A 54,870-nucleotide genomic window follows, 5' to 3' on the forward strand; every position below is an offset into this window, starting at 1 on the left:
TTCAGGGCACGCCGTCGCTTCTGACGCGCGACCGCCTGCTGGCGTTCCTGAAAGAAAAGATTCTCACACTCGGCACCGCGGCGTGCCCGCCCTATCACCTCGCCATCGTCATTGGAGGCACCTCAGCCGAACTGACGATGAAGACGGTGAAACTTGCCTCCGCCCGTTATCTCGATGCACTACCGACGCAAGGCAGCGAGGATGCGCACGCCTTCCGCGATCTCGAGATGGAGCAGGAAATCTGGAAGATGACGCAGGCGATGGGCGTCGGCGCGCAGTTCGGCGGCAAGTATTTCTGCCACGATGTGCGCGTGATCCGTCTGCCGCGTCACGGTGCATCGCTTCCCATCGGGCTTGGCGTATCCTGCGCGGCGGATCGTCAGGTGCTGGGCAAGATCACCAGGGACGGCGTTTATCTGGAAGAACTCGAACACAATCCCGCGCAGTATCTGCCCGAGGTTGAAGGCTCGCTTGGTGGCGAGCCGGTGAAGATCGACCTCAACAAGCCGATGAAGGATATTCTGGCGACGCTGACGCAATATCCGGTGAAGACGCGGCTTGCGCTGACCGGCACCATCATCGTTGCGCGCGACCTTGCCCACGCCAAGCTGCGCGAGCGGCTGGAGAAGGGCGAGCCGCTGCCGGATTACTTCAAGAACCATCCGATCTACTACGCGGGACCCGCGAAGACGCCGGAAGGCTATGCGTCGGGTTCGTTCGGTCCGACCACGGCGGGCCGCATGGATTCGTTCGTCGACCAGTTCCAGGCGGCAGGTGGCTCGATGGTGATGCTCGCCAAGGGTAACCGCGCGCCTGTGGTGCGCGATGCGTGCAAGAAATATGGCGGCTTCTACCTCGGCTCCGTCGGCGGATCGGCCGCGAACCTCGCCGAGCATTGCATCAAGAAGGTCGAGGTCGTGGAATATCCCGAACTCGGCATGGAAGCGATCTGGCGCATCGAGGTCGTCGATTTCCCGGCGTTCATCATCATTGATGACAAGGGCAACGACTTCTTCAAGGAGTTGAATTTGGGCTGAGTGTCACGGAACACATTGGCCGTATCTCCTGTTGTTCCGCAGAGGGGAACATGAGGATTACGACAATGGCCGAACGCGACAAGGTCATCCCAGCCAGCGACAATGAAAAGGAAACGAAGAAGCGCGCGGACGAGTTCGCGCCTTTCTTCGAAGGTCGCGGCACTCTGGGATTGGGCCTGCCAAACGAAGGGCTTGCCGAACGGATTGAGAAGCAGCGGGATGAAGAACGCCGTAACCGCTGATCGTCGTTGGCGAGAAACGAGAAGCGGGACCCGTGTTCGGAACGGGTCTAATCCGCTGGTCGCAGGCTCGCTGTGTTAAGCGCCAATTGGGCGTCGAAGGCTCGCTTGTAGGCAGGTCGCGCCTCGCCTCGGGCGACATAAGCGGCCAAATTTCGGTATTCGCCCAGAATGCCCGATGATTTCAGCCTGAGCAGCACGGATACCATCATCAGGTCGCCGGCGCTGAATGCGCCATCGAGCCAGTCGGCGCTACCCAAGCGAACAGATAGCTGCTTGAGCCGGCCGTGGATGCGATCCACGACCAAAGGCATGCGTTCCTTACTCCAAGGTTTGTCGTTCTCCATGAACTTGGCGGTCACGAGTTCAAGAATCGGCGGCTCAACCGTATTGACCGCGGCAAACATCCACGTAATCGCGCGCGCCCGCGCACGGGTGTCATCCGGCAGCAGACCCGCATGGCGCTCGGCGATATGGAGGACGATCGATCCCGTTTCGAACAGGGAAAGGTCGCCTTCCTCATAGGTTGGAATCTGGCCGAACGGATGAAGCGCCAGATGTGCAGGCTCTTTCATCGCGCGAAACGAAACAGGGCGAACCTCATAAGGCTGACTCACTTCTTCGAGTGCCCAGCGAACGCGTGTATCGCGTGCCAGCCCCTTGCCTCCATCCGGTGAGTGCTCAAAGGCGGTGATGGTGATGGTCATGGGGTGCTCCTGACAGGGATTGCTGGCTGCGCGTCGGCGAATTGCCGAGGCAAATCAATGGCTGGTCCGATCCTGACTTCGATAGCCCGATAGTTCTTGACGCAGTCACCTCCGTACTGTACTTAACCTATAGGTTAAATACAAGAGATGCCCAGAATGGACCGTCTTTCCAGCACGTTTTCTGCATTGGCTGATCCCACGCGGCGCGCAATTCTCGCCCGGCTCGCGCTCGGCGAAACTTCGGTGAACGAACTGGCCAAACCGTTCGAGATGAGCCTTCCTGCCGTCTCCAAGCACCTCAAGGTGCTGGAAGGAGCGGGATTGATTACCCGCGGACGCAACGCGCAGTGGCGGCCGTGCAAGCTCGACGCCGCACCTTTGAAAGAGGCGGCGGGCTGGATCGATTTCTACCGCAAATTCTGGGAGGCGAGTTTCGATCGCCTCGATGCCTATCTGGAACGCCTGCAGTCAGGCAGTGACGACAACGACGACAAGCCAAAACCAAGATCGAAAGGGAAGACCGATGGCCGCAAATGAAACGACCGTTCAGGAATTCACCGTCACACGCACCTTCAACGCGCCTCGCGATGTCGTGTGGAAGGCATGGACCGAGCGTGCAGCGCTGGAGGAATGGTGGGGTCCGAAGGGCTGCGTCATCGAGGTCGAGGAACTCGACGTCTCTGCCGGCGGCATATTCCATTATTCGATGGAGATGCAGGAAGGATGTAAATGGTGGGGAATCTTCCATTACGAGGAAGTGGTAAAGCCCGAGCGTATCGTGTTCGTGAATTCGTTCTCGAATGAAGCAGGCGACATCACGCGAGCGCCCTTCAGCGAAAGCTGGCCGAAAGAAGTTCGCAACGTCGTGACTTTCCACGATGAAGGCGGCAAGACGCGGCTCGAACTACGCGGTCAGCCGATCCGCGCGACTGCCGAGGAATGCGCCTTCTTCGAAGGCATGTTCGGTTCGATGCAGCAGGGCTTTGGCGGCACGTTCGATCAGCTCGAAGCCTATCTGGCAAAATAACGTAGCCTGGAGGCGATGATGACCAGCGACTACATGCCGACTGTTTCGACAGGCACTATTTCCAGTGCTGCGATCTGGACCGGGCGCGTTATCAGCGGGCTTGTGACAGTGTTCCTGCTGTTCGACGGCGCGATCAAACTGATCCCGCTCGACATCGTCATCACCACCTCGCAGCAGCTTGGTATTCCGGTTCATCTCGCGCCGATGTTGGGTGCCCTCACGCTGATCGGCACAGTACTCTACGCCGTTCCGCGCACGGCCGTACTCGGCGCAATCTGGCTTACCGGCTATATAGGCGGTGCGATCTACGTCCATGTTCTCGCTGGCAGTCCATTATTCAGCCACACGTTCTTCGGTGTCTATCTCGCGCTTATGATGTGGGGTGGACTTTACCTGCGCGATGAGCGCGTACGCGCGCTCATTCCCCTGCGGCGGACATAAAAGCGTCGCGAGGCAATCCTATAACCCGGCACCTTTCGGCTGCCGCAATCGAAGATCCAAGGAGGATGCGTCATGAAAGTGATCCCGTACCTGTTTTTCAACGGCCAATGCGAAGAAGCCTTCAAGTTTTATGAAAAAGTGCTCGGTGCGAAAATCGAAGCGATGCTGCCCTACAAGGATATGCCAGGCGACATGCAGCATCCGCCGGAGTTGCTGAACAAGATCATGCATGCACGTATGTCGATCGGCGATCAGATCGTCATGGCGTCGGACTCTCCTGCGGATCGTTTCAACAAGCCGCAGGGCTTCGACCTCAATCTGAGCGTCGAAAAGCCGGAGGAGGCGGATCGTATCTTCAAGGCGCTTTCGGAAGGCGCGCAGATTACGATGCCGATTGCAGAAACCTTCTGGGCGCAGCGCTTCGGGGTGCTGGTCGATAAGTTCGGCACGCCCTGGATGGTGAACTGCGAAAAGAAAATGTAATCACCGCATACAGAGCCGTTCCATGTCCGGACACATGTCAGCATCCGTCAGTCCGTTGCCTTTGAAGGAACAGGAGCTTGTCGTCTCGCGCGTCTTCAAGGCGCCGCGGGAACTGGTCTGGAAGGCATGGACCGATCCGGATCACGCCAAGCACTGGTGGGGCCCGCCGATGTGCCCCGCCATCGAGATGCATATGGACCTGCGCGTCGGTGGGCGGTGGCGTCATTGCCTCGAGTCGACGGAGGACGGTTCACCGCTCTGGCAGCACGGTGTTTTCAAGGAGATCGTGCCGCCGGAACGGCTGGTGTTCACCTTCACTTGGGACAACAACCACTATGTCGAATTTCCGAACGTCGAAACCGTAGTGACGCTGACGTTCGAGGAACGTGATGGCGGCACGCTGGTGACGTTGCGGCAGGTGGGCTTCCATTCCATCGGTGATCGCGACGGACACGGTGTGGGATGGACTGGCACTTTCGACCGTTTCGAAATCTATGCGGCGCAGATGTCCGCAAGCAGCAGATAACGGAGTTCAATAATGTCGAATCTTTTTCCTTGTCTGTGGTTCAAGTCGGAAGCCGAGGAAGCGCTGCGCTATTACGTCTCCATCATCCGCAATTCGAGCATCGAAAACGTTCATCGCGCGGGCGAGGTAGGGCCGTTTGCGAAGGGGGCGGTGATTTCCGCAACCGCTGTGCTGGACGGTCAACGCGTGCTTGCGCTGAACGGCAATCCGCAATTCCAGTTCAGTCCGTCAATGTCGCTGGTGGCCTTGTGTGACACGCAGAAGGAAATCGATGACTACTGGGATAAGCTCGGTGCAGGCGGCCAGACCATGGCCTGCGGCTGGCTGACGGACAAATACGGTGTCGCGTGGCAAATCGCGCCCCGGATTTTTCCGAAGCTGCTTGGCAGCGATGCGGCCACCACCGACCGCGTGATGACGGCTATGATGAAGATGATCAAGCTCGACATTGCCGGTTTGCAACAAGCCTATGACGGTCAATAAATCGTCATCGCCCTTGGGAGTGGTGCGGATGTAAGATAGATGCTGCCTATCGCCTCCCGCAGAAGGGTGGCCGGCATCAATTCCAGTTTCATCTCAAAAGTGTTGTGATGTCCGCGTCGCGGGATCACGAAGAAGGATTCATCCGTGTCGTCGCGTAGCTACGCCAGATATGCCATCGTCCTGGGCCTGTTGTCGGCTGTCGGTCCGTTCGCGATCGACATGTATCTGCCGGCGCTGCCCTCGATCGCGGGTGATCTCAAGGCGACCACTGCGGCGACGCAGATGACGCTGATGGCGTTCTTCATGGCGTTCGGCGTGTGTCAGCTCATTTACGGACCGCTGTCGGATGTGGTCGGCCGCAAGCCGCCGCTCTACGCCGGGTTGGCGCTATTTATTGTGGGCTCGATCGGCTGCGCGCTTGCGCCCACTGTCGAATGGCTGATTGCGGCGCGGGTAGTGCAGGGTATCGGCGCGGCAGCGGGTATGGTCATCCCGCGCGCGATCATCCGCGATCTGCACACCGGCAATGAGGCGACGCGGCTAATGTCCCTGATGATGCTGGTGTTCAGCGTGTCGCCCATTCTCGCGCCGGTGACGGGCAGCGCACTGATCGTGCCGTTCGGCTGGCGAGCGGTGTTCGTCGCGGTCACGATCGCGGCGGTGTTGGCCTGTGCCCTGATATTCGCTTTCCTGCCAGAGACGCGGCTGCATCATCAGCGGCTGGAGGCGAACGTCCGCAGTGTGCTGCGCGGCTTCGGCCACTTGCTGGCCGACTCGCGTTTTCTCGGCCTGACCTTCATCGGAGGGTTTGGCATGGCGAGCTTCTTTGCGTTTCTCGCGAGTTCCTCATTCATCTATATCGGTCACTATGGGCTGACGCCGACGCAGTACAGTTTCGGTTTCTCCATCAATGCCTTTGGTTTTATCGGTGCTTCGCAGTTCGCCGCCACGCTTGGCAAGCGGTTCGGCCTTTCACGCGTGGTGATGATGGCGGCCGGAATCTACACGGCATTCGCGCTCTTGCTTCTCGGCGTGACGCTCGCCGGGGTGGATAGCCTCGCGGTGCTGGTTGCATTGCTGTTTCTGGGTTTTGCATTCCTCGGCCTCGTCATTCCGACCACGATGGTGCTGACGCTTGAGGAGCACGGTCCGATCGCCGGCATCGCCTCGTCGCTCGCGGGGACGCTGCAGATGGTAGCGGGCGGTGCGGTGATCGCGCTGGCGAGCCTGTTCTTCGACGGGCATCCCCTGCCGATGGTGGCGATCATCGCCGCCTGCGCCTGCTGCGCCTTGTGTCTCAGCTTCCTGACGCTGCGGCATGACGCGTTTGCGCCGCAGCCTGCGGAATAGGCCCACCGGAACCGGTGGACAGCCCCAATAAATGGGGGACGGTCGCACCAATGTCATGTGGAATCCCCCGAAAGGCATGACATGCTGCAGGAATCGCTCTACTAAGCGGCGTACTCTATCCTGTGGTTGGTCATGCCTGTCATCTCGTCGAATAAGCCTTACCGGATCGGACGCTCCAAGACCGGTCTCGGTCTGTTTGCCACCAAGCCGATCAAGAAGGGCACCCAGATCATCCGCTATTTCGGCCCCATGCTGGATTGCCGGAAGAAGAAGGACGACGAGGTCGAGAACAAGTACCTGTTCCAGATCAACAACCGCTGGACCATTGACGGGTCGGTCCGCAAGAACACCGCCCGCTACATCAATCATGCCTGCCGGCCGAATGCGGAATCCGACGTCAATTCCCGCAAGCGCACGGTGCATATCCGCGCCATCAAGAACATCGCGCCGGGCGAGGAGATCAACTACGATTACGGCACCGAGTATTTCAAGGAATACCTCAAGCCGATCGGGTGCAAATGCGCGGCCTGCGAGAAGAAGCGGGCGAAGCAGCGTGCCGAGGCTCGCGCCGAAAAGGCGAAGGAAAAGCTGAAGACGCAGAAGAAGGCGGCTAAAAAGTCTGCGAAGGCCAAGGCTGCGAAAGGCAAGTCATCCAAAGCCAAAGCGTCCAAGACCAAGTCGCTCAAGGTTTCCGGCACCAAGACAACTCGCTCCTCAAGCCGCAGAACGGCGGAATACGCGCGTGCTGCCAGCAGCGGTGCGCGGCCCGGTCCGCAGGCGGAAGGCACCGTGCGGGCCTCTCGTGGCACGTCGCTCCGGAGCGGCAGCGCTCGCGCCTGAGGCGGTTGTTTATTCCTCTCTCGCGCTTATCTCGGGGACATTCCGGCGCGAGAGATTGTCATGAATTCATCCCGTCCGCTTCAGATCGACGTCGTCTCCGATGTCGTCTGCCCATGGTGCTACATTGGCAAACATCGTCTCGAACGCGCGCTGGCGCTCGCGCATGACGTTCCTGTCGAGGTGAGCTGGCGGCCGTTTTTCCTTAACCCGTGGGTGCCGCGCGAAGGCATGTCGCGTGAGGATTATCTCGTCACGAAATTCGGATCGGTCGAGGCCTACAAGAGCATTGCCAGCCGCATCAAGGAAGCGGCAGCGGCAGAAGGACTGCAGTACAACCCGGAGAGTGTGCAGCGTCAGCCCAATACGATCGACTGCCATCGTCTAATTCATTGGGCGGCTGCGTCTGGCGCTGCGGCAGCCATGAAGCAGAAGCTGATGGAGCTTTATTTCCGCGACGGCGGTGATCTGACGAAACAGGACGTGCTGGTGCAGGCTGCGGCCGACGTCGGACTCGATGCGGACGAGATGCGGCGCCGTCTTGGCACTGATAAGGATGTCGATCTGGTCTCGGCGCAAGCTGCCGAGGCGGCGAGCAAGGGGATCAGTGGTGTGCCGACCTATATTTTTGCAAGCCGGTATGCTGTTTCCGGAGCGCAGCCGCCCGAGCAACTGGCGGACGCGATCCGCCAGGTCTCGATGGAGATGAGCGGTTCGGTCTGAATCGCTCAGGTCTTTAGATAATAGTTCGCATTCTTTCCAAGCGCGATGCGACGTAGTACACGGCGCATCGTTTCGGATTTGCGCAACGGCTCGACGATGCCGCGGCCGGTGCGGAACACCGCGAGCTTGACGGCATCCCAGCCCGGATTTTGACCGGGAGTTGATTGCGGCAGGCCCAGCCCGCGCAGCATCGAGTTGAAGACGTGAAGATCGTTGAGGCGGCGAACCTCGGCCGTCTTCCAGGTGATCGCCATCGAAATCGAGTATGAACCCGCCGTCTTCACCCAATGCGGCCACTGATAGGGCACGTAACAGCCGTCGCCGTCGACTAAATGATACTCCACGCCGCGTGGCTTGAAGTTGTCATTGTAGGGCAGGTTGCGGTGCTTGGTGGTCGAATATTCGACCTGCGCGTTATCGGCGATGCTGCCATCGCGGTTGTCGAAGATGGCGAAGGTTTTCTCCCCGTGGATATGCACGAAGAAATTGTCCTCGGCATCCATATGGAACGGCGTGGTGGAGTTTGGCGAGGAGACGAAGAGGAAGCCTTCGATCTGCGAGAAGCCGGCCTCGGCGAGGCTGTTGAAGCCGCGGGCACGAGCGACCGAGAGCAGGGTGTCTTCCAATAGCACACGATACTCCGGTGACTTCTCGATCCGCTTGAGCACCATCCAGGCACCGGCCGTCTCGATGCGATTGACGATCTCGACCGGGTTAAGATCGACCGAGGCAACTTTGTCCGGATCTTGGCTGATGTTCGCCGCGCCGGAGTTGTATTCGATCAGATCACGCGGCAGATCCGAGGCGAGCTTTGCGATGCGCTGCAGCGTTAGCAGTGGATGCCCGGCGAGCATATGGCGGATCGCGAAGGGCTTCAGCGGGAAATCGCGTGTCAGCGAATCGTTCGAGGCGGTGATGACGGGAGCGACATGGGACGCAGCGTTCATGAGCGTTTCTCCTTTATTCGTCGAATGAGGTGGACGGCCTTGCGCGCAGGAACCATCGCGGCGCGGCGTAGCGCCAGCGCCCTGCGGATGAAAGGCACGGATGGATCGTTGCGCCGGAACGGGATCAGGATGTCGCCCACAGCTAGGCGGGCGCGCCAGATCGGATCGATCATGGAGTGATTGGCGTCGGCGGTGGAATCGACCGAGGCAATCGTCGGATCGGCGCACATCTGGCGCGTCAGCTCGAGTGTCATCTGCACGCCCGGCGAATATCTGGCGAAACGTTCGTCGACGCCGAGCTTGAAGTAGATCGCGCGGTCGAGGTGACGCAGAACGACAGCCGCCGCTACCGGTGTATCGCCGGCGTGAAGCGAAATCACTTGGCCATGCCCGCGTGCCGCCATGTCGCGTACAGCGCGGCGGATGAAAGCGAGATGGCCTTCATTCTGAAGGAGCGCGGTGCCGCGCTTGCCCTTCCAGCCGCTGGCTTCGAGCTTGAGAAAAATCTCCAGCGCCGGGATGACGTCGTCAGGTGTCGAGGCCACGCGATAGATGACCTCACCGGAATCGCCAAGCCGGTTGCGCTGGCGCCGCAGTTCTTTCAGCTTCTTGGTGCCGAGCGCTTCGTGCAGCAGTTCGTCGGCATCACGCGTGGCGTCGAGCAGCGCACGGTTGTGCGTCTTCAGAACGATCGGGTGGAGGTTGCTCCATGCGAGCACGCGGGTGAAGGCCTGCATCACGGCGCCGTTGAGTGGCGTATCGCGCAGGATTAGCGCGCGGGCGCCGCCGTCGCGGGCCTGACGGATCAATCCGCTGACGGCTTCATCGGCCCGGTCGCGGTCAATCAGAATGGTGCCGAGCGGAGGAAAGGAATCGGCCGTCACATAGGCGGGCAGCGGCAACTGGTAGGCGCGAAGTGCGGAGATCGTCGGCATCAAGCCGATCAGTTCGCCGTTGTCTGCGTAGCAACTCAATGCTTCGGCATTGGTGCGTCCCGGGGAAAAGGCGCTCACCGCCAGTTCCCATTCGGGCAGGTAGCAGGCGTTCGGTTCGGCTGCGCGCTCGACGAGAGCCTGCCACGCGGCAAGGGGAATGTCGCTCAGGGGAATGGCGCTAGCATTTTGCCGGGACAGCGCGGGTGGACGTGCAGGGACGTTCGCCGAATCCGGCGAGCGGGCCTGGCCTGCAACAGAGGCATGCACGGTATCAGTCACGTCCGAAATCCCCGGCCGCCTCGCGCGGCAATACGGTGCGCGTGCGGTCTGCGGGACCCTAGCGGGGAGGTTTCAAGATAGGCTTGGGACGATGGTTGAAATTCGAACCATCGGTTTAGGTGGCCCTTAACCACGTGCGGGGCGGATTCAAGGAAGTGGCTGCGCTCCAAGGACTTGGCTCGGGGCCGAGATCGGCTTGGACCACTGCGGCCGCTTTTGCTATAAACGCTGCCAAATTGGAGAGTTGTCCATGAAAAGACTGGGATATTTCGCGGCCTTCATGGCCGCGGTGGCGCTCGTTATCACGCCTGCTGCATCTGCGCTGGCTCAGGGCATGCCGATGCCGGGATTCCAACTCGGAGGCGGCAAGCAGATGTCGCCGGAGGAAAAGGCACGGCAGGACGCGCTTGAGAAGGCCGCGCGAGATGCGCAATCCAAGGTGCCGGATCAGAAAGCGAGCAACGACCCCTGGGCCAACGTGCGCTCATCCGAGACGCCCGCGCCGAAGGCGGGCCATAAAGCGAAAAGCGCCAAGAGTGCCGCGAAGACGGCAACTCATTAGCTGCAAGCTTTCTTTTTGATCTGCGTGATGCGGTGTCAGCGCCCGACTGGCGGACGCAGGTCTGTGGCGTTCAGCCAGCCTTCAATATGCGCCGACATTTCGATCAATTCCGCACGCTCCAGGATTTTGTCGCGATCGCGGCCTTCGGGAGCGGCATCCGCTTCCGCGCGCGCTTGCGCCACCAGAGTCTTCCAGTTCAATGGAGCGATGGAGATATGGTCGTTCATGCGAGCGTCTCCCCGTAGAACGTCTAACGACTAGACGGGAGCTCAACGGTCTCTCGGTCACCGGCCATTGCCGTGGTGACCATCGAAGTATGAGCGTCGTGTTTTTAAAACGCGAGTCCTAAAAGCATCAGTCACGTAAAACAGAAGGAATCCGTTCTCACGATTTCGGCATAAGGCTGGGATTCCAGCCGTGACTCCTGCTTGCTGCGACAACAACGCACGGAGGCACCGGAACCTTTAGCTTCGCTGTTTATTAATATGCTTGCACACGATTGTCTGGATTTGAGGCGCGAAGCCCATGCGACATTTTTTTAAGATTGCTGTCGTCGCGTTTGCTTTCCTGGCGGCATTGTCGATTCAGTCCGATGCGCGTCCGCGTGGTGGTGGTGGCGGAGGCGGCGGCGTTCATATGGGTGGCGGCCGAGGCGGTGGCGCGCATTTTGGTGGCGGCCATTTTGGTGGTGGTCGCGCTTTCCACGGTGGGGGTGCACGCTTCGGCGGTGCGCATTTCGGAGGGGGCGGCCGTCATTTCGGCGGCGCCCGTCAGTTTCATGGAGGGGGACGTCATGTCGGCGCGTCGCGCTCCTTCACCGGGCCGCGAGGCACCCGCAATGTCGGTCGTGCGGTCAACCGGGGTCCCCGCAATGCTGCACGGGCAGCGTCCCGGCGTGCGGGAGTGGCTGCAACTGTAAACCGTGCGCGGGTAAATGCGCCGCGCGCCAATGCAGTGCGTCAGGGGCTGCGCTCGCGTTCAGTCAACGGGGCGCTCCGTAACCGGAATGCGCTGCGCAACCCCGCTGCGCGCACTGCGCTGGTCGCAGCCGCCGCGACTGCCGGCTGGCATGGCTGGAATCACGGCCGTTACCATGGCTGGTGGCGCCATAACCACGGCGGTTATGGCTGGGTCGGACCGTTATTCTGGCCGTTCGCATATTACGATGTCTATGACTACGGCCTGTGGGGCTATGACTATGGCCCCGGCTTCTGGGACTACGGCTATGGCGACATCTATGCGGGGCTGTTCTCGCCCTATGGCTACGACTCGCTGAGCGGCTATCTGCCGTCAGGCCCGCGCGCTGCACCGGCAACGGGTGGCTCGCGCAGGCAGACGACCACCAGCCAGACGCCGCCGTCCGACGACGACCAATTGGCGCAGATGTGTGGTGCGGACAGTGGCGACATCGCCGGTCTGCCGATCGACAAGATCCAGCAGGCGATCAACCCGAACGATGAGCAGCGCGCTGCGCTTGATGAACTCGGCAATGCGTCGGTGAAGGCCGCAGAGACCATCCGCGCCGCATGCCCGACCACGCTTCCGCTGACTGCGCCCGCGCGGCTCGCGGCGATGGAGCAACGGATCGAGGCGATGAAATCGGCGATCGGCATCATCCAGCCTCCGATGGAGAAGTTCTACAGCCTGCTCAATGACGAGCAGAAGGCGAAGCTGATTGCGATCTCGCCGCGCGAAAAGCAGGCGGACAACAAGCAAACGGCTTCGACCGAAGGAACCTGCGGTATCACTTCGATCTCGGACGCCGTGGCCTGGCCGACCGACGAGATCAACAAGCGATTGCAGCCCAGTGACGCTCAAAAAGTGAAACTGATGGCGCTTCAGGATGCGACCTTCAAGGCTGCGGATTCGCTGAAAGCGACCTGTCGCCCGTCCACGGCGTTGACGCCGCCAGCGCGGCTGGCTGCAGCGAGCGAGCGGCTCGATGCGTTGCTCGGCGCGGTGAAATCGGTTCATGCCGCGTTGAACGACTTCTATGGCACGCTGAGCGATGAGCAAAAGGCGCAGTTCGAGGCGATCGGCCCCGACCGCTCGGGTCAGCAGCAGGCCAGCAACGATGATGACGCGGACCAGCCCGCCAAGCGCACGACGCGCCGGTCCCGCCACCATAGCCACGGCATCCACGGCGTGGACAGCGTGTTGAGGCACATCATCACCATCGCGCGTTAAGCGCGGTGGTGATAGGCTAGGAAGCGTTTCGAAGCAGGATCGTATCCAGTGGAGGAAGCTTATGCATCTTCACTTCAAGGGCGGTTTTGACGAGGTCGATCTGCAGCTTCTAGCCATTGTTGCGATCATGATCGCGCTTGGATGCGGAATCTATCTATTCGGGAATATGTATGAAGCGGGAGAGCAGGCCGGGCGTGTGGCCCGTGCGCTGCCGTCGTTTTAAGGGCGGTCAGGCCTGCATGGCGCTTTATATCGGATAGCCATTATATCGCAGCGTGTTCTGGGCAGCGGAATCCGGTCCTTTGGTGGGCTCACTTCGGTGCGCGACAGGCATTTTCTTCGCCTGATCCGGTAAAATTGTGCTGTTTCATTTACCGGGCCTTGAGGGTTGGCCGTTACGGTGCCTCCCATGAAAACGGTGAAACGCTTCCTTCTGGATCAGTCCGGTGCCACCTCGATCGAGTATGCCTTGATCGCTGCAGGGCTTTCGATTGTCATCCTCGTTGCCGTCAATAATCTCGGCTCGGCTCTGTCCAGCAAATACGAAGTCATCCGTACCAGCGTGCAATAATGAAGCTGCTGCGTATGCAGCGCGCCCGCTGCCATACTTGCCTTGGCCACTGGTGGCCGCTAACCTCTCTGAACTGTTGATGGGGATGGAGTTCCCCCGATAACCGCCGCAAGGCTGATGACTCCTACCAGGCGCTTTCGCGTCGGTAGGAATGATTCCTCCCAGCGATGTGCCCGGAGAAGGGTGCATGACAATGGCTGGGCCGCCTCGTGAGACATCGCGTTCGAGACCTCCTCGTTCAAGGCTTCCTCATTCACTTGCCATCGCACTCTGGACCACAGGCTCGATCTGGGCCGTGGCGGTCGCTGCGTATCTGCTCGGCGCAGACATGGAGTTGATCGTCCCGTTGATGGTGTTCGGCCTGCTGACAGGCGTGGCCGAATGGATGACAAGAGGAAGAGACAAGTGAACTTGATTTTTATTATGGCGGTGGCCGTGGGCGGCGCGATCGGCTCGGTGATGCGGTATCTGGTCGGCATTGGCGCAGGCAGGCTGTTCGGCACGGATTTCCCGTGGGGAACGCTCATCATCAACATCACTGGCTCGTTCGTGATGGGCCTTTTTGCGGGCCTGTTCGCGACGCGATGGAATTTGCCGCAGGCCACGCGGATATTCCTCACCGTCGGCATCTGCGGCGGCTACACCACATTCTCGACCTTCTCGCTGGATTCGTTCTATCTGATCGAGCGTGGCGAACTCGCCGCGACCGCCGTCTACATGATCGGCTCGGCCGTACTGTCGGTCGGCGCACTGATCGGTGCGATGCATCTGGTGCGGACGATGGCGTGAGAGTCGGAGGTTTTTCGTGTCGTTGAAGATCAGAAATGCTCGTCCTGAAGATGAAACAGCTGTCATCGCGCTGTGGCAGTCCTGCGGACTGGTTGCGAGCTATAACGACCCGGCAGCCGATTTCCGATTTGCTTTGGCTGGTGCGTGCTCGGACGTTTTGGTCGGCGAGGATGAATCCGGCCAGATCACGGACAGCGTCATGATCGGGCACGACGGCCATCGCGGTTGGCTCTATTATGTTGCATCCGATCCCGGCTCACGCGGCAGCGGTATTGGCAAGCAGATGGTGCAGGCGGCGGAGGACTGGCTGCGCGCACGAGGCATCGTCAAAGCGCAGTTGCTGGTGCGGGAGACGAACACGCAGGTGGTGTCGTTCTATGAACGTCTTGGATTCGAAACCGCGCCGCGTGTGGTAATGAGCAAGTGGCTGAAGGAATAGGGCGAAGGACGAATAAAAGAGACGCCAACTGAGGCGGCCTTACTTTTTTGCGGCCATGGAGCAAAAAGAACATATTGCGAACAAGGAACAAATAGGGTACATTCATTTCATCGGACGTTTTCAGCGATTCCGGTCCGCCGCTTCAGGGAAGCCCGTTTGTCCGGCCGGCGAATCCCGTACAATAAGGAGTGACCCCCCATGGCCCCAGCCGCCCTGCGTATCGTTGAAGGATCGTCGATGGACAAGACCAAGGCTCTGACGGCCGCGCTGTCGCAAATCGAGCGCCAGTTCGGCAAAGGCTCGGTGATGCGGCTCGGCAAGGCTGACCGCTCCATGGATATCGAAGTGATTTCGTCGGGCTCCCTCGGGCTCGATATCGCGCTCGGCGTCGGCGGTCTGCCGAAGGGGCGCGTGGTGGAGATTTACGGCCCTGAATCGTCGGGCAAAACAACGCTGGCGTTGCACACAGTGGCCGAGGCCCAGAAGAAGGGCGGCACCTGCGCCTTCATCGATGCCGAACACGCGCTTGACCCTGTCTATGCCCGTAAACTCGGCGTCAATGTCGATGAACTGCTGATTTCACAGCCCGACCACGGCGAGCAGGCGCTCGAGATCGCCGATACGCTGGTGCGCTCCGGCGCGGTGGACGTGCTGATCGTCGATTCGGTTGCCGCGTTGGTGCCGCGCGCCGAACTCGAGGGCGAGATGGGCGACGCGCTGCCCGGTCTTCAGGCGCGCTTGATGAGCCAGGCGCTGCGCAAGCTCACGGCCTCGATCAACAAGTCCCATACCATGGTGATCTTCATCAACCAGATCCGCATGAAGATCGGTGTGATGTACGGCTCGCCGGAAACCACGACTGGCGGCAATGCCTTGAAGTTCTATGCCTCCGTCCGCCTCGACATCCGCCGCACCGGTGCGATCAAGGAGCGCGACGAGGTGATCGGCAACTCCACCCGCGTCAAGGTGGTGAAGAACAAGCTCGCGCCGCCCTTCAAGCAGGTCGAGTTCGACATCATGTATGGCGAGGGCATCTCCAAGATGGGCGAGATCCTCGACCTCGGCGTCAAGGCTGGCATCGTCGAGAAATCCGGCGCCTGGTTTTCTTATGACAGCCAGCGCCTCGGTCAGGGCCGCGAGAATTCCAAAGCGTTCCTGCGCGATAACCCGGACATGACCGCCAAGATCGAAGCTGCGATCCGGCAGAATTCCGGCCTGATCGCCGAGCAGATTCTTGCCGGTACCCCGGAGAGCGACGCCGAGGGCGACGCGGAGGATTGATCATTATTCATGCCGGATCGCGTTTTGCGCGCCTTGCATGAATAGAGACAAATTCCGGGACCTGAGAGCTTCTCAGGTCTGGCGCGATGTGGGCAAGACGGGAATCCTTGCTCGCGCAACATTGTGCATCGGAAGGCAAAGCGGGCGCTGCGGATGTTGAGTTGCCGACATCCATAGCGTCCGTTTTGTTTTGTAAATCCCTCAAGGGGCTGACGAGCAGATTTGGCCTCTTAAGAAAGCCTTTTGCTTAAGTGTTTCAGTCAGCCACGGCACTGAATGCTCGGCCGCTTCCAGGGTTTGCGCTGCCGATGGATAGACGCCGCTGGAAAAAGTGTGTGTCGGTGTCCATCGGCCTTCGTCTTCCGGGTCGCGCCGAAATTCCTCGAAGCCAAAGGTGCCGTCCGGCCTGGAAAAGAAATCGACGCACCTGTGGTCTTCATCCTCGACACTCACGAAAACTGTCCAAGACTTGTTCGTTCGTGACATGGCGCATCCCGTGGTTCCTGTCTTACTCCGCCGCCTGGGCGTAATCGCTGACCGGCGGGCAGGAGCAGACGAGATTGCGATCGCCATAGACGTTATCAACGCGGCCGACCGGCGACCAGTATTTGTCCTGCCGCGGGCTGCCATCCGGGAAGCAGCCTTCCGCGCGTGAATAGGGTCTCTGCCAGTTATCGTCGGCGATGTCGTGCACGGTGTGTGGCGCGTAGCGCAGGGGCGAGGCGTCGATGGGGAACTTGCCATCCTCCACTTCGGCGATTTCCTGACGGATCGCGATCATCGCCTCGCAGAAACGATCCAGCTCTGCCTTCGATTCGGATTCGGTTGGCTCGATCATCAGCGTGCCCGGCACTGGGAAACTCATGGTCGGCGCGTGGAAGCCGTAATCGATCAGCCGCTTGGCGATGTCGTCCACGGTGGCACCGCAGGCCGTCTTCAGCGGGCGCGGATCGATGATGCACTCATGTGCGACGCGGCCGTTGTGGTTGCGATAGAGCACGGGGAAATGCGCATCAAGCCGCTTTGCGATGTAGTTGGCGTTGAGGATTGCGACTTCCGTGGCGCGGTGCAGGCCGTCGGCTCCCATCATCAGGATGTAGAGATAGGAGATGGTGAGGATCGATGCCGAGCCGTAGGGCGCGGCGCTCACCGCGCCGATGTCTTCGCCATTCAGCGGCGGCAGGAACGGCGCGAGATGCTTCTTCACACCGATCGGCCCCATGCCGGGGCCACCGCCACCATGCGGAATGCAGAAGGTCTTGTGCAGATTGAGGTGGCTCACATCGGCACCGTAATCGCCGGGGCGGGCGAGGCCGACCTGCGCGTTGAGGTTGGCGCCGTCGAGATAGACCTGCCCGCCATGGGCATGGACAATGTCGCAGATCTCGCGGATCGCTTCCTCGAACACGCCATGCGTCGAAGGGTAGGTGATCATGATTGCCGCCAGCGTATCGGCATGCGCCTCGGCTTTCTTGCGCAGATCGGCGACATCGACATTGCCATGCGTGTCGCAGGCGACGACCACCACCTTCATGCCAGCCATGCTGGCGGACGCCGGGTTAGTGCCGTGCGCGGAAGCAGGAATCAGGCAGACGTCGCGCTGCGCTTCGTCGCGCGCAGCATAATAGGCGCGGATCGCAAGCAGCCCCGCATATTCGCCCTGCGCGCCAGAGTTCGGCTGCAGCGACACCGCGTCATAGCCGGTGATTTCCTCGAGCCATTGCTCCAGCCGTGCAAACAGCGCGTGATAGCCCGCGGCCTGTTCAGTCGGTGCGAAGGGGTGGATGTTGCCGAACTCCGGCCATGTCAGCGGGATCATTTCGGTGGTGGCGTTCAGCTTCATGGTGCAGGAGCCGAGCGGGATCATCGCGCGGTCGAGCGCGAGGTCACGGTCGGAGAGCTTGCGCATGTAGCGCAGCAATTCCGTCTCGGAGCGATAGGCGTGAAACACCGGATGGGTCAGGAATGTGTCGTTGCGCAGGAGCGCGGAGGGCAGGGTGTCTGTTGTCTCACGCTCCACCTCGGCGTAATCGAGCGCGCCGCCGAACGCGCGCCATATTGCTTCAATGGTTGCAGGCGTGGTGGTTTCATCCAGCGCGAGGCCGATCTCGTTCTTTGCAACCCGAAAATTGAGGCGCTCGGTCTGCGCGCGGGAAAGAATGTCGGCGCGCTGTGCGCCTTCGGCTTTCACCGTCACGGTGTCGAAGAAGCTCTCGCTGAGGGGCGCAAAGCCAAGCTGCCGCAGTCCGCTCGCGAGCGTCGCCGCACGGCGGTGCACGGTGCGCGCGATATGAACGAGGCCCTCGGGGCCATGATAGACCGCATACATCGACGAGATGATCGCAAGCAACACTTGTGCGGTGCAGATGTTCGACGTCGCCTTCTCGCGGCGGATGTGCTGTTCACGGGTCTGCAACGCGAGGCGATAGGCGGGTTGCCCGCGCGAGTCCACCGACAATCCGACGAGGCGACCGGGCAGCGATCGCTTGAGCGCATCCTTCACCGCCATATAGGCGGCATGCGGTCCGCCATAGCCCATTGGCACGCCGAATCGCTGTGTGGAGCCGATCGCGATGTCGGCGCCGAGTTCGCCTGGCGCGGCGAGCAGCGTCAGCGCCAGAATGTCGGCAGCGACGACGGCGACGCCGCCCTTAGCGTGCAGAGCTGCGATGGCCGGGCGAAAATCTCGTATTGCGCCGTCCGTGCCGGGATACTGGAACAGCGCACCGAACAGGTCCGCGCTGTCGAGATCCCGCAGCGGGTCGCCGACGATGAGCGTCCAGCCGAGCGGCTCGGCGCGGGTCCGCAGCACCGCGAGCGTCTGTGGGTGCACATTGCGGTCGACGAAAAATGCCTTGGCTTTCACAGACGATGAGCGTTCGGCCAGCGCCATCGCTTCGGCCGCGGCGGTTGCTTCATCGAGCAGCGATGCGTTGGCGACATCGAGCCCGGTCAGATCGCAGATCATGGTCTGGAAATTGAACAGCGCTTCCAGCCGTCCCTGGCTGATTTCCGGCTGGTATGGCGTGTAGGCCGTGTACCAGGCCGGGTTCTCGAGAATGTTGCGCAGGATCACCGTGGGCAGTTGCGTCCCGGAATAGCCTTGTCCGATCAGTGAGGTGAATATCCGGTTTTGTGCGGCGAGTTCGCGCATATGGGCGAGAGCATCGGCTTCGCTCAATGCGGGTGGAAGATCGAGCAAACGATTGAGGCGAATGTCGGCGGGCAGCGTTTCGCTGATCAGCGCATCAAGGCTCGATGCGCCGGCGGTCTCCAGCATAGCCTCGATATCGCGCGGCGAGGGACCGATATGGCGGCGGCCGAAGGTGGTGGCGGGTTCGTTCGCTGGGCGATGCATCGTCATGTGACATCCTCGAAGGAAATCTGTCTGGTCTCGCCATACCGGGTTTGTCCCGGCATGGCGAAAAGGATCACTCGGTCTGCGCCTTGTAGGCTGCTTCATCCATCAGCCCGTCCAGTTCGCTCTTGTCGGCAAGCTTCAGCTTGAAAAACCACGCCTTGCCCTGTGGGTCGGAGTTGATAAGCGACGGATCAGCGGCGAGTGCGTCGTTGGATTCGACGACTTCGCCGGAGATCGGCGCATAGACATCCGATGCGGCCTTCACGCTTTCGACAGTGGCGGCGGTTTCCGCCTTCTTCAGGCTGCGACCTGCCTTCGGCAGTTCGACGAACACCACGTCGCCGAGTTGGCTTTGTGCGAAGTCGGTGATGCCGATGGTTGCGGTATCGCCATCGATCTGGAGCCATTCATGATCGGACGTGAAAAGCGTGGTCATGGATTTCCTCAGCGTTGATAGGTGGGAGCGACGAAAGGCAGTTTTGCGACATGCATCGGCAAGCGCTGGCCGCGCAGGTCGGTGAACAGTCCGGTGCCGGGTGTGGCGAGCGGCGTGGGCACATAGCCCATCGCTACGGGGCCGTTGACGCTCGGGCCGAAGCCGCCGGAGGTCACTCGGCCGATCTTGTTGGTGGAGGATGCATCGGCGAATAGCGGCGCACCCTCGCGCACCGGGGCACGGCCTTCCGCCTTCAGGCCGACGCGGCGGCTGGGCGCGCCTTCTTCAAGCTGGCGCAGGATGGTGTTCGCACCGGGAAATCCGCCCTCGCGCGCGCCGCCCTTGCGACGGGCTTTCTGGATCGACCATTCGAGCGCAGCCTCGACCGGCGTTGTGGTGGTGTCGATGTCATGCCCGTAGAGGCAAAGCCCGGCTTCCAGCCGCAGGCTGTCGCGCGCACCGAGACCAATGGGAAGTACTGCGGCGTCAGCGAGCAGCGTCGTTACCAGACGTTCGGCGTCGGACGCCGGGACCGAGATCTCGAAACCGTCCTCGCCGGTATAACCGGAGCGCGAGACGAAGCATGGGATGTCGAGCAGCGTACGCGGTCCGCTGTCCATGAACCGCATCGTGGCGATGCCGGTATCGAATTTGGTCAGCACATCCACCGCCTTCGGGCCCTGCAGGGCAATCAGCGCGCGGTCGGGCAGGGGGATGATCTCGCAATCACGGGCGAGGTGGGCGCGCAAATGCGCCTCGTCGTCGGCCTTGCACGCGGCGTTGACGACCAGAAAAAGCTCGTCGCCGAAATTCGCGACCATCAGGTCGTCGAGGATGCCGCCTTCGTTATTGGTGAACAACGCGTAGCGCTGACGACCCGGTGCGATGCCGAGGATGTCCTGCGGAACGAGACGCTCCAGCGCTGCTGCTGCGTCCTCGACCCGGCCTGATTTCGGCCGGAGCCTGATCTGGCCCATATGCGAGACATCGAACAAGCCGGCGGAGGTACGAGTGTGGAGATGCTCCTTGAGCACGCCGGCGGCGTACTGCACCGGCATCTCATAGCCCGCGAACGGCACCACCTTGCCGCCACAGCTTAGATGCAGGGCATGAAGAGGGACGCGTTTCAGAGAGGAAAAGGTGGCTGGCTCGGACATCGGTGCTCCTGTGGGTTTGCCGGGACGGGCGTCCCGAAAACCTGCCGAAGCCCCACCTGTCGCTGTGCCTGAGAGTATTATCCCGTCGGCGGATACCGCACCGTTTCCGGCCGTATCTCTTTCCAGATGTATCGTCCCTCACACGGTCCTTTTGCCTGAGAGTTTCCGGGGCGGTTGCTCCTTCGGCGCCGGCCGGCTTTCAGTTCAAAGCGGCCGATCTCTCCCGGTGTGACGGGTCGTTATATTGCACAGCAAAACATGGGATTCCTGGGCTGTCAACGCAACGGCATCCCCCCATACATGCGTTAAATGACATTGGTTCGGGTTTCGCCCGTTTTGTGGACAAGGGCGGTATCCCCCGTCTAAAAGCGGCGTGGAAAATCTGCATTTTACCCGGCATGGTCCGGCACGGATTCGCAAGGTCGATTGGACGGTTATGAGCGGCGTTAACGAGATCAGGTCTGGGTTTCTCAATTTTTTCGCGAAAAACGGGCACGAGATCGTCCCGTCCTCGCCACTGGTTCCCCGCAACGACCCGACATTGATGTTCACCAATGCGGGCATGGTGCAGTTCAAGAACGTGTTTACGGGTCTTGAGAAGCGCCCCTACCAGCGCGCCACCACCTCGCAGAAATGCGTCCGTGCCGGCGGCAAGCACAACGACCTCGACAATGTCGGCTACACCGCTCGCCACCACACCTTCTTCGAGATGCTGGGCAACTTCTCGTTCGGCAACTACTTCAAGGACCGTGCGATCGAACTGGCGTGGACGCTGATCACCAAGGATTTCGCGCTTCCCAAGGATCGTCTCCTGGTGACGGTTTACGCCGAGGACGACGAGGCGTTCGATCTCTGGAAGAAGATCGCGGGCCTGCCGGAATCGAAGATTATCCGCATCGGGACTTCCGATAACTTCTGGCAGATGGGCGACACTGGCCCGTGCGGTCCGTGCTCGGAAATCTTCTTCGACCATGGCGACAAGGTGCCGGGCGGCCCTCCGGGATCGCCGGATGAAGACGGCGACCGCTTCATCGAGATCTGGAATCTCGTCTTCATGCAGTTCGATCAGATCGCGCCGGGCAATCGCAACCCGCTGCCGCATCCGTCGATCGACACGGGCATGGGACTCGAGCGTGTGGCCGCTGTGCTGCAGGGCAAGCACGACAATTACGAGATTGACCTGTTCGTAGCACTGATCCGTGCCATCTCCGAATTGACGGGCGCCGATCCGCATGGACCGATGGCGCCTTCGTTGCGCGTGATCGCGGATCACCTGCGTGCGTCATCGTTCTTGATCGCCGACGGCGTGCTGCCGTCGAACGAGGGGCGCGGCTACGTGCTGCGCCGGATCATGCGCCGCGCGATGCGCCATGCGCAGTTGCTGGGCGCGAAAGACCCGCTGATGCATCGCCTCGTCTGGGCACTGGTGCGTGAGATGGGGCAGGCCTACCCCGAACTCGTGCGCGCCGAGGCGCTGATCGAGGAAACGCTGAAGCTCGAAGAGACCCGCTTCCGCAAGACGCTGGATCGCGGCCTTGCCATCCTCGATGAAAAGAGCGCGTCGCTGCACAAGGGCGACATGTTCGACGGCGAGACGGCGTTCACGCTGTACGATACTTATGGCTTCCCGCTCGATCTCACGCAGGACGCGCTGCGCAACCGCGGCATCGGTGTCGACCTTGCGTCTTTCACCGACGCGATGGAGCGTCAGAAGGCAAAGGCGCGCGCATCCTGGGCGGGCTCGGGTGATACGGCCGCCGAGAAGATCTGGTTTCCGCTGCGCGAGGAACTCGGCGCGACGGAATTCCTTGGCTACGACACCGAGATCGCCGAGGGTGTGGTGACGGCGCTCGTCAAGGATGGCGCGAGCGTTGACAGCCTGAAGGCAGGGGATAGCGCTTCCGTGGTGCTGAACCAGACGCCGTTCTACGGCGAATCTGGCGGTCAGGTCGGCGACATCGGCCTCCTGACCGGCGACGGCGGCGTGCGCTTCCGCGTCACCGACACGCAGAAGAAGGCGGGCGATCTGTTTGTCCATGTCGGCCAGCTCGAGCAAGGCACCTTGAAGAAGGGCGCCGCGCTGCAGCTCGAAGTCGATCACGCGCGTCGTGGTGCGATCCGCGCCAACCATTCCGCGACGCATCTTTTGCATGAGGCGTTGCGTCAGGTGCTCGGCGATCACATCGCCCAACGCGGTTCGCTGGTATCGCCGGAGCGGCTGCGTTTCGACTTCGCGCATACCAAGCCGATCACGGCGGATGAATTGCGTCGCATCGAGGATATCGCCAACGACATCGTGCTGGAGAACGGCGAGGTTGCGACGCGGCTGATGGGCATCGAGGATGCCCGCAGTTCGGGCGCGCGTGCGCTGTTCGGCGAGAAATACGGTGACGAAGTACGCGTCGTCTCGATGGGGCACGGCAGCGGCAACACGCTCGGCTGGTCGGTCGAGCTGTGCGGCGGCACGCATGTGAAGCGCACCGGCGATATCGGTCTCGTCTCGATCACCGGTGAGAGCGCGGTTGCCTCCGGCGTGCGCCGTATCGAGGCGTTGACTGGGCGTGCCGCGCGCAATGCAGCCAATCACAGCATCCAGACCGCGAAGTTGGCGGCAGCTGAATTGAAGACAACGCTTGAAGACATGCCCGCGCGGGTCGCCGCTCTGATAGAGGAGCGAAAGAAGCTCGAACGCGATCTATCAGACGCGCGCAAGAAGCTCGCGATGGGCGGTGGCGCTGCGGGCGGTGCATCGGGCGGCGACATCCGCACCGTGGCGGGTGTGAAGTTCCTCGGCCGCGCTGTGCATGGCATCGAGATGAAGGATCTCAAGAGCCTCGCGGACAGTGGTAAGAAACAGGTTGGCGAGGGCGTTGTCGCTATCGTCGGTGTGACCGAGGATGGCAAGGCGGGCGTCGTGGTCGGCGTGACACCTGATCTCACCTCGCGTTTTTCCGCCGTCGATTTGGTGCGTGTGGCCTCCGAAGCGCTTGGTGGTAAAGGCGGCGGCGGGCGTCCGGACATGGCGCAGGCGGGCGGCCCGGACGGCTCGAAGGCCGATGAGGCGATCGCTGCGATAGAGAAGGCGATGGGCGCCTGACGCTTCAGGCGCACTAGGAACCATCAATGCACAAAGGGGCACCCACCCATCAGGTCCGATTGGGCGGACTTCTTTTTCTCGCATCCACGGCGATCGGCTGGGGTCTGAATTGGCCAGCCATGAAGATTCTCCTGCGCGACTGGCCGCCTTTGTTCGCGCGCGGCGTTTCCGGTGTTGTCGCGACACTCATCCTGTTCGCGATTGCAGCGGCGAGCCGCGAACGTTTGGGCGTGCCGCGAAAGGCGTGGGGGCCGCTGCTCCTTGCTTCATTCACCAATGTCTTTGCCTGGATGGGTTTTACCACCATCTCGATGACGACACTGTCGATCAGTGAGGCTGCACTTCTCGTTTATACAATGCCGATTTGGGCGACGATTCTTGCGTGGCCCGTTCTTGGCTCGCGGCCGAAACCGCGCGACGTGACCGGACTCATTTTGGGATTCGCGGGACTCTTCGTTCTCTTTTCAGGCCACCCCCTTGGACTTGCATCTGACAAAACTGTCAGCATCGCTCTGGCGCTCGGCGCTGCCATTCTCTTTGCGCTCGGCAGCCTTTTGAATGCCCGGTCCGCGCCGGCTGCGCCGATTTCTTTTGTGGCTTGGCAGATCGGATTGGGATGCCTTCCGATGGTCGTGCTGGGCCTCGCATTCGAACATCCGGATATAGGAGCTCTCAAGATCGATAGTGGCCTCATGCTGGTCTACATGACCCTTGTGCCGATGGGGACTTGTTATCTGACATGGTTCGCGGCCATTCGTCGTCTTTCTGCCACGACAGCAGCGGTGGGTATGCTGTCCGTACCCGTGATCGGTATTCTCGCTGGGGCACTCTTTCTGGGTGATAGCGTCGGCTGGCGCGAAATATGTGCAATTGTACTTACGCTGGCTGGAGTCACGATGGCGCTTTCAAAGCCGAAGCCTGTGATTGAGCAGGGCGTCTAAGAGTACGGGTTACGTCATACTCGCCATACCGATCGGTCCGGCATGGTGAAAATCCAGCGCTACTTCGTTCCGCTCAGTGCGACATGAACACGGGCGTGGTCATTGATCCGAGGATGCCGCGGGTAACGCCGCCGAGCACAAATTCGCGCAAGCGCGAATGGCCGTAGCCACCCATCACCACAAGATCGCTGCCGTGATCGCCGGTATAAGACAGGATAGCGTTGTTGACGTCGACATCGGCTGCCGGCACCACCCTCAATGCTACCTCGATGCCGTGCCGGGCGAGATGGTTCACGATACCCGTGCCGCTCGCCTGGTGACGTGAATCCTGAGTCTTTTCGTTGGCGATGATCAGGACCTCGACCTTGTTCGCTCGCTTCAACAGCGGCCGGGCGTCATTCACGGCACGCGCGGCGGTCGAACTGCCATCCCAGCAGCATACCACATGGTCGAGCCGCAGGCTGTCTTTCTGAATGTAGGGCACGATCAGTACAGGCCGTCCGGAATCGAACAATGCCGACTCGATGATGGCCTCGTTATCGTCATCTCTGGTCTCGGCCTGCTGTATGATGCTGAGGTCGGAGCGCCGTGCTTTCACCGCGAAGGCTGCCGCCGAATGAGGCAGGCGGTGCGTGACGATCTCGTGATCGAAGGAAAGGCCGGCTTCCTCTGCGGCAGCCTGGAACCGTGCCGTCGCCTCACGCGCCTCGCGCTCCTTCTCCTCAATGATGTTGGAGACCACCGATGCGGGAAGTGTGGGGATCGGATACTGCGGAAAACCAAGCGGGTCGCAGAACGCCATCGCAGTCACATGCGCGTCAAATGCTTTTGCAACCGACATCGCATAGCTGAGAGAGCGGTCGCGACCTGGATCGGTTTCGAGCTTGAGGGTGATATCTTTGATCACGAGATGCCTCCAATCGACGGGTTGCAATTGATGCCACATCATCGCGCGGCCTCACGGTAACGGGTTGAGGCACGTCAATGTTCATCATATCCGTCCGGGGGACTTCGTGTCCTTGTCGTCGCAGGTTTGGCCTGGTCGGGACTGCGGCGATGGGTAGCCGGGCAGCACGCTGGTAACTTGATATCGGATGCTACAAAATACCGCATGAATCATAATACTCCTTTGATATCAACGGTCGTCGTCGGCCTTGTGCTGGCATTTGTCTTCGGTGCGCTGGTCCAGCGTGTCCGTATTTCTCCGCTCGTGGGCTATCTGCTTGCCGGCGTGGTGATGGGGCCGTTCACGCCCGGCTACGTTGCCGACCAGAATATTGCCAATGAGCTCGCCGAAATCGGCATCATTCTTCTGATGTTTGGTGTCGGGCTGCATTTCTCGCTGAAGGATTTGTGGTCGGTGCGGGCGATCGCGCTGCCCGGCGCGGTGGTGCAGATTTCGGCCGCCACGGTGATGGGCTGGGGATTGGGTTGGTTGCTCGGCTGGAGCACCGACAAGGGCATCATGTTCGGCATCGCGCTTTCGACGGCTTCGACCGTCGTGCTGTTGCGTGCGATGCAGGAGCGGCGGCTGATCGACACCGAACGTGGCCGCATCGCGGTCGGCTGGCTGATCGTCGAGGATATCGCCTGTGTGCTGACGCTGGTGATGCTGCCTCCTCTAGCAGGGATGTTAAAGGGCCATGCGGCAGGCGAGATGGATGTCGCATCGCTGGTCTGGCCGCTCGCGTTGACGCTCGGCAAGGTCGCGGCCTTCGTCGTACTGATGCTGGTGGTCGGTCGCCGCCTCATACCGGCGCTTCTGCATTACGTCGCGCATACGGGCTCGCGCGAACTATTCCGTCTTGCGGTATTCGCGATCTCACTTGGTGTGGCCTTCGGCGCGGCGATCCTGTTCGACGTTTCATTCGCGCTGGGGGCTTTCTTTGCCGGCATGATCCTGAGCGAATCCGAACTCAGCCAGCGTGCCGCGAGCGAGACGCTGCCGCTGCGCGATGCATTTGCGGTGCTGTTCTTCGTTTCCGTGGGCATGCTGTTCAATCCCTCGATCATCGTGAACGAGCCGTTGCCGCTTCTGGCGACGCTGTTCATCATCCTGTTCGGCAAATCGCTTGCGGCTTACGGCATCGTGCGGGTGTTCGGCTATTCCAGGTCGACGGCACTGACAATCTCGGCGAGTCTCGCCCAGATCGGCGAGTTCTCGTTCATCCTCGTCAGCCTCGGGGTCAGCCTGTCATTGATGACGGAGCGCGGACGTGACCTCGTACTTGCGGGATCGATCATCACCATCATGCTCAACCCGCTGTGGTTTGCGTTGCTCGACCGCATTCTGGTGGAGAAAAAGGACGCGCCCCCGTTACCGCCGGACGAGAAGCCGGCTCCGCCGCGCGTCGAACTGCCGGTTACGAGGCTTTCGAACCATGTCGTTCTGGTTGGCTATGGCCGTGTCGGTGGCGTGGTTGGCAAAGCGCTGCGGGGGGCGAACGAGCCATTTCTGGTGATCGAGGACAATCCCGGCACGATCGAGAGGTTGCGGCAGGAAGGTGTCGAAGTCATCAACGGCAACGCGGCGGCGGCGGGCGTGTTGCAGGCGGCTAATCTCGATGTTGCGCGCGGCTTGCTGGTCGCCATCCCCGATGCTTTCGAGGGTGGCCAGATCGTTGCCAAGGCGCGCGCCATCAGTACGAATCTGCCGATTATCGCGCGGGCGCATTCAGAAGAAGAGATCGCCCATCTCAAGCACCACGGGGCGAATTCGGTCATCATGGGGGAGCATGAGATCGCCAAGGCGATGATCGCGCAGATCGGCGCGGCGGAGGCGCCCTCGCTGGCGTCCTGACGCTGCCAGAACCTCATGCTTGTCGTGGGCATCCAAGACGATGCGCAGATACGCGTCAGGCCGGTCGCATGTGCCGCGCGTAAAAGGCGAGTTCGATCGAGATGAAGCGTGCGTAACTGTCACGCAGATAGGCGGTCGCGTGGGGAGTCCCTGCCTCATTGGTCGAGAAAAAACCGAGCCCGGTGCCTTCGACGATCATGTTTGAGACTTGCGTCTTCGATAGTCCGAAACGTTTGGCAATCTGCGCCCGGCTCGGTAGTGGCGTGCCATCAATATCGGACATCATCACCGCCAGCACGACAGGGATGGCACCTTCGCGCTTTCCGAAGAAGCATGTGAATTTAGGCATGCGGTCGATCAGCGGAATACCCGTCGCATGCGCGTATCCGGCAGCAGCGGCGAAACGCCGGATGAAATCCGGATCTTGCGCCAACATCTGCGCGCGTTGCATCTCCGGCTGCACTGCGTCGAGGGCGTTCACTGCATGGGGCATCCAACTCTTGACGAAATCGCACATGCGCGGGGTCGGATGGTAGGATTTCGAGCGGCGGTCAGATGGATTTCGTGATGTTTTGACGAAGCCTGCCAGTTTCAGCAGGGTGAGCGTTGTCTTCAGAGTGCGCGGGGTGAGTTCCTCCCGCTGTGCACACAGGTCGAGCAACTGGGTATAGGTAACGCCGCCGAGCGGGCCATGCCTTTCATAATAGGCAGCAAAACAAAATACATAAGCGGTCAAACGGAAGCGCGTTTCCGAAGCCATCAGCTTGTTGATGAGGCGCGGCGCCTCGCGGAACCGCGAGATCGCAACCGTGTATTCGCGAATGGCGGTGGGAAACGTCGGCGAGGTGCGCAATTGCGCGGCTTCAGCCATCAGGGAGTCGCTCAGGTCATCGTCGGCATCAGTGGGTGACATGGTGCTTTGCCGCAACGATCCTGCCCGGTCCGAATATCTGGCACGTTTTTGACCGCGCCAGATTTGCATGAACGGTTTACGTTTTTCCGGGAACGGGGGGAATTGGAAATAGGCGCGATGCTGCTGCAGGCGGTGTGTTTGGCCCTGGTCTGGTGGTCACCACCTCTGTCCTGCTTGGTTGATGTCCGCGGGCGATCTGTTCCAGGAATTTCAGCACGGAGCTTTTTCAATTACGAAAAAAGGCGCGGAGTGATCCGCGCCTTTCATTGTGTGAGCTCTATTTTGAGGCTCAGGCTGTCGCCGCCATCGCCTTGGTCAGGTTTTCCGCGACCTTGTCGAGGAAGCCGGTGGTGGAAAGCCACTTTTGGTCGGGACCGACCAGCAGCGCCAGATCCTTGGTCATGAAGCCTGACTCGACGGTGTCGACGCAGACCTTCTCCAGCGTCTTGGCGAACTTCGCCAGTTCGGCGTTGTTGTCGAGCTTGGCGCGGTGGGCGAGACCCTGCGTCCACGCGAAGATCGATGCGATCGAGTTGGTCGAGGTTTCCTTGCCCTTCTGGTGCTCACGGTAGTGGCGCGTCACGGTGCCGTGGGCGGCTTCGGCTTCCACCACCTGTCCGTCCGGCGTCAGCAACACCGAGGTCATCAGGCCGAGCGAGCCGTAACCCTGCGCCACGGTGTCGGACTGCACGTCGCCGTCGTAGTTTTTACAGGCCCAGACATAGCCACCAGACCATTTCAGCGCCGAGGCGACCATGTCGTCGATCAGACGGTGCTCGTAGGTCAGGCCCTTGGCTTCGAACTTCGATTTGAACTCGGTGTCGTAGATCTCCTGGAAGATGTCCTTGAAGCGGCCGTCATACACCTTGAGGATGGTGTTCTTGGTCGACAGGTACACCGGATAGCCGCGCGACAGGCCGTAGTTCATCGAGGCGCGGGCGAAGTCGCGGATCGAGTCGTCGAGGTTGTACATGCCCATGGCGACGCCGGCGCCGGGGGCCTTGAAGACTTCGCGCTCGATTACCGTACCGTCCTCGCCGACGAACTTCATCGTTAGCGCGCCTTTGCCGGGGAATTTGAAGTCGGTTGCGCGGTACTGGTCGCCGAAGGCGTGGCGGCCGATGATGATCGGCTTGGTCCAGCCCGGAACAAGACGCGGCACGTTCTTGCAGATGATCGGTTCGCGGAAGATGACGCCGCCGAGGATGTTGCGGATGGTGCCGTTCGGCGACTTCCACATCTCCTTGAGGCCGAACTCCTTCACGCGGGCTTCATCAGGGGTGATGGTCGCGCACTTGACGCCGACGCCGTACTTCTTGATCGCGTTGGCGGCGTCGATGGTGACCTGATCGTTGGTCTTGTCGCGGTATTCCATCCCGAGGTCGTAATATTCGAGCTTCACATCGAGGAAGGGGTTGATGAGCTTGTCCTTGATGTACTGCCAGATGATCCGGGTCATCTCGTCGCCATCGAGCTCGACAACCGGGTTCGCTACCTTGATTTTGGCCATGAGGATGCGTGCCTTTTTTTGAGGTTTTTGGAGTGTGTAACCGAGGAATGCGCGCCTCTTAGCACCCGCGGAACGGCGGCGGAAGGCAGCTCAAAGCAGCATTTGGTGAGCGGTATTCCGGCGCGATCGGCAGGCCTGCCGTGTGCTTTCGCCAAGGCGGAATCGTCGATTCAAAAGGGTTCCGTAACCCATTCCGATTACAATCGAATTTCAGTCCGGCCGAGCGCCGTTTGGCTGCGATTTTCCGCCGCACGGAGGCGTTGAATCGTTTTCTTCAGAAGTTGATTCAACTTCTTAAGCGCCTGAATCATCGCCTTCAGGCGTTGATTCGGATTGTTCGCTTTCTGAATCAAAATCTTATCGCGTTGATTCAAGACCTTCGCGGCTTGATTCAGCGCCTTCAGGGCTTGAATCGGCACCTTCGATGGTTGATGCAGGCGCTTCAGCCATTGAATCGGAAAGCGAAGACGATGTCGGGGACCGACAAGACCAAGCCGCGTACCGACCTGCCGGGCCCCGTGGTGGTGCTGGTGGAGCCGCAGCTTGGCGAGAACATCGGCATGGCCGCTCGCGCCATGGGTAATTTCGGCCTGACACGTTTACGTTTGGTGAAGCCGCGCGACGGCTGGCCGAACATGGCGGCCCAGCGGGCGGCGGCAGGTGCCGACCACATTCTGGAGCGGGTGGAGTTGTTCGAGACGGTCGAGGCGGCCGTGGCCGATTGCGCGCTGCTGTTTGCGACCACCGCCCGCGCGCACGATCAGGCCAAGCCTGTGGTCGCTCCGGATGCTGCAGCCCGCGAGATCGTGGACGAGACGGCGCGCGGCGCCACAGCTGGTATTCTGTTCGGCCGGGAGCGTTCAGGTCTGACCAATGAAGAGGTTGCACTCGCCAATCGGATTGTGACTTTCCCGGTCAATCCGGGGTTCGCCTCGCTCAATCTGGCGCAGGCGGTGCTCTTGATGGGCTATGAGTGGTTCAAGCTGGCGTCTGGTGGTCAGATACCGTTTTCGATGCCGGAGCGTTCCGAGCCAGCGTCCCAGCATCAGATGCACGCGTTTTTCGACAATCTGGTCGCGGAACTCGACAAGGTCGAGTTCCTGCGCCCAGCCGAGAAGCGAGACGTCATGCTGGTCAATTTACGTAATATTTTCAGTCGGATGGAGCCAAGCAAACAGGATATGCACACCCTCCACGGCGTGGTGATGGCGATTGCCGAGGGGCGCAAGGGGCCGGCCAAGGGTGGGGTGCTCGATGGGACCCAGGCTGCGCAGCTGCGAGCGCTGTTGGCGGAACAGGGCTCCCCGGCAACCGAGGGCAGATCGGGTTCCGTGCGGGGGCTGGCGCGGCTGCTGCGCCGGAACCCCACGGATGCAGAGCGCATCCTCTGGCAGGCATTGACCAAGGACCGCCGCTTCGCCGCGCAGTTCAAGCGGCAGACGCCGGTCGGTCGTCACATCCCCGATTTCGTCTCGTTTCCGCGGCGGATGGCGATCGAGATCGTCCATCCGAAGGAAAGCGAGGCTGTCGCCCACGAACGCGCCGTACGGGCCGCCTGGCTCGCTGAGCGCGGCTATCGTGTAGTTTCGCTGCAGGCGGCTGATATCGAGCGTGATCTGGAAGCGGAATTGAGGCGTCTGGAAGAAGTCTGATCCGGCGTTGGGTCTGCGCTGCGTTCAGTGCCCAATTTCGCGGCGGGTCAGCGCAGGCATTGGGCATAATAATTCGTTTGGCGCGTGAATTCGTATCTTTTGGCGCGAAAAGCGGCTGGCACGACCGTTGCTCCTCTTGAGGCATCTGCAATGCTCAGGAGGCCTCATGAAACGACCCGATCTCACCGAGAAGCTGCTCGACATCAAGCGCGAGAACGGCTGGAGCTGGAAACATATCTGCGCCGAGATCGGCGGCCATTCCGAAGTGCTGATCGTGGGCGCTATCCTCGGACAGATGAAGCTGACCAAGCCGCAGGCTGCAGCCGCGGCAAAACTGTTCGGCCTCTCCAAAGTCGAACAGGCGCTTCTCAACGAAGTGCCGATGCGCGGGGAGGGCCTGACGATGCCGCCGACCGACCCGCTGATCTATCGCTTCTACGAACTGGTGATGATCAACGGCCCGGCATGGAAGGCGCTGATCGAGGAGGAGTTCGGTGACGGCATCATGTCGGCGATCGATTTCGACATGACCATGCAGCGCGTCGCCGATCCGAAGGGCGACCGCGTCAGTATCGGCATGACGGGCAAGTTCCTGCCGTATAAATATTACGGCGCTACCGGCAACCACGCTCCGCTGGGTTACAAGGAGGAGTGAGTAGTCGTAGGCGCGATTCCGAGAGGCCCGCGCCTTGGCGCGAGCCTCGAAGATGACGAAAGCTAGGAAGCGGCGAAATTATTGGCCGGCCTTCACCTGGGCGACGGCGGGGGCCAGCAATTCGTCCATTTTCACGCGAATCTGCTGTTCGGAGACGCCTTTGTCGGCGAGGTCGCGGGCGACCTTGCCCAGCACGTCGCTGTCGCCGGAGACCTCGAAATCGGCCGCCACGACGTCCTTGGCATAGGACGTGGCGGCATCGCCGGTCAGACCGAGCTTTTCGGCGGCCCACAATCCGAGCAGCTTGTTTCGCCGCGCGATCGCCTTGAATCTTTGTTCCTCGTCGACGGCAAACTTCTTTTCAAAGCCTTCCTCGCGCTTATCGAAACTCGACATATATCTGACCTGCCAGTTGAATCCCGGAATTGGGAGCCTGTTTTAAATATCGCCGGCGGGGGTGGTTCCCGCAACGTCCCGAAAGGTCGCAGGAGGCCGATAAGAAGCTGGTAAAACCCCCGAAAATAGCCGGGGTTGCGTTGTAACAAGGGGAGTGATCGGCTAGGTTGCCCATGAGTCCAGTTCGCGGTTTGTTTTCGTGGATCAAGGACTTCGCGGCAGCTCCGCCGTGCGTCGCGTAGAGTTTCGGAGCATCCCGATCCATGGATTTCAACAACACTCGGTACATCCCAATGAGCCGTCGGCGTCGCATCTATGAAGGCAAGGGCAAGGTTCTTTATGAAGGACCGGAGCCTGGCACCCTGATCCAGCATTTCAAGGATGACGCGACCGCGTTCAATGCCAAGAAACACCAGATCATCGAGGGCAAGGGTGTCCTCAACAACCGGATCTCGGAATATATTTTCCAGCATCTGAACGACATCGGTGTGCCGACGCACTTCATCAAGCGGCTCAACATGCGTGAGCAGTTGATCCGAGAGGTCGAGATCGTGCCGCTCGAGGTTGTGGTGCGCAATGTCGCTGCAGGCTCGCTTTCGCAGCGCCTCGGCATCGAGGAAGGCACACAGCTTCCGCGCTCGATCATCGAGTTCTATTACAAGAACGACCAGCTCGGCGATCCGATGGTGTCCGAAGAGCACATCACCGCGTTCGGTTGGGCGACGCCGCAGGAGATCGACGACATCATGGCGCTCGCCATCCGCGTCAACGATTTCCTTTCCGGAGTTTTCCTTGGCGTCGGCATCCGTCTCGTCGACTTCAAGATGGAATGCGGCCGCCTCTATGAAAACGAGATGATGCGCATCGTCGTTGCCGACGAAATCTCGCCGGACTCGTGCCGGCTATGGGACATCAAGTCGAACGAGAAGATGGACAAGGATCGCTTCCGCCGCGATCTCGGTGGCCTGCTCGAGGCCTATACCGAAGTCGCCAAGCGTCTCGGTATTCTGATCGACAACGAGCGTCCGGCAGGCTCCGGCCCGGTGCTGGTGAAAAGCTGACCAGCCATGAAAGCACGCGTTACGGTTACGCTGAAGAACGGCATTCTTGATCCGCAGGGCAAAGCCATCGAGGGTGCGCTGAAATCGCTCGGCGTCGATGGCATCGCCAGCGTACGTCAGGGCAAGGTGTTCGATATCGAGGTTGAAAGCGGCGACAAGGCCAAGGCCGAAGCCGCGCTCAAGGCCGCTGCCGACAAGCTGCTCGCCAATACGGTGATCGAGAACTATCGCGTCGAGGTTCTGGGCTAAGCGACCGATGAAATCAGCCGTTCTCGTATTCCCCGGCATCAATCGCGAGCGCGACATGGCGCGCACATTGAAGCTCGTGTCCGGCACTGAGCCGACCATGGTCTGGCATGCCGAGACCGAATTGCCGAAGGGCACCGATCTCGTCGTTATTCCTGGCGGCTTCTCTTATGGCGATTATCTGCGTTGCGGAGCCATTGCGGCACGCTCGCCGGTGATGGATGCGGTACGGGCTTATGCGGCGAAGGGCGGCCTCGTGCTCGGCGTCTGCAACGGTTTCCAGATCCTGTGCGAGAGCGGCCTGTTGCCCGGCATCCTGATGCGCAACGCGCGGCTGCAATTCGTCTGCCGCGACGTGCATCTGCGCGTGGAGCGTTCCGATACGCCGTTCACACGCGGCTATAATGCGGGGCAGGTGATCCGGGTGCCGGTGGCGCATGGTGAAGGCAACTATGCTGCCGATGCCGAGACGCTGAAGCGCCTCGAAGGCGATAGCCGCGTGCTCTATCGCTACTGCTCGACCGATGGCGACGTCGGCGACCTGCATAATTTCAACGGCGCGGCCGCTTCCATCGCCGGTATTGTCAACGAGAAGGGCAACGTGCTTGGCATGATGCCGCATCCCGAGAACCACGTCGAAGACGTGATGGGTTGCACTGACGGCCGCGGCTTGTTCGCTGGCCTCGCCGCGCATCTGGACCGCGCGGCGTAAGCGGATTCTGCGCCACCCGCTTGGACATCAATAGCCGGAAGCAAAATGCCCGCGACAGGCGCGGGCATTTAAACCGGTTGAGCCGCGTTGTCGGCCGATGCTTTACGCCGAACGCAGCATAGCGAGGAAGCCGCTGACATCGTTGCGCAGCCGGACGCTTTCCTCCGTCAGCGCCTGCGCCGAGGCGTGAACGCCGCTCGCAGCCGATCCGGTGTCCTCGGCGCCCTTGCTGACCTTCTCGATATTGGCCGCCGCATCGGACGACGCTTCCGCCGCGAGATGGATGTTGCGGGCGATCTCGCGCGTGGCGGCTTCCTGCTGATCAACGGCCTCGAAGATCGCGCTGGCAATTGCCGAGATATGCGTGATGGTTTCGCCGATCCCGGTGATCGCGGCGACGGTCTCGCCTGTGGTCGCCTGCATGCCGGTGATCTGCGCGCCGATTTCATCGGTCGCCTTGGCGGTCTGCGCCGCCAGTGCCTTGACCTCCTGCGCCACCACGGCAAAACCCTTGCCGGCTTCTCCCGCACGCGCGGCCTCGATGGTGGCGTTGAGCGCGAGCAGGTTGGTCTGTGCGGCGATTGCGTTGATGATCTTGATGACGTCGCCAATCCGGCTTGCGGATTCGTTCAGGCCCGCCACCTGGTTGTTGGCAGTCTCGGCCTGGCTGACCGCATCTTTGGCCACTTTCAGCGATTCCTGTACCTGACGCGAGATTTCGGTGACGGAGGAGCCCATTTCTTCGGTGCCTGCCGCGACCGACTGGACGTTGGCAGAAGCCTGATTGGATGTCGTCGCTACCACCTGCGTTTGGGCCTGAGCTGCGCTCGCGGCGCCCTTGAGCGTATCCGCGGCGGTACGCAGATCTTCGGCCATGGTTCCGACGCGGCCGACGATCTGGGCGATGGTCTGCTCGAATTGCGTGGCAAGGCGCTCCAGCGCTTCGTGCTTTTCGCGCTTTCCGGCGTCGAGATAGACCGATATGGCGAAATCCATATCGAGCATCGCCGCACTAACGACGGCATCGATCATCGCCGCTTTCCGCGCCGTCTGGCTTTTACCACCGAAGCGGGCTGTGATGGTGGTTTCTATGTGGGCGATCAGGCCGCTGATGATGCGCTTGTAGCCTGCGATGTACCAGCGCGGCTCCAGACCGAGACGATGGTGTGTCTCGCCGATCCGCGTCACCGATCGCACATATTCCGCGTCGAATTTCGCGGCGAGGATCACGTCCCAGTGCGCGATCTGTGCGGCCTTGGCGTGCGCCACGATTGCTGGAGTTGGAAGCAGCGTGCGCATTTCCGCGAAGGTCGTGATCGATTTGTAGAAGCCGTCGAGAATGCCGGGCAGGGCGGTCACGATGGAGGGACGGATTTCAGCAAGGAGGGAGCGGGCGCGGTCGTCGAGGCCACTGAACGCGAGGCGAGTGGCGAGAGAGTCGTGAGATGTCATGATCTGGTGAGTACCTGCCGCGCCCGAATTTGGTATCCCCTCCGGCAGCGCAGGGTCCGGAGAGCGAAAAGTGCTTCGCCAGGGGGACTCGATCGAGGCATGCCGCTGACATACCTACACTATTGCGCTATGGTTAATGGTCCCTAAATTGAGTTCCAACGGTGGCCGAAGGGTGGCTGCCAAGGCTCTGTCGAACTGTCCCCAGTTTTGACCCAGGGGGTACGACCGGGCCGCGGAAAGCCCTTCCCGCGCCATGCCGTTCTCCGTAAACAAGGGCATCTTTAGCCCCGCGAGTGCATGATTTGATCTCCAACGAGCCTGCCATCACGCCCGAACTGATCGCCTCCCACGGCCTCAAGCCGGACGAGTACGAGCGCATCCTCAAGCTGATCGGACGCACGCCGACCTTCACCGAACTCGGCATCTTCTCGGCGATGTGGAACGAGCACTGCTCGTACAAATCGTCGCGCATCCATCTGCGCGGCCTGCCGACGAAGGCGCCGTGGGTGATCCAGGGGCCGGGCGAGAACGCCGGCGTGATCGACATCGGTGACGGGCTCGCCGTGGTGTTCAAGATGGAGAGCCACAACCATCCGAGCTATATCGAGCCGTATCAGGGCGCGACCACCGGCGTCGGCGGCATTCTGCGCGACGTGTTCACCATGGGCGCGCGCCCGATCGCCTGCCTCAATGCGCTGTCGTTCGGCGCGCCCGAACATCCCAAGACGCGGCACCTGGTGTCCGGCGTGGTCGCGGGGGTCGGCGGTTATGGCAATTCGTTCGGCGTACCGACCGTGGGCGGGCAGGTGCGCTTCCACACCCGTTATGACGGCAATAACCTCGTCAATGCGATGGCGGTGGGTCTCGCCGAGACCGACAAGATTTTCTATGCGGCGGCGTCTGGCGTGAACATGCCGATCGTCTATCTCGGCTCCAAGACCGGACGCGACGGCATCCATGGTGCGACCATGGCGTCCGCCGAGTTCGATGACGACAGCGACGAGAAGCGCCCGACCGTGCAGGTCGGTGACCCGTTCGCCGAAAAGCTGCTGCTGGAAGCCTGCCTTGAGATCATGGAAGCCGGTTGTGTGATCGCGATCCAGGACATGGGCGCGGCGGGCCTCACATGCTCTGCGGTCGAAATGGGCGCGAAGGGCGATCTCGGCGTCGATCTCGATCTCGATGCGGTGCCGACGCGCGAGACCGGCATGAGCGCCTACGAGATGATGCTCTCGGAGTCGCAAGAGCGCATGCTCATGGTGCTCAAGCCCGAGAAGGAAAAGGAAGCCGAGGCGATCTTCAAGAAGTGGGGCCTCGACTTCGCTATTGTCGGTTACACCACGCCGACACAGCGTTTCGTCGTCAAGCACGGCGGCGACGTGATGGCTGATCTGCCGATCAAGGAACTGGAGTCGGAAGCGCCGCTCTATGACCGGCCGCATGTGCCGTCGCCGCAACTGCCGATCATTCACGCCCGCGACGTGAAGGCGCCGATGCCGGTGACGGACGCGCTGGTGAAGCTGATTGCGACGCCGGAATTGTGTTCGAAGCGTTGGGTATGGGAGCAGTACGATCACGTGATCGGCGGCAACACTGTGCAGCGACCGGGCGGCGACGCAGCCGTCGTGCGCGTGCTCGAAGGGCCGAAGGCGCTTGCGCTGACCGTCGATGTGACGCCGCGCTATTGCGAAGCCGATCCAGTCGAGGGTGGCAAGCAAGCGGTGGCGGAAGCCTGGCGCAACATCACGGCGGTCGGTGGTAAGCCGCTCGCCATCACCGATAACCTCAATTTCGGCAATCCCGAGCGAGCCGAGATCATGGGGCAATTCGTCGGCTGTCTGAACGGCATCGCGCAGGCCTGCGTGGCGCTCGACTTCCCGATCGTGTCCGGCAACGTCTCGCTCTACAACGAGACCAACGGCCGCGGCATTCTGCCGACGCCTTCCATCGGCGGCGTCGGACTGCTCGATGATTTCCAGAAGTCCGCGACGCTCGCGTTCAAGGCTGAGGGCGAAGCAATCCTGTTGATCGGTGACACGCAGGGCTGGCTCGGCCAGTCGGTCTATCTGCGCGACATCTGCGGCCGAGAGGAAGGCGCGCCGCCGCCGGTCGATCTCGCCGCCGAGAAGCGCAACGGTGACGTGGTGCGCGGCATGATCAAGAGCGGCACCGCGACCGCCGTGCATGACATCTCCGACGGCGGACTTCTGGTTGCGCTCGCGGAAATGGCGATGGCGAGCGGCATCGGCGCGAGGCTCGATGCGCCGCCGGCCGAGACCGTGCCGCATGCGTGGTGGTTCGGCGAGGATCAGGCGCGCTACATCGTGACCGTACCGGTCGATCATCTGCTGACTGTGATGAGCAAGCTCAAGGCGGTCGGCGTGCCTTGCGTCGAGATCGGTAAGACCGGCGGCAATGCGCTCGCCATCGAGGGCGAGAAGCCCGTTGCGATCGCAACGCTCAAGGAAGGCTTCGAGAATTGGCTGCCCGACTACATGGCGGGGCGCGGCTAATTTTAGCCGCGTCTGGTTCCGCCCTGCGCCAGATCACGCCGTGACATGACACTCTGCACGTGAGTCACGCCGTGACGTGATACTCTTCGCTGATATCCTTGCCTGTGTAGTCCGTCATCATGGCCGTTGCGACGAGGCTCACCACGGCGCAGCACGCGATGTAGATCGCGATCACATAAGGCGTCTGGTATCTGCCATACAGCCACGTCGCGATCAGGGGAGCCGGGCCGCCCGCGATGACCGATGCAAGCTGATAGCCGAGAGACGCACCGCTATAGCGCAACCGGCCGGTGAAGCTCTCAGCGATCAGGGCAGCCTGGGGGCCGTACATCATGTCGTGCGGGATCAGCGACAGCACGATCGCGAGGAAGATGATCCACTCCACGCCCGTGTTGACCATGCCGAAGTAGATGAATCCGAACACGCCGACTACCACCGCACCGATCATGTACATCGCCTTCCGTCCGATGACATCGGAGAGATAGCCAAAGAACGGAATCGAGAAGAAGGACACGACCGAGGCTACGAGAATAGCCGTCAGCAGGAAGTCTCGCGACACGTGCAACGAACCTGTGCCGTAGGCAAAAATGAATGCCGTGAAGATGTAGAAGGGCGCTTGCTCAGCCATTCGTGCAAATGCCGATAGCAGGATCTCCTTAGGCTGGCGTTTGATGACTTCGAGGATAGGGGTGCGTTCGATGCGTTGCTGGGCGACCAGTTTCGTAAAGACAGGCGTTTCCAGAATGCCGAGGCGGATATAGAGGCCGATGGCGACAAGGATCAGGCTCAGGACAAACGGAATGCGCCAGCCCCAGGCGAGAAACTGCTCGCCGGACATCTGGCTGAAAGCCAGAACCGCAAGATTGGCCAGGAAAAGTCCGGAGGGAACGCCGAACTGTGGCCAGGAGGCGATGAAGCCGCGCGACTTGTTTGTGCGGGCCCATTCCATCGATAGCAGAACCGATCCGCCCCATTCGCCGCCAACGCCGACCCCCTGAATGAAGCGCAGGACGGTCAGAATGACCGCGCCCCAGATGCCGATGCTTGCGTAGGTCGGGACGAGCGCGACCGCAAAGGTCGCGAGACCCATTAACATCAATGTTGCGATCAGCGTTGATTTGCGACCGATACGATCGCCATAGTGGCCGAAAATCGCAGCGCCGATGGGCCGGGCGATAAAGCCGACGGCATAGATTGCGAAGGCCTCCAGCGTGCCGACCCACGGATCGGAATGCGGGAAGAATAGCTTGGCGAATACGAGGCCGGTAACGATGCTGTAGAGGAAGAAGTCGTACCATTCGATGGCCGTGCCGATGGTGGACGCGATGATGGCGCGGCGCAGCTGCACCTGATGTTCGGCAGCTGAAAGCGGGGTAGGGATAACGTTAGTGGAGGACATGACATTTCTCCTTCAACGAGGAGTCGCGACGTGAGGTCTGTGCCAGTCGCGATATATTTTGTGAAGGAACTCGGAGCCGGAGGGGCAGGTTCCAGACGACAGGATGCCCGCGGCATTAAATTTCGGTGAGGGAGACGGTGTTCTTCGCCGTCGCCGTCACAAGACCCGTTTTGCGCCCGGCAAGCTGCGCAGGACCAGCGTCGCGAGCCAGCTCGCACCGAGCCCGAAGGCGAATGACAGGCCTGCTTTGCTGAAAGCAGACAGGTCCCTGCCGAACAGCCAGTGCTGTATCCACAGCACCGGCAAATAGTGGATGAGGAAAATGCCGTAGGCGGCCGGCTGCATGGCATCGAGCAGCGGCGCGCGTGATTGCTCCGAACGCATGAACCAGGCGAGCACAGCGAACGTCATCGCTGCGCTGAACAGCGGGAACGCGAACGCATAAGCGACCTCCCACCATTGCGGCAGCATGTTGGGATCGGGAAGGATGCCACGCCGGTAATAAACGAGCGCCACGATCGTGCCGTAGGCGGCGAGCGCCGCCAACGCCCAGCGGCCCCATTGCCGCGCCAGTGCGTTGCCTCGGCCGAGCAACCCGCGCTCGGGATCGGCGTAGCCGATGCCAGCACCAAAAAGAAAGCAGCCGGCATAGAGCAGGGTGCGACTCGCCTGAACCGATAGCGGCCCGAATTCGAACCATTTGGTGGCGCCGAAATGAAGCCGCATCGGCACGTAAGCCAGCGTCGTGACCACGGCGAAGGCGATGAAGTACACCAATGGCCGCGAATATCCGGCACGTGACAGCCGATTGATGGGGGCGGGAAAGTCAGGTGCTATCCGGTAGACCAACGCGGCCAACACGTCGAACGCCAGCAGCACCCAGATGAACCACACCGGGCCGCTCGGCCATGGCCCCACCGTGACCGTCTTCCACCAGAAGGCCCCAAGGCCGAGAGGATCGGGGCGGTGCAATTCCAGCGCGTAATAGGCGAGCGGCATCAGCAGCAGGGCCGCTACGGCGAATGGCAATGCCAGCCGCAACACCCGATCGTCCAGAAACTGCCAGGTCGATTTGCGGCGCAGGCTTGGCCACACGAACAGGCCGGACAGGAAGAAGAACGACGCCATGAAGAAACTGTCATTGGCGAGCACGATGCCGTCGAAGCCGAGCCATGTCGGCGCATCGGCATGTCCGTAGTACGTGTAGGGGATGATCGCGTGATGAATGACGACGAGCACCGTCAGGGCAGTGCGGGCGCGATCGAGGGCGACATTTCGTCCGGACATGGTCCCCGATAGCAGCGCCGGAAGTTCCCGGCAATTCTCAGGCGGGCAATTCTTCGATTTTGACCCGATCGGGATAGAACGCCAGATGGCCTGCGATTTCCTTCACCGCGTCATAGGGCGCCTCGTAGCTCCAGACTGCGTTGTCGAGCGCCGCGCCATCGGCATGGATGGTGAAATAACTGGCGTCGCCCTTGTAGGGACAATGGGTCTGCCGGTCGGTGGCGGACAAAAGCGTCATATCGGCATCGGCTCGGGGCACGTATTGGACCGCCGGATAAGAGGCCTCCCGAAGGACGAGAGCCCTCACCGTCTCGGCGACGACCTTGCCGCCGGCGGTGACACGCACACGCCGGGGATTCGGAGCGATGGTGATGGGGTGGTCCGGGCCCGGGATTTTCATGTGGCACTCTCCTGTGGGTGCTGGCGATATAGGTGCGATTGCGACGTTTGCCCGCGTGACCTCGTGGCTTGTCGGGGTTAGAATCGGGCATATCTGCTATGACAACAGCCTGCGGGCTGAAAACAGGAGACCCTGGAATGCCTATGGACGCGCGGGACATCGAAACCATGATCAAGGCGGCGATTCCCGATGCCACAGTTACAATCCGCGACCTCGCTGGGGACGGTGACCATTACGCTGCGACCGTGATTTCGGAATCATTCCGCGGCAAGTCTCGCGTGCAGCAGCACCAGATCGTCTATCAGTCGCTGAAGGGCCAGATGGGCGGCGTACTGCATGCGCTTGCGTTGCAAACCGGCGTGCCCGAGTAACACGCTGACAGCGGGGGCGCGGGAATGAGCGCGGCGCGGTCCTTTCTGCGGGAGAAAAACCCGCACGGCCATCACCGCGTCACCTATGTCGAATTGTTCTTCGATCTCGTTTTCGTGTTCGCGATCACCCAGATCTCGCACACGCTGCTCACGCATTTCACACCGCTCGGCATATTGCAGGTTCTGATCCTGTTCTTCGCCGTATGGTGGGTGTGGATCTACACGTCCTGGATCACCAACTGGCTCGATCCCGAACGCACGCCGACGCGGCTGATGCTGTTCGGAATGATGATAGCAGGCCTGCTGCTGTCGACTTCCATTCCCAAAGCGTTCGACAGCCGTGGCCTTGCGTTCGCGCTGGCCTTCGTCGTTATGCAGGTCGGACGGACGGTGTATTCCGCGCTTGCCGTGCCCGCGTCGGAAACGGCGATGCGGATGAACCTCTGGCGCATCGCGGCGTGGCTTACCTGCAGCGGCGTGTTCTGGATCGCGGGTGGCCTCGCCGAGGGCATGATGCGGCCCACGCTGTGGAGCATTGCGCTGGCGATCGAATATGCAGGCCCTGCGATGCGATTTCGCACACCGGGGCTCGGCGCCTCATCCTTTCAGGATTGGGATGTCGAAGGTGGGCACATGGCGGAGCGGTGCGCGTCCTTCATCATCATCGCGCTTGGTGAATCCATTGTGGTGACGGGTGCGACCTTCTCCGAGATTCCATGGTCGACGGTGACGATCGCATCCTTCATCGTCAGCCTGATCGGCAGTATCGCGATGTGGTGGGTCTATTTCCATATCGGCGTGGAAGCGGGCGCCAAGCAGATCACCCATTCCGAGGAAAGCGGCCGGTTCGCGCGCATCGCCTACACCTATCTGCATCTGCCGATCGTGCTCGGCATTGTGGTGTCGGCGGTGGGAGACGAGGTGCTGCTCGCTCATCCGCAAGGGCACATGGACACGAAGGCGATGCTGAGCATCATCGGCGGCCCGTTGCTGTTTCTGCTCGGTACCGTGCTGTTCAAACACGTCATTCGCGGCATTTATCAATTGTCGCATCTGGTCGGGATGGCGCTGCTGCTCGTCCTGTTTCCGATTGCGCCGTCTCTGACGCCGCTTACTCTGGCGGCGCTGGTTGCTGGCGTCCTCGTCATCGTGGGAGCGTGGGAGGCTGCTTCGCTCGGTGGTGCGGATCGCGCGGAGGCTTAAGCCAAGTCCGCGCGCAACGCATGGACCGAGAACATATCCCGCGCGTCGGTCCAGACCTTGTCCGGCATCCATCCGGCGCGGCGGGCCAAGTCCTGAAAACGCGCAACGCTGTATTTGTAGCTCGACTCGGTGTGGATGCTTTCGCCTGCGCGGAATGCGATGTCATGCCCGAGCAGGTGGACGGTCTGCGCATCTTGGCTCACGAGATGCATCTCGATCCGATGCGAGGTGCGGTTATAGACCGCGCGATGGGCAAACCGGGAAATGTTGAAATCGCCGGCGAGCTCGCCGTTGATCCGGGACAGGATGTTCTTGTTGAACCGGCTCGTCACCCCGGCATCGTCGTCATAGGCTGCCTGCAGGACGCGGTCATCTTTCTCCAGATCAACGCCAACGATGAGGATGGCATCGGGGCCGAGAATGCTCCGGGCTGTCCGCAGAAATGCGCAGGCCTCCTCGGGTTCGAAATTGCCGATGGTCGAACCTGGAAAAAAACCGGCTTTCGGCAGCGGCGCGATCTCGTTGGACAATGAAAAGGGCCGCGTGAAATCGGCGGCGACAGGATGGACGGCAAGGTGCGGGAAGTCGCGTCGCAAGGCATCGGCCTGCCGCGCAAGGAATGCGCCGGAAATATCGACCGGCACATAGGCGCCGATCCGGTCGTGGGCGAGAAGCAGTCGCGCTTTCGTCGTTGCACCAGCGCCGAATTCGACCAGCGCTGCGTTTTCCGGAATCGTCGCGGCGATTTCGCGGCCACGTTCCCGCAAAATGCCAAGCTCGGTGCGCGTCGGATAATACTCCGGCAGCCGCGTGATCTCCTCGAACAGATCGGAGCCGGTTTCATCATAGAAATATTTCGGCGAGAGCTTCTTGGGTTGCTGATTCAGCCCCAAAATAGCATCCCGCGCGAACACCGGATCGATGTGGGTGGGTTCACAGCGCTCGGCTCGCGCGGATACATGAATACTCATGCGTCACTCCGTTGCATATTCTGAATGTGAGGCGCGTTGGTTCAGATGGCGTAATCCGCAAGCCGCAGCCCGGTGAACTGCCAGCGATGATGCGGATAGAAGAAGTTGCGATAACTCACGCGCGCATGTCCCTCCGGTGTCGCCACGGAGGATCCGCGCAGCACGTACTGGTTCACCATGAACTTGCCGTTGTATTCGCCGAGCGCGCCCGGAATGGCGCGATAGCCGGGATAGGGCGCGTAGGATGAACGGCTCCACTGCCAGACGATGCCATAGGCGTCATCGAGTTGGCCTGCGCGAGCCGCGACTTCCCATTCCATCTCCGTCGGCAGGTGCTTGCCACACCAGCGTGCGAAGGCGTCTGCTTCGTAATAGCTGACATGGCACACTGGCGTGTCGAGATCGACCGGCTTGAGGCCGGCGAGCGTCATGATGTGCCATTGGCCGTCGATCTTGCGCCAATGGCCCGGCGCTTCCCATGCCTCGCGCTCGACGGTTGCAAATCCGTCCATCAGCCACAGCGTCGCGGTGCGATAGCCGCCGTCGTTGATGAAAGCGAGCCATTCGCGGTTGGTGACGAGTTGACGTGCGATTTTCACCGGGCCGACCAGAACGCGGTGCGGCGGCTTTTCATTGTCGAAATGGAAGCTATCGCCCTGATGGCCGATAGTGTGAATGCCTTCGTTGAGCGTGAACCATGCATCGCCATCTGTGTGAGTGGCTGGAAACGACCAGCTCTCGTCATAAGCAGGCGGAATTGGGTTCTGCGCGAAGGCGTGGAGAATGTCGGTATGCATCAGTTCCTGATGCTGCTGCTCGTGATTGAAACCGACCTCCATCAGTGGCGCGATTTCACGCAGCTTGTCCTCGCCGGCGCTGGCAAGAAACGCCAGCATCTGCGTGTCGACATATTGCCGATAGGCGGTGACGGCCTCGACGCCCGGGCGAGTCAGATGACCGCGCTGTGCGCGAGCGTGACGCGGACCTGCGCTGACGTAATAGGAGTTGAACAGAAAAGCATAATCGGGGTGGAAGACCTTGTAGCCCGGCACGTGCTGACCGAGCACGAATTGCTCGAAGAACCATGTGGTGTGAGCGCGATGCCATTTCGCGGGGCTTGCATCCGGCATCGACTGGACGAGTTGATCTTCGGCGGACAACGGTGCCGCGCGACGCTCGGTCTCGTCGCGAATCGCGCGATAAGCGTCTGACAGCGCGCGGGAGAGGGATGTTTTAGAGAATGCCGACGTAACGGACTGGCCGGAGGCCACGAAAGCTCGATTTGTCACGAAAATCTCCGGTTTGGGAGAAAACAGTGTTCCGGCGGTTAGGTTCCTAGGTAAGGCTCTTCTACGCTCAGGCTATGGCATTGTTTCTGTGCCGAGCGCACATCGGCGTGATTTGGCGTGAAATGTCCAAATTGAGGCCGCAAAATCCGGCTTTCGGGCCTGATTTCATTGGATGGACGTTCGATTCTCGCTACATATATGAGTGAGGCGGCAGCCTGCCGGTGATCGGGACATCGGAGGCCAGACCCGCCAAGGGATAAGACGATGAGCATCGAGCAATTTATCGAGAGTGAAGTGAAGTCCAACGACGTCGTGCTGTTCATGAAGGGCACGCCGCAGTTTCCGCAGTGCGGGTTTTCGGGCCAGGTGGTCCAGATTCTCGATCACGTCGGGGTGCCCTACAAGGGGCTGAACGTTCTGGACTCGGCCGATCTGCGCAACGGCATCAAGGACTATTCGAACTGGCCGACCATCCCCCAGCTTTACGTGAAGGGCGAGTTCGTCGGCGGTTGCGACATCGTGCGCGAGATGTTCCAGAGCGGCGAATTGCAGAAGATGTTTTCCGACAAGGGCGTCTCGGTACGCCAGGCAGCGGGCTAGTTTCTGCTCTCACCGATGTTGCGCCGGCGATCGGCGCAAAGAAAAAGGCCGCCCGATGAGGCGGCCTTTTGATTTTGAACGCTCGCGCAGGAATTAGCGCGAATAGAATTCGATGATGAGGTGCGGCTCCATCTGAACCGGGAAGGGGACTTCCGACAGGTTCGGAACGCGCGTGAATTTCGCGGTCTGCTTGCCGTGATCGACTTCGATGAAGTCAGGCACGTCGCGCTCGGCGAGCTGGTTGGCTTCGAGCACCGTGGCGAGCTGCTTGGAGGAATCCTTCACCTCGATCACGTCGCCGACCTTGACCTTGTAGCTCGAGATGTTGACGCGCTTGCCGTTCACCTTGATGTGGCCGTGGTTGATGAACTGGCGCGCGGCGAACATCGTCGGCACGAACTTGGAGCGATAGACGACCGCATCGAGACGGCGCTCGAGCAGGCCGATCAGGTTCTCGCCCGAGTCGCCCTTGAGACGGGTCGCTTCGACGTAAACGGCGTAGAACTGACGCTCGGAAATGTTGGCGTAATAGCCCTTGAGCTTCTGCTTGGCGCGGAGCTGCGTGCCGAAGTCGGAGAGCTTGCCCTTGCGGCGCTGGCCGTGCTGGCCGGGGCCGTATTCGCGCTTGTTGACGGGGCTCTTCGGGCGGCCCCAGATGTTCTGGCCCATACGGCGATCAATTTTATACTTCGCCTCACTGCGCTTAGTCATCGCGTCCTCTTTCGTAAGTTTGAGTTTTGAGGAAACGCGCCCTCCTGTGTAACCGGGAAATCCCGGATACCGACAGGTCGTCCTCGTAAGCATTACGGGGAAAACCACGGGTCGCGAAACACAACGCGGGCCGAAACGGCCCGCGAGCAGGGGTGTTCTTAAGGAGAAAGCGCCGCCAAGTCAAACGTTTGGGGCTGTTTTGGCGCCGAAAATCCCGCCCCGATTTTTACTTCAGGGGGGCGGGGGAGGCGATTGGCTTGCCTTTCTCGACAACGTAAATCCCTAGCAATTTTAATGGTTTGCCGGGAGCAACCTTGACGTCATGGGGCACATTGGGAGGTACCTGGATCACAACGCCGGGCTTCAGCGCCTGATCTGGCTTGCCCTCGACAATGAGCGTGCCTTCGCCCTCCAGGACATAGCTGAGATCAAAACCCGGGTGGGTATGGCGGCCCGCGCTCACGGTTCCCGCGGGAATCTCCGCGATCGCCTCGACGACATGATAGCCCGCAGGGAAATCAACATCCTGCAGCGGCGTGCGTTTGATGGCCGACGCAGCCGGTGCCGGAGTCATGGCTGTCTGCGCATGGGCCACGCTCACGCCAGCCAGCGCGATCGAAAAACAAAGTATCGTGCTCTTCAACATGGGGCTCTCCCTGGTGCTGTCCTCTCCCGGGACAGGCATGCGAAGGCTAACAGCGCGATGCAGGGAAGCAAAAGAAATTAGGCGTGATCCAGCGCCTGTGCGCCGAAGAACGGCCGCAGCGCCATCGCAAAAGCGGGCGAAGGAGAGTTGCCCGACGTGAATAAAAATTTCGCGGGCGATGGAATATTCTCGGTTGCCGAATGCCCGAGCAGGTTTTCCACGCGCCGGGCGATGGCAGGGGCGGGATCGATCCAGTCCACCGGCCAGGGCGCGATCCGCCGGATCTGTTCCAGCAACAACGGATAATGGGTGCAGGCCAGCACCACGGTATCCGTACGCGGATCGCCATCGACGAAGCAGGGCGCGATCTCGGCGAGAACCGCGCCGTCGCTCACGGCCTCGCCGCGCAGGGCGGTCTCCGCCAGTGCGGCGAGATTGCCCGCGCCGACCAGCGTTACCTCGCAGCCCTGCGCGAAATCGGCGATCAGCTTTTTGGTGTATTCGCGCTTCACGGTGCCGCGCGTGCCGAGCACGGACACCCGCTTCGTCCTTGATGAGGCGCAGGCAGGCTTGATCGCGGGTACGGTGCCGACGAAGGGAACGGAATAGGCCTTACGCAAATGATCCATCACCAGCGTCGAGGCGGTGTTGCAAGCGATGACGACGAGATCGGGCTGATGGCGTGCGATCAGTGTGCCTATCAGCGGCACCACACGGGCGACGATCTCGTCCTCGGTGTGATGGCCGTAGGGGAAGAATGCGTCGTCGGCGACATAGGTGTAGGCGGCGTCGGGGCGGGCCATGACGATTTCGCGCAGCACCGTCAGGCCGCCGAGGCCGGAATCGAATACGAGGATTGTGGGCGGCTTCGACACGAAAAGAGCTTAGCTGGTCGTTGGTTATGAATGAGTTGCGGACGCTGCTGGCGTGAGGCGGCGCAGCCCAACGCTATACTCCAATTTAGAGTAATTCCAATACTTAGAGTAATTCCAATCAGTTGTCCGGCGGCTCACTTGTCCGCGCCCACCTTCTATGGCTTCTCGTCGGGTTCACGGGCGGCGGATGAGATGCTGAACAACACGACACGATCCTGGGGCACGGTAGCGCGCGCGTTTCACTGGGTGCTTGGCATCGCCATCATTGGCATGATCGCCTATGGCTGGTGGATGAACCACTTTCCGGCGCGGGCGGATCGCTTCTTCCACCGTTCGATCCACGCCGATATCGGCTATCTCGTGCTGCTGTTCACGGCACTGCGGCTGATCTGGAAAGTGACGAACCCTATGCCTGTGCTGCCCGCCAGCACGCGCGCCTGGGAGCGGGGGCTCGCGCACCTCAACCAGTGGTCGCTCTACGTCCTGACATTTGTGGTTGCCATGCTCGGCTGGGCTCATTCAGGCGCGCACAAGCCGGACTATGCGGATTTCTTCGGGCTATTCCGGGTGCCGCAGTTCACGGTCGAGAACAAGCAGAACGCGCGCGATTTCGAGAACTGGCACATCTATGCGGCCTATGTGCTGCTGGCGCTGATCGTGTTGCATGTCCTCGCCGCGCTCTATCATCGCTTCATCAAGCGTGACGGCGTGCTGGAGCGGATGGTCGACGGCCGGGCGAGCTAAGTCCTGCGCCTTTAAATCCGGTTGAGCAGCCGCCCGAGCAGCACCAGCCCCTGCGGCCACAACCCGAGGCGCGATGTGCCGTTGATGTGACCCAGTTCTCCGGCGTCATGGAAAGCCGAATCCCAGCCTGAGGCAAACGTGCGGGCGCGCTCCAGCGTCACGAACGGATCGTTGCTGCTCGCAACCGTGATGGAGGGGACAGGCAGTGGCTTGCGCGGCAGCGGCGCGAAGTTCCGGACGGCATCCGGCGTGTGCTCGACTGACTCCACATCGGACGGCGCCACCAGTAATGCGCCTTTGACGCGTCCCGGTTCGTGCATGGTGAGCCAGTGCACGGCGAGCGCGACGCCGAGGCTGTGGGCGATCAGGACAACGGGTCGCTTGCCCTGCGCGACGGCCTGATCGAGCCGCGCCAGCCAGTCGGCCAGTTGCGGCGTGTCCCAATCGTCCTGCAGGACCCGTGAGGCATTCGGAAACGCCATCGACCAGTGCGACTGCCAGTGATCGACCCCGGAGTTGGTCAGGCCGGGGAGGATCAGGAAATCGAAGGCCTCGCAGGACGGGATCATGGCGATCGTTCAGGATTTCCCGAACACTCGGTCAAAGATCGTGTCGACGTGCTTAAAGTGATAGGCGAGATCAAATTGCTCTTCGATCTCCTTGTCGGACAAGAGCTTTTTAACGTCCTCATCCTTTTTCAGAAGCGACTGGAAGTCGCCTTCGCCACGCCAGACAGGCATCGCGTTGCGCTGCACGAGGCGGTAGGCGTCCTCGCGCGAGGCACCCTTCTGCGTCAGTGCCAGCAGCAGCCGTTGCGAGTGGACCAGGCCGCCGAGGCGGTCGAGGTTCTTCTGCATGTTCTCGGGATAGACGAGAAGCTTCTCGATCACGCCGGCAAGCCGGTTGAGCGCGAAGTCGAGCGTCACGGTGGCGTCGGGGCCCATCATCCGCTCGGCGGAGGAGTGCGAGATGTCGCGCTCGTGCCAGAGCACGACGTTCTCCAGCGCGGGGGTGACATAAGCGCGGACCATGCGTGACAGGCCGGTGAGATTTTCGGTCAGCACCGGGTTACGCTTGTGCGGCATCGCCGAGGAGCCCTTCTGCCCCTGCGAGAAGAACTCTTCGGCTTCCAGCACTTCGGTGCGCTGCATGTGCCGGATTTCAACCGCGAGGCGTTCCATCGATGCCGCGACGACGCCAAGCGTCGCGAAGAACATGGCGTGACGGTCGCGCGGGATCACCTGCGTCGAGATCGGTTCGACGGTCAGCCCCATTGCCTTGGCGACATGTTCTTCCACCCGCGGATCGATCTGCGCAAAGGTGCCGACGGCGCCCGAGATGGCGCAGGTCGCGATTTCCTTCCGCGCGGCGACGAGGCGGGCGCGGGCACGGTCAAATTCGGCGTAGGCGTAAGCGAGCTTGAGGCCGAAAGTCACCGGCTCGGCATGGATGCCGTGCGAGCGGCCGATGACCGGCGTGAGCTTGTGCTCGAATGCGCGTGCTTTAAGAGCCGCGAGCACGCGGTCGATATCGGCGATCAGAAGATCGGCGGCGCGCGCGAGTTGCACGTTCAGGCAGGTGTCGAGCACGTCCGACGAGGTCATGCCCTGATGCACGAACCGTGCTTCGGGGCCGACAATCTCGGCAAGGTGCGTGAGGAAGGCGATGACGTCGTGCTTGGTCTCGCGCTCGATCTCGTCGATGCGCTCGACATTGAAGGTTACGCCCTTGGCTTTTTCCCAGACCTTCTTCGCCGCGTCCTTCGGAATCGTGCCGATCTCGGCCAGCGCGTCGGCGGCATGGGCCTCGATCTCGAACCAGATCTGGAAACGCGTCTGAGGCTCCCAGATGGAGGTCATTTCGGGGCGGGAATAGCGAGGAATCATGGGCTGCCTTCCTGGGGAAAAGGCCATCTTATTGGGACATCGGCGGCCTGTTGTCTATGCATATGCCCGCCCATTCCACATTTCGAAACCCAAGGCTGCGCGGGCAATTTCATGATGCGGCACAGCGACATAACCAAACTTTGACTTCTCCGGTATGGCTTTGCCTCCCCAGCCGGAATGTTGGCGTTACGATGCATTCAATCCGGCGCCAAAGTCCGGATGAATTGGGGAAGATTTCATGAAACGCCTGTTTGCTGCGGCCAGCGCGCTGGCCGTCACCATGACCGCCACGCCGTCCAATGCCAAAGTCATCAAATTCGAAATCCTGAAAACTGAATCGCCGGCTTTCGGCGGGCGCACGTTCGGCAGTGTCGGAACCTATGATCGGGTGTTCGCGCGGGCGACGATCGCGCTGGCGCCGTCCGATCCGCATAACGGCATCATCGCGGACATCGAGCATGCGCCGCGCGATGCACAGGGCCTCGTCCAGGCGACGACGGACGTACAGATGCTCCGGCCGACCAATGCGGCCCACGGCAATCGCCGGCTGTTCTATGAAGTGCTCAACCGCGGTAGCAAGCTCGGGCTCGCGCTGTTCGACGACACGCCGAAAGTCATCAATGATCCCGAGACGGCGGAAGATGCCGGAAACGGCTTTCTGATGCGAAAGGGTTACACGGTCGTGTGGAGCGGCTGGCAGGGCGATCTCACTCCAGGTGAGGGGCGGATGACGTTTTCGCCGCCGGTCGTTTCCGGGATCACGGGTCTCGCGTGCGAGGAATACATCTTCGATCACGAGAACAATCCGGCGACCGCCAAGCTGAGCTATCCCGCCGCCGATCTTGATGTCGCGCATGCCAAGCTCTCCGTGCGCGAAGCGGAGGCCGATCAGCGCGCGACGCCTGTCGATCTGTCGTTCACGTTCACCGACGATACGCATATCTCAATCAAGCGCCCGGCGGGCTTCGATGCAGGCGCGATCTACGAACTGATCTATCAGGCTAAAAATCCCAAGGTGATGGGAATGGGCTTTGCCGCGACGCGCGACATTGTTTCTTTCCTGCGTTACGAGAAGGCGGATGCCGCAGGTGGCGCCAATCCACTTGCCGGGCAGGTCGACAAGGCGATCGGCTTCGGTCTCTCGCAGAGCGGCCGCTTCCTGCACGACTATCTCTATCTCGGCTTCAACGGTGATGAAGCCGGGCGGATGGTGTTCGACGGCGTGATGCCGCACATTTCCGGGGGCAAGAAGACCTTCACGAATTATCGCTTCAGCCAGCCGGGCCGCTCGCCTTACGAGCACGCCGACATGCTGTATCCCGGCTCGGAGTTTCCCTTCACTTACACGACCACGACCGATGTTCTTACCGGCAGGACCGACGGCATCCTCAAACGCTGCGAGGAACAGAAGAATTGTCCGAAGATTCTGAAATCGGACAGCGAGATCGAGTTTTATCAGCAGCGTGCGGCGCTGGTCTCGACCGGCACCGACGGCAAGCCGGTGGAGATTCCGGACAATGTCCGGGTCTACTTCCTCTCGAACCTGCAACACTACGCGCTGGCGCACGCAAAGTCGGCGATGGTGAAGCAATGCAAATATCCGTCAAACCCGCTGAATGCCGGGCCGTCGGTCCGCGCGTTGCTGGTGGCGCTCGATGCCTGGATCACGGACGGCACCGCGCCGCCGCCGAGCCGCTATCCGAGCGTTGCCGATGGCACGCTGGTAGCACCGGATGCGAAGGATGTTGGCTTTCCGGCCAATCCCGCATTTCCTTATACCGAGCGGCTGGCACGGCCGACCCTGATCGATTTCAGCGAAATGCCGCCGGCGAAGATCAAGCCGTATCCCATCTTCGTGCCCAAGACCGATGCCGATGGCCGCGCCATCGCGGGCGTGCATCTGCCGACATTGGAAGCACCCATCGCCACGCACACTGGGTGGAACATCCGCAAGGCAGGTTTTTCGGAAGGTGAGCTTTGCGACAACAACGGATCGATGATCCCGTTTGCGGCGACGAAGGAGGAGCGGCTGAAGACCGGTGATCCGCGTCTGTCGCTCGCCGAACGTTATCCGCATCCGGGCGATCGCGCTGCCGCAGTCGAGAAGGCCGCGAAGCAGCTTGTTCAGGACCGGCTGTTACTCAAGGAAGACGTCAAGACATTCACCGACGCGGTGAATTGATCGGAGAAAGAAAAGGCCGCCTTCGAGGCGGCCTTTTTGTTTCAGATTGCTTCGCCGCGCGCATTCGCGGCCGCGTTACGGATCGCCGAAATGTTCGTCTTGTAGTGGTCGAACGTGCCGCCTTTGAAGACTGCCGATCCGGCGACGAAAGCGTTCGCGCCCGCGGCGGTGATCTGTGCTGCGTTGTCCGCCGTGACGCCGCCATCGACCATGATGTCGATCGGGCGGCCCGCGCACATCGCGCGGATCGTCGTGATCTTTTCCAGCACGGCCGGAATGAAGGACTGACCGCCGAAGCCGGGATTGACCGACATCACCAGCACGATGTCGATGAGGTCGAGCACATACTCGATAACGTTCGCAGGCGTCGCCGGATTGAGCGCGACACCGGCCTTCTTGCCGAGTGCCCGGACCGCCTGCACCGAGCGGTGAAGGTGGGGTCCGGCTTCCGCATGCACCGTGATGTGGTCGCAGCCTGCCTTCGCGAACGCCTCGAGATAGGGGTCGCAGGGCGCGATCATCAGATGTGCGTCGAAGATCTTCTTGGTGTGCGGACGCATCGCCTTGATGATGTCCGGCCCGTAGGAAATGTTCGGCACGAAATGGCCGTCCATCACGTCCATGTGGAGCCAGTCGGCACCCGCCATATCGACGGCGCGGACCTCTTCGCCCAGACGGGCGTAGTCGGAGGCGAGAACCGATGGCGCGATAATCAGCGGACGGTGTGCGGATGGCAGGGACATGGCACCAAGCTTGAGCGTTGAAAATGAACTGATCCGTGTCGGATGGCGTTCGCTATCACGCCTCAGGCCCCGGCGCAAAACCTGAAGCCGGCTCAGCACGGCATTTTCTGCCGCTCGGCGGCAGCTTTTGCCGGACGAGGCGAGGGCGCTTCTCTCAAAAAATATCGATTTTCCGGGCATTTCTCATCCGGCACGACAATTGCTGGAACTTCTGCAGGGCCGCGCATGCGCGGCGGAGGGAGTATGGCCATGTATCTGGCTTTGGCAGGTGCCGCATCGACAGCGCTCGATCTGTTGTCGTCGCTGACGTCGTCGAAATCGTCGTCGACGCAGCCGACGACTGGGGTATCCCAGGGCTCGAAGCCGTTCGTCATTTCGTCCAGCACGTCGGCGTCAGTGACGACCTCGTCTCCCGCGACATGGGGGCAGAGCGGGGCGCTTTCGCCCGATACGTGGAATGCGCTGCTCGCGGCGCAATCGCCGTCGGCGACCGCCAACTCTGCTACCTCGCCGTCGAACGCGATGAAAGATTTGTTCTCGCAGCTCGACGTCAATGGCGACGGCTCGATTTCGAAATCGGAATTCGAACAGCAGCTCGGTGCCGGCGGCACCAATGTCGCGGCGGCGGACAACGTGTTCGCCAAGCTCGACACGGACGGCGACGGCTCCGTCAGCATCAATGAACTGACCAGCGCGCTGCAGGCCCGAAAGAGTGGCGGCAGCCATCATGCGCATGGCGGCCACGGTGGAGGCGGCGGCGGTCTGGCTGACGCCTTGTCGCAATCGATCGACGGCGCCACAACCACCACCACGACCAA

The 54,870-nt window shown here is 61.1% G+C and carries 57 protein-coding genes and 2 riboswitches (2 of these 59 only partly in view); of the genes, 33 read left to right on the top strand and 24 right to left on the bottom strand.

All coding sequences use genetic code 11. From position 1 onward, the window contains the following. Positions 1–1,037, top strand: partial view of a fumarate hydratase gene (locus HMPREF9697_RS00525; RefSeq protein ID WP_002715182.1) — the 3' portion only. 607 nt of this gene lie to the left of the window's left edge; 1,037 of the gene's 1,644 nt are visible here — the last part of the coding sequence; its start codon lies off the left edge, out of view; the stop codon is at positions 1,035–1,037. 65 nt (positions 1,038–1,102) lie between these two features. Then, positions 1,103–1,279, top strand: coding sequence for a hypothetical protein (locus HMPREF9697_RS20765; protein ID WP_157223237.1), 177 nt, complete (start codon positions 1,103–1,105; stop codon positions 1,277–1,279). Positions 1,280–1,326: 47 nt separating this feature from the next. Here HMPREF9697_RS20765 and HMPREF9697_RS00530 read toward each other — a convergent pair whose 3' ends face one another. Further along, complete coding sequence (locus HMPREF9697_RS00530; protein ID WP_002715184.1) at positions 1,327–1,983, bottom strand: glutathione S-transferase family protein; 657 nt, start codon at positions 1,981–1,983, stop codon at positions 1,327–1,329. 156 nt (positions 1,984–2,139) lie between these two features. On the opposite strand from HMPREF9697_RS00530, the gene HMPREF9697_RS00535 reads away from it, so the two are divergent. The 9 genes from HMPREF9697_RS00535 (at position 2,140) to HMPREF9697_RS00575 (ending at position 7,853) form a co-directional block, all read left to right on the top strand. Continuing rightward, positions 2,140–2,520, top strand: coding sequence for an ArsR/SmtB family transcription factor (locus HMPREF9697_RS00535; RefSeq protein WP_002715185.1), 381 nt, complete (start codon positions 2,140–2,142; stop codon positions 2,518–2,520). Further along, complete coding sequence (locus HMPREF9697_RS00540; protein ID WP_002715186.1) at positions 2,507–3,010, top strand: SRPBCC family protein; 504 nt, start codon at positions 2,507–2,509, stop codon at positions 3,008–3,010. The genes HMPREF9697_RS00535 and HMPREF9697_RS00540 overlap by 14 nt, the downstream gene beginning before the upstream one ends. Before the next feature lie 18 nt (positions 3,011–3,028). Beyond that, positions 3,029–3,451, top strand: coding sequence for a DoxX family protein (locus HMPREF9697_RS00545; protein WP_002715187.1), 423 nt, complete (start codon positions 3,029–3,031; stop codon positions 3,449–3,451). A gap of 72 nt (positions 3,452–3,523) precedes the next feature. Then, the gene (locus tag HMPREF9697_RS00550) at positions 3,524–3,934 is read left to right on the top strand and encodes a VOC family protein (protein WP_002715188.1); all 411 of its coding nucleotides are present in this window, start codon (positions 3,524–3,526) and stop codon (positions 3,932–3,934) included. Between the two features lie 34 nt (positions 3,935–3,968). Next, positions 3,969–4,460 (top strand): SRPBCC domain-containing protein, encoded by a 492-nt coding sequence (locus tag HMPREF9697_RS00555; RefSeq protein WP_040307750.1) that lies wholly within the window; start codon positions 3,969–3,971, stop codon positions 4,458–4,460. Positions 4,461–4,472: 12 nt separating this feature from the next. Then, positions 4,473–4,943: a VOC family protein gene (locus HMPREF9697_RS00560; RefSeq protein WP_002715190.1), complete on the top strand. Its 471-nt coding sequence runs from the start codon at positions 4,473–4,475 to the stop codon at positions 4,941–4,943. A gap of 144 nt (positions 4,944–5,087) precedes the next feature. Next, a complete protein-coding gene (locus tag HMPREF9697_RS00565) occupies positions 5,088–6,293 on the top strand; it encodes a multidrug effflux MFS transporter (RefSeq protein WP_002715191.1) in 1,206 nt (401 codons plus the stop codon). 132 nt (positions 6,294–6,425) lie between these two features. Next, a complete protein-coding gene (locus HMPREF9697_RS00570; RefSeq protein WP_002715192.1) occupies positions 6,426–7,133 on the top strand; it encodes an SET domain-containing protein in 708 nt (235 codons plus the stop codon). A 60-nt stretch (positions 7,134–7,193) separates the two neighbouring features. Further along, on the top strand, positions 7,194–7,853 hold the full coding sequence (locus HMPREF9697_RS00575) for a DsbA family oxidoreductase (protein ID WP_002715193.1): 660 nt from the start codon (positions 7,194–7,196) through the stop codon (positions 7,851–7,853). A gap of 5 nt (positions 7,854–7,858) precedes the next feature. Here HMPREF9697_RS00575 and HMPREF9697_RS00580 read toward each other — a convergent pair whose 3' ends face one another. Then, a complete protein-coding gene (locus HMPREF9697_RS00580) occupies positions 7,859–8,800 on the bottom strand; it encodes a cupin-like domain-containing protein (protein WP_002715194.1) in 942 nt (313 codons plus the stop codon). Continuing rightward, positions 8,797–10,014, bottom strand: a complete 1,218-nt coding sequence (locus tag HMPREF9697_RS00585; protein ID WP_002715195.1) for a GNAT family N-acetyltransferase — start codon at positions 10,012–10,014, stop codon at positions 8,797–8,799. The genes HMPREF9697_RS00580 and HMPREF9697_RS00585 overlap by 4 nt, the downstream gene beginning before the upstream one ends. Before the next feature lie 250 nt (positions 10,015–10,264). Between HMPREF9697_RS00585 and HMPREF9697_RS00590 the strand changes: the two genes are divergently transcribed. Next, the gene (locus HMPREF9697_RS00590; RefSeq protein WP_002715196.1) at positions 10,265–10,576 is read left to right on the top strand and encodes a hypothetical protein; all 312 of its coding nucleotides are present in this window, start codon (positions 10,265–10,267) and stop codon (positions 10,574–10,576) included. Between the two features lie 35 nt (positions 10,577–10,611). Here HMPREF9697_RS00590 and HMPREF9697_RS00595 read toward each other — a convergent pair whose 3' ends face one another. After that, a complete protein-coding gene (locus tag HMPREF9697_RS00595; protein ID WP_002715197.1) occupies positions 10,612–10,803 on the bottom strand; it encodes a hypothetical protein in 192 nt (63 codons plus the stop codon). A 298-nt stretch (positions 10,804–11,101) separates the two neighbouring features. On the opposite strand from HMPREF9697_RS00595, the gene HMPREF9697_RS00600 reads away from it, so the two are divergent. The 6 genes from HMPREF9697_RS00600 to recA all read left to right on the top strand — a co-directional run bounded on the left by HMPREF9697_RS00600 (position 11,102) and on the right by recA (position 15,843). Continuing rightward, positions 11,102–12,763, top strand: coding sequence for a Spy/CpxP family protein refolding chaperone (locus HMPREF9697_RS00600; RefSeq protein ID WP_002715198.1), 1,662 nt, complete (start codon positions 11,102–11,104; stop codon positions 12,761–12,763). Between the two features lie 61 nt (positions 12,764–12,824). After that, positions 12,825–12,986, top strand: a complete 162-nt coding sequence (locus HMPREF9697_RS21170) for a hypothetical protein (RefSeq protein WP_002715199.1) — start codon at positions 12,825–12,827, stop codon at positions 12,984–12,986. Between the two features lie 186 nt (positions 12,987–13,172). Continuing rightward, on the top strand, positions 13,173–13,334 hold the full coding sequence (locus tag HMPREF9697_RS00605) for a Flp family type IVb pilin (RefSeq protein WP_002715200.1): 162 nt from the start codon (positions 13,173–13,175) through the stop codon (positions 13,332–13,334). 72 nt (positions 13,335–13,406) lie between these two features. After that, a riboswitch (Fluoride riboswitch) is annotated at positions 13,407–13,468 on the top strand. A gap of 271 nt (positions 13,469–13,739) precedes the next feature. Continuing rightward, entirely contained in the window at positions 13,740–14,123 is a 384-nt protein-coding gene (gene crcB, locus HMPREF9697_RS00615) for a fluoride efflux transporter CrcB (RefSeq protein ID WP_002715202.1), read from the top strand. Between the two features lie 16 nt (positions 14,124–14,139). Beyond that, entirely contained in the window at positions 14,140–14,562 is a 423-nt protein-coding gene (locus tag HMPREF9697_RS00620) for a GNAT family acetyltransferase (protein ID WP_002715203.1), read from the top strand. Positions 14,563–14,760: 198 nt separating this feature from the next. Continuing rightward, a complete protein-coding gene (recA, locus tag HMPREF9697_RS00625) occupies positions 14,761–15,843 on the top strand; it encodes a recombinase RecA (RefSeq protein ID WP_002715204.1) in 1,083 nt (360 codons plus the stop codon). Positions 15,844–16,044: 201 nt separating this feature from the next. On the opposite strand, the gene HMPREF9697_RS20240 is transcribed toward recA, so the two are convergent. The 4 genes from HMPREF9697_RS20240 to gcvT form a co-directional block, all read right to left on the bottom strand. Further along, positions 16,045–16,296: a hypothetical protein gene (locus tag HMPREF9697_RS20240; RefSeq protein ID WP_244597836.1), complete on the bottom strand. Its 252-nt coding sequence runs from the start codon at positions 16,294–16,296 to the stop codon at positions 16,045–16,047. Positions 16,297–16,351: 55 nt separating this feature from the next. Beyond that, positions 16,352–19,207: an aminomethyl-transferring glycine dehydrogenase gene (gene gcvP, locus HMPREF9697_RS00630; protein ID WP_002715205.1), complete on the bottom strand. Its 2,856-nt coding sequence runs from the start codon at positions 19,205–19,207 to the stop codon at positions 16,352–16,354. Between the two features lie 67 nt (positions 19,208–19,274). Next, positions 19,275–19,640 (bottom strand): glycine cleavage system protein GcvH, encoded by a 366-nt coding sequence (gene gcvH / locus HMPREF9697_RS00635; RefSeq protein ID WP_002715206.1) that lies wholly within the window; start codon positions 19,638–19,640, stop codon positions 19,275–19,277. An 8-nt stretch (positions 19,641–19,648) separates the two neighbouring features. Beyond that, positions 19,649–20,797 carry a glycine cleavage system aminomethyltransferase GcvT gene (gene gcvT / locus HMPREF9697_RS00640; protein WP_002715207.1) on the bottom strand — a complete coding sequence of 383 codons (1,149 nt, stop codon included), beginning with the start codon at positions 20,795–20,797 and terminating at the stop codon, positions 19,649–19,651. Between the two features lie 133 nt (positions 20,798–20,930). Further along, positions 20,931–21,034, bottom strand: a riboswitch (glycine riboswitch). A gap of 199 nt (positions 21,035–21,233) precedes the next feature. On the opposite strand from gcvT, the gene alaS reads away from it, so the two are divergent. Together alaS and HMPREF9697_RS00650 are read left to right on the top strand one after the other, a co-directional pair. Beyond that, complete coding sequence (alaS, locus tag HMPREF9697_RS00645; protein WP_002715208.1) at positions 21,234–23,894, top strand: alanine--tRNA ligase; 2,661 nt, start codon at positions 21,234–21,236, stop codon at positions 23,892–23,894. 26 nt (positions 23,895–23,920) lie between these two features. After that, positions 23,921–24,835 (top strand): DMT family transporter, encoded by a 915-nt coding sequence (locus tag HMPREF9697_RS00650; protein ID WP_002715209.1) that lies wholly within the window; start codon positions 23,921–23,923, stop codon positions 24,833–24,835. Between the two features lie 73 nt (positions 24,836–24,908). Here HMPREF9697_RS00650 and HMPREF9697_RS00655 read toward each other — a convergent pair whose 3' ends face one another. After that, the gene (locus tag HMPREF9697_RS00655) at positions 24,909–25,742 is read right to left on the bottom strand and encodes a universal stress protein (protein WP_040308054.1); all 834 of its coding nucleotides are present in this window, start codon (positions 25,740–25,742) and stop codon (positions 24,909–24,911) included. Positions 25,743–25,946: 204 nt separating this feature from the next. On the opposite strand from HMPREF9697_RS00655, the gene ybaL reads away from it, so the two are divergent. Then, on the top strand, positions 25,947–27,635 hold the full coding sequence (gene ybaL / locus HMPREF9697_RS00660) for a YbaL family putative K(+) efflux transporter (RefSeq protein WP_002715211.1): 1,689 nt from the start codon (positions 25,947–25,949) through the stop codon (positions 27,633–27,635). A gap of 55 nt (positions 27,636–27,690) precedes the next feature. Here the strand turns inward: ybaL and HMPREF9697_RS00665 are convergent, their stop codons facing one another. Both HMPREF9697_RS00665 and HMPREF9697_RS00670 read right to left on the bottom strand, forming a co-directional pair. Further along, positions 27,691–28,548, bottom strand: coding sequence for a hypothetical protein (locus HMPREF9697_RS00665; protein ID WP_040307752.1), 858 nt, complete (start codon positions 28,546–28,548; stop codon positions 27,691–27,693). A 289-nt stretch (positions 28,549–28,837) separates the two neighbouring features. Continuing rightward, the gene (locus HMPREF9697_RS00670) at positions 28,838–30,058 is read right to left on the bottom strand and encodes an NADP-dependent isocitrate dehydrogenase (protein WP_002715213.1); all 1,221 of its coding nucleotides are present in this window, start codon (positions 30,056–30,058) and stop codon (positions 28,838–28,840) included. 470 nt (positions 30,059–30,528) lie between these two features. Here HMPREF9697_RS00670 and HMPREF9697_RS00680 point away from each other — a divergent pair, with 470 nt between their 5' ends. Further along, complete coding sequence (locus HMPREF9697_RS00680; protein WP_040308055.1) at positions 30,529–31,710, top strand: TrmJ/YjtD family RNA methyltransferase; 1,182 nt, start codon at positions 30,529–30,531, stop codon at positions 31,708–31,710. A 166-nt stretch (positions 31,711–31,876) separates the two neighbouring features. Beyond that, entirely contained in the window at positions 31,877–32,365 is a 489-nt protein-coding gene (cynS, locus tag HMPREF9697_RS00685) for a cyanase (protein WP_002715215.1), read from the top strand. Positions 32,366–32,443: 78 nt separating this feature from the next. On the opposite strand, the gene HMPREF9697_RS00690 is transcribed toward cynS, so the two are convergent. Beyond that, positions 32,444–32,761, bottom strand: a complete 318-nt coding sequence (locus HMPREF9697_RS00690) for a DUF1476 domain-containing protein (RefSeq protein ID WP_002715216.1) — start codon at positions 32,759–32,761, stop codon at positions 32,444–32,446. Positions 32,762–33,054: 293 nt separating this feature from the next. Here HMPREF9697_RS00690 and purC point away from each other — a divergent pair, with 293 nt between their 5' ends. The 3 genes from purC to purQ are packed head-to-tail and all read left to right on the top strand — an operon-like array spanning position 33,055 to position 34,780. Then, complete coding sequence (gene purC, locus HMPREF9697_RS00695; RefSeq protein ID WP_085947175.1) at positions 33,055–33,822, top strand: phosphoribosylaminoimidazolesuccinocarboxamide synthase; 768 nt, start codon at positions 33,055–33,057, stop codon at positions 33,820–33,822. A 6-nt stretch (positions 33,823–33,828) separates the two neighbouring features. Then, a complete protein-coding gene (gene purS / locus HMPREF9697_RS00700) occupies positions 33,829–34,071 on the top strand; it encodes a phosphoribosylformylglycinamidine synthase subunit PurS (RefSeq protein WP_002715218.1) in 243 nt (80 codons plus the stop codon). A gap of 7 nt (positions 34,072–34,078) precedes the next feature. Next, positions 34,079–34,780: a phosphoribosylformylglycinamidine synthase subunit PurQ gene (gene purQ, locus HMPREF9697_RS00705; RefSeq protein WP_040307754.1), complete on the top strand. Its 702-nt coding sequence runs from the start codon at positions 34,079–34,081 to the stop codon at positions 34,778–34,780. 102 nt (positions 34,781–34,882) lie between these two features. On the opposite strand, the gene HMPREF9697_RS00710 is transcribed toward purQ, so the two are convergent. Further along, complete coding sequence (locus HMPREF9697_RS00710; protein WP_002715220.1) at positions 34,883–36,232, bottom strand: globin-coupled sensor protein; 1,350 nt, start codon at positions 36,230–36,232, stop codon at positions 34,883–34,885. Between the two features lie 302 nt (positions 36,233–36,534). Here HMPREF9697_RS00710 and purL point away from each other — a divergent pair, with 302 nt between their 5' ends. Then, entirely contained in the window at positions 36,535–38,745 is a 2,211-nt protein-coding gene (gene purL, locus HMPREF9697_RS00715) for a phosphoribosylformylglycinamidine synthase subunit PurL (RefSeq protein WP_002715221.1), read from the top strand. Positions 38,746–38,809: 64 nt separating this feature from the next. Here purL and HMPREF9697_RS00720 read toward each other — a convergent pair whose 3' ends face one another. The 3 genes from HMPREF9697_RS00720 to HMPREF9697_RS00730 all read right to left on the bottom strand — a co-directional run bounded on the left by HMPREF9697_RS00720 (position 38,810) and on the right by HMPREF9697_RS00730 (position 41,831). Further along, positions 38,810–40,144 carry an MFS transporter gene (locus HMPREF9697_RS00720; protein ID WP_002715222.1) on the bottom strand — a complete coding sequence of 445 codons (1,335 nt, stop codon included), beginning with the start codon at positions 40,142–40,144 and terminating at the stop codon, positions 38,810–38,812. 156 nt (positions 40,145–40,300) lie between these two features. Next, positions 40,301–41,431 (bottom strand): acyltransferase family protein, encoded by a 1,131-nt coding sequence (locus HMPREF9697_RS00725; protein ID WP_002715223.1) that lies wholly within the window; start codon positions 41,429–41,431, stop codon positions 40,301–40,303. Between the two features lie 37 nt (positions 41,432–41,468). Then, entirely contained in the window at positions 41,469–41,831 is a 363-nt protein-coding gene (locus HMPREF9697_RS00730; protein WP_002715224.1) for a DUF427 domain-containing protein, read from the bottom strand. 137 nt (positions 41,832–41,968) lie between these two features. Between HMPREF9697_RS00730 and HMPREF9697_RS00735 the strand changes: the two genes are divergently transcribed. Next, positions 41,969–42,202, top strand: a complete 234-nt coding sequence (locus HMPREF9697_RS00735; RefSeq protein ID WP_002715225.1) for a BolA family protein — start codon at positions 41,969–41,971, stop codon at positions 42,200–42,202. 24 nt (positions 42,203–42,226) lie between these two features. Then, positions 42,227–43,405: a low temperature requirement protein A gene (locus HMPREF9697_RS00740; protein WP_002715226.1), complete on the top strand. Its 1,179-nt coding sequence runs from the start codon at positions 42,227–42,229 to the stop codon at positions 43,403–43,405. Here the strand turns inward: HMPREF9697_RS00740 and egtD are convergent. Together egtD and egtB are read right to left on the bottom strand one after the other, a co-directional pair. Next, complete coding sequence (gene egtD / locus HMPREF9697_RS00745; protein WP_002715227.1) at positions 43,402–44,376, bottom strand: L-histidine N(alpha)-methyltransferase; 975 nt, start codon at positions 44,374–44,376, stop codon at positions 43,402–43,404. The genes HMPREF9697_RS00740 and egtD overlap by 4 nt on opposite strands. Before the next feature lie 41 nt (positions 44,377–44,417). Continuing rightward, positions 44,418–45,665 carry an ergothioneine biosynthesis protein EgtB gene (egtB, locus tag HMPREF9697_RS00750; protein WP_002715228.1) on the bottom strand — a complete coding sequence of 416 codons (1,248 nt, stop codon included), beginning with the start codon at positions 45,663–45,665 and terminating at the stop codon, positions 44,418–44,420. A 264-nt stretch (positions 45,666–45,929) separates the two neighbouring features. Between egtB and grxD the strand changes: the two genes are divergently transcribed. Continuing rightward, on the top strand, positions 45,930–46,265 hold the full coding sequence (gene grxD, locus HMPREF9697_RS00755; RefSeq protein WP_002715229.1) for a Grx4 family monothiol glutaredoxin: 336 nt from the start codon (positions 45,930–45,932) through the stop codon (positions 46,263–46,265). 93 nt (positions 46,266–46,358) lie between these two features. Here grxD and rpsD read toward each other — a convergent pair whose 3' ends face one another. The 3 genes from rpsD to murI all read right to left on the bottom strand — a co-directional run bounded on the left by rpsD (position 46,359) and on the right by murI (position 48,497). Then, positions 46,359–46,976: a 30S ribosomal protein S4 gene (gene rpsD, locus HMPREF9697_RS00760; protein WP_002715230.1), complete on the bottom strand. Its 618-nt coding sequence runs from the start codon at positions 46,974–46,976 to the stop codon at positions 46,359–46,361. A 226-nt stretch (positions 46,977–47,202) separates the two neighbouring features. Beyond that, the gene (locus tag HMPREF9697_RS00765) at positions 47,203–47,622 is read right to left on the bottom strand and encodes a cupin domain-containing protein (RefSeq protein ID WP_002715231.1); all 420 of its coding nucleotides are present in this window, start codon (positions 47,620–47,622) and stop codon (positions 47,203–47,205) included. A 77-nt stretch (positions 47,623–47,699) separates the two neighbouring features. Beyond that, entirely contained in the window at positions 47,700–48,497 is a 798-nt protein-coding gene (gene murI / locus HMPREF9697_RS00770) for a glutamate racemase (protein WP_002715232.1), read from the bottom strand. A 192-nt stretch (positions 48,498–48,689) separates the two neighbouring features. Here murI and HMPREF9697_RS00775 point away from each other — a divergent pair, with 192 nt between their 5' ends. Further along, positions 48,690–49,241 carry a cytochrome b gene (locus HMPREF9697_RS00775; protein WP_002715233.1) on the top strand — a complete coding sequence of 184 codons (552 nt, stop codon included), beginning with the start codon at positions 48,690–48,692 and terminating at the stop codon, positions 49,239–49,241. 11 nt (positions 49,242–49,252) lie between these two features. On the opposite strand, the gene HMPREF9697_RS00780 is transcribed toward HMPREF9697_RS00775, so the two are convergent. Both HMPREF9697_RS00780 and purB read right to left on the bottom strand, forming a co-directional pair. Further along, positions 49,253–49,810 carry an RBBP9/YdeN family alpha/beta hydrolase gene (locus HMPREF9697_RS00780; protein WP_002715234.1) on the bottom strand — a complete coding sequence of 186 codons (558 nt, stop codon included), beginning with the start codon at positions 49,808–49,810 and terminating at the stop codon, positions 49,253–49,255. Between the two features lie 9 nt (positions 49,811–49,819). Beyond that, positions 49,820–51,127 (bottom strand): adenylosuccinate lyase, encoded by a 1,308-nt coding sequence (gene purB / locus HMPREF9697_RS00785; protein ID WP_002715235.1) that lies wholly within the window; start codon positions 51,125–51,127, stop codon positions 49,820–49,822. Positions 51,128–51,365: 238 nt separating this feature from the next. On the opposite strand from purB, the gene HMPREF9697_RS00790 reads away from it, so the two are divergent. Further along, positions 51,366–53,309, top strand: a complete 1,944-nt coding sequence (locus HMPREF9697_RS00790; RefSeq protein ID WP_002715236.1) for an alpha/beta hydrolase domain-containing protein — start codon at positions 51,366–51,368, stop codon at positions 53,307–53,309. A gap of 41 nt (positions 53,310–53,350) precedes the next feature. Here the strand turns inward: HMPREF9697_RS00790 and rpe are convergent, their stop codons facing one another. Beyond that, positions 53,351–54,052, bottom strand: coding sequence for a ribulose-phosphate 3-epimerase (gene rpe / locus HMPREF9697_RS00795; RefSeq protein ID WP_040308058.1), 702 nt, complete (start codon positions 54,050–54,052; stop codon positions 53,351–53,353). Between the two features lie 249 nt (positions 54,053–54,301). Here rpe and HMPREF9697_RS00800 point away from each other — a divergent pair, with 249 nt between their 5' ends. Further along, positions 54,302–54,870: the 5' portion of an EF-hand domain-containing protein gene (locus HMPREF9697_RS00800; protein WP_040308059.1), read on the top strand. Its footprint extends 181 nt past the window's final position; 569 of the gene's 750 nt are visible here — the first part of the coding sequence; it begins with the start codon at positions 54,302–54,304; its stop codon lies beyond the right edge, outside the window.

The organism is Afipia felis ATCC 53690 (genome assembly GCF_000314735.2).
In the GTDB taxonomy this organism is placed as follows: Bacteria; Pseudomonadota; Alphaproteobacteria; order Rhizobiales; family Xanthobacteraceae; genus Afipia; species Afipia felis.

Coding starts and splice junctions, on each gene's coding strand:
- HMPREF9697_RS00710 (WP_002715220.1), bottom strand. CDS start 36,232: ATGACATCTCACGACTCTCTCGCCACTCGCCTCGCGTTCAGTGGCCTC.
- recA (WP_002715204.1), top strand. CDS start 14,761: ATGGCCCCAGCCGCCCTGCGTATCGTTGAAGGATCGTCGATGGACAAG.
- egtD (WP_002715227.1), bottom strand. CDS start 44,376: ATGAGTATTCATGTATCCGCGCGAGCCGAGCGCTGTGAACCCACCCAC.
- purB (WP_002715235.1), bottom strand. CDS start 51,127: ATGATTCCTCGCTATTCCCGCCCCGAAATGACCTCCATCTGGGAGCCT.
- HMPREF9697_RS00535 (WP_002715185.1), top strand. CDS start 2,140: ATGGACCGTCTTTCCAGCACGTTTTCTGCATTGGCTGATCCCACGCGG.
- HMPREF9697_RS00720 (WP_002715222.1), bottom strand. CDS start 40,144: ATGTCCTCCACTAACGTTATCCCTACCCCGCTTTCAGCTGCCGAACAT.
- HMPREF9697_RS00690 (WP_002715216.1), bottom strand. CDS start 32,761: ATGTCGAGTTTCGATAAGCGCGAGGAAGGCTTTGAAAAGAAGTTTGCC.
- HMPREF9697_RS00730 (WP_002715224.1), bottom strand. CDS start 41,831: ATGAAAATCCCGGGCCCGGACCACCCCATCACCATCGCTCCGAATCCC.
- HMPREF9697_RS20765 (WP_157223237.1), top strand. CDS start 1,103: ATGGCCGAACGCGACAAGGTCATCCCAGCCAGCGACAATGAAAAGGAA.
- alaS (WP_002715208.1), top strand. CDS start 21,234: ATGAGCGGCGTTAACGAGATCAGGTCTGGGTTTCTCAATTTTTTCGCG.
- HMPREF9697_RS00590 (WP_002715196.1), top strand. CDS start 10,265: ATGAAAAGACTGGGATATTTCGCGGCCTTCATGGCCGCGGTGGCGCTC.
- HMPREF9697_RS00530 (WP_002715184.1), bottom strand. CDS start 1,983: ATGACCATCACCATCACCGCCTTTGAGCACTCACCGGATGGAGGCAAG.
- purC (WP_085947175.1), top strand. CDS start 33,055: ATGAGCCGTCGGCGTCGCATCTATGAAGGCAAGGGCAAGGTTCTTTAT.
- grxD (WP_002715229.1), top strand. CDS start 45,930: ATGAGCATCGAGCAATTTATCGAGAGTGAAGTGAAGTCCAACGACGTC.
- rpe (WP_040308058.1), bottom strand. CDS start 54,052: ATGTCCCTGCCATCCGCACACCGTCCGCTGATTATCGCGCCATCGGTT.
- rpsD (WP_002715230.1), bottom strand. CDS start 46,976: ATGACTAAGCGCAGTGAGGCGAAGTATAAAATTGATCGCCGTATGGGC.
- cynS (WP_002715215.1), top strand. CDS start 31,877: ATGAAACGACCCGATCTCACCGAGAAGCTGCTCGACATCAAGCGCGAG.
- HMPREF9697_RS00600 (WP_002715198.1), top strand. CDS start 11,102: ATGCGACATTTTTTTAAGATTGCTGTCGTCGCGTTTGCTTTCCTGGCG.
- HMPREF9697_RS00575 (WP_002715193.1), top strand. CDS start 7,194: ATGAATTCATCCCGTCCGCTTCAGATCGACGTCGTCTCCGATGTCGTC.
- HMPREF9697_RS00540 (WP_002715186.1), top strand. CDS start 2,507: ATGGCCGCAAATGAAACGACCGTTCAGGAATTCACCGTCACACGCACC.
- HMPREF9697_RS00765 (WP_002715231.1), bottom strand. CDS start 47,622: ATGTTGAAGAGCACGATACTTTGTTTTTCGATCGCGCTGGCTGGCGTG.
- HMPREF9697_RS00740 (WP_002715226.1), top strand. CDS start 42,227: ATGAGCGCGGCGCGGTCCTTTCTGCGGGAGAAAAACCCGCACGGCCAT.
- HMPREF9697_RS21170 (WP_002715199.1), top strand. CDS start 12,825: ATGCATCTTCACTTCAAGGGCGGTTTTGACGAGGTCGATCTGCAGCTT.
- HMPREF9697_RS00780 (WP_002715234.1), bottom strand. CDS start 49,810: ATGATCCCGTCCTGCGAGGCCTTCGATTTCCTGATCCTCCCCGGCCTG.
- HMPREF9697_RS00775 (WP_002715233.1), top strand. CDS start 48,690: ATGCTGAACAACACGACACGATCCTGGGGCACGGTAGCGCGCGCGTTT.
- gcvP (WP_002715205.1), bottom strand. CDS start 19,207: ATGACGATGCATCGCCCAGCGAACGAACCCGCCACCACCTTCGGCCGC.
- gcvH (WP_002715206.1), bottom strand. CDS start 19,640: ATGACCACGCTTTTCACGTCCGATCATGAATGGCTCCAGATCGATGGC.
- HMPREF9697_RS00735 (WP_002715225.1), top strand. CDS start 41,969: ATGCCTATGGACGCGCGGGACATCGAAACCATGATCAAGGCGGCGATT.
- HMPREF9697_RS00555 (WP_040307750.1), top strand. CDS start 3,969: ATGTCAGCATCCGTCAGTCCGTTGCCTTTGAAGGAACAGGAGCTTGTC.
- HMPREF9697_RS00545 (WP_002715187.1), top strand. CDS start 3,029: ATGACCAGCGACTACATGCCGACTGTTTCGACAGGCACTATTTCCAGT.
- HMPREF9697_RS00605 (WP_002715200.1), top strand. CDS start 13,173: ATGAAAACGGTGAAACGCTTCCTTCTGGATCAGTCCGGTGCCACCTCG.
- gcvT (WP_002715207.1), bottom strand. CDS start 20,797: ATGTCCGAGCCAGCCACCTTTTCCTCTCTGAAACGCGTCCCTCTTCAT.
- HMPREF9697_RS00550 (WP_002715188.1), top strand. CDS start 3,524: ATGAAAGTGATCCCGTACCTGTTTTTCAACGGCCAATGCGAAGAAGCC.
- HMPREF9697_RS00790 (WP_002715236.1), top strand. CDS start 51,366: ATGAAACGCCTGTTTGCTGCGGCCAGCGCGCTGGCCGTCACCATGACC.
- HMPREF9697_RS00670 (WP_002715213.1), bottom strand. CDS start 30,058: ATGGCCAAAATCAAGGTAGCGAACCCGGTTGTCGAGCTCGATGGCGAC.
- HMPREF9697_RS00680 (WP_040308055.1), top strand. CDS start 30,529: ATGTCGGGGACCGACAAGACCAAGCCGCGTACCGACCTGCCGGGCCCC.
- purQ (WP_040307754.1), top strand. CDS start 34,079: ATGAAATCAGCCGTTCTCGTATTCCCCGGCATCAATCGCGAGCGCGAC.
- HMPREF9697_RS00725 (WP_002715223.1), bottom strand. CDS start 41,431: ATGTCCGGACGAAATGTCGCCCTCGATCGCGCCCGCACTGCCCTGACG.
- HMPREF9697_RS00665 (WP_040307752.1), bottom strand. CDS start 28,548: ATGTCACCCACTGATGCCGACGATGACCTGAGCGACTCCCTGATGGCT.
- purS (WP_002715218.1), top strand. CDS start 33,829: ATGAAAGCACGCGTTACGGTTACGCTGAAGAACGGCATTCTTGATCCG.
- HMPREF9697_RS00650 (WP_002715209.1), top strand. CDS start 23,921: ATGCACAAAGGGGCACCCACCCATCAGGTCCGATTGGGCGGACTTCTT.
- ybaL (WP_002715211.1), top strand. CDS start 25,947: ATGAATCATAATACTCCTTTGATATCAACGGTCGTCGTCGGCCTTGTG.
- HMPREF9697_RS00580 (WP_002715194.1), bottom strand. CDS start 8,800: ATGAACGCTGCGTCCCATGTCGCTCCCGTCATCACCGCCTCGAACGAT.
- HMPREF9697_RS00595 (WP_002715197.1), bottom strand. CDS start 10,803: ATGAACGACCATATCTCCATCGCTCCATTGAACTGGAAGACTCTGGTG.
- HMPREF9697_RS00560 (WP_002715190.1), top strand. CDS start 4,473: ATGTCGAATCTTTTTCCTTGTCTGTGGTTCAAGTCGGAAGCCGAGGAA.
- HMPREF9697_RS00570 (WP_002715192.1), top strand. CDS start 6,426: ATGCCTGTCATCTCGTCGAATAAGCCTTACCGGATCGGACGCTCCAAG.